Genomic DNA, 55,686 nt, shown 5'->3' with positions numbered 1-55,686 from the left:
GTGGGGCAGCTTCAATTACGGCGGCGTGTTGACCACCGCCCATTCCTTCCCCGGCCAGTATCGCACCGGCACGCTCACCATCCAGTGCGGAAATGCCGCCGGCGGTGCCAACCCGTTCCTGCCGGCTTCAGTCAATCAGGCGTGTGTCGACAACGGCATCACCAGCTTCGCAATGGGCAGCTACATCGCCGATCTGCCCGACACCGTCGCGGTGAACGAGCGCAACATGCACCGGTTCGCTGTCGGTCTCGACGGCAGCTTCGGCCTGCTCGGCAGCGAATGGCGGTTCAACGCCTATGGCGCGATCGGCAAGACCTTCACCAAGTCGACGATCGAGAACAACACGCTCAGTCGCCTGCTGTTTGCGGCGATCGACGCGGTTCCCGGCCCAGACGGCGTTCCGGTCTGCCGCTCGGCGGACGCACGCGCCGCCGGTTGCGTGCCGCTGAACGGCATCGGCACCGGCGTCGCCTCGCAATCCGCAATCGACTGGATCAGCGGCGAGCCGTGGCTGAAGACCTGGCTGCAGCAGGACGTCGCCGCCGTCAACGTCTCCGGCGAACCGCTCAACGGCTGGGCGGGGCCGATCTCGGTCGCGTTCGGCGCCGAGTATCGCCGGGAATCTTTCCATCAGGAGGCGGACGCCTTTTCCACCGGCGACGGTGGCAATGCGCTGCTCGCCGCCGGCGGCAACAACTGGTTCACCGGCAACTTCCGCCCGTCCCGCGGCGCTTTTCATGTCTGGGAGGGCTATCTCGAAACCGTACTGCCGGTGTTCGACAGCCGGCAGATCGGCAAGGGTGAACTGAGCGGCGCGGTCCGTGCCACCAGCTACAGCCAGTCGGGCTACGTCACCACGTCGAAGGTGGGCGGCACCTGGGAAACGCCGCTGGCGGGGCTGCGCCTGCGCGGCATCCTCTCACGTGACATTCGGGCGCCCAATCTGGCCGAGTTGTTCCGCGCGCCGTCCAACCTGTTTTCGTCTTTCACCGATTTCACCGGGCCGTTCGCCGGTCAGCGGTATGACGTCAATCAGGCGACGGTTTCCAACCTGAGCCTGCGTCCCGAAAAGTCCAATACGTTCGAGGTCGGCGCCATCTATCAGCCCGAATGGCTGCCGGGCGTCAGCGCGTCGGTCGATTTCTATCGTATCAAGGTCGACGATGCGATCAGCACGCTCTCCGGCGGCATCCAGCAAGTCGCGGATCTCTGCCAGCAAGGCTATCAGGATCTGTGCGCCGCCATCACGCGCGATGCGACGGGCAAGGCGACCGAGATCCGCCTGACGCCCATCAACCTCGCGTCCACCCTCACCAAGGGGCTGGATATCGAGGCATCCTACCGCACTTCCGCTCCGGCGCTGTTCGGTGCATCGGACGGCAAGATAACGCTTCGTGCGCTCGCCACGCACGTGTTCCGATACACCAACGAGTCCGGCCTCCCCGGCACCATCGCTCAGGAACGGGCTGGCGTGAACTCCAATGCCAACGGTACGGCGATTCCCAATTGGCGCCTGTACGCCACGCAGTCTTACAGCACGGACAAGTTCAGCATTACCGTCATCGAACGCTATGTCAGCTCCGGCGTCATCGCGGACAACTTCATCGAGTGCACCTCCGCGTGCCCGGTGCCGACCGCCAACAATCCGACGATCAATGACAACCACGTCGCCGGCGCCACCTATGTCGACATCGGCGCGACGCTCAAGATCACACCGAAGATCGAACTCTACGGCAAGATCGACAACGTGTTTAATGTCGATCCGCCGCTCGTGCCCTATTACGGCATCAACCCCTATCTGGTGCGCTCGGTGAACAACGGGCTTTATGACCTGCTGGGCCGTTTCTATCGCATCGGCGCACGCTTCTCGTTCTGACGCGGGGGTATCCGGAGAAAAGGAAAACGGGCGCCCGCCGACGGCAGGCGTCCCTTTCCTTTTGCGCGGGGGATCGGGCAGGAATAATTTTGCTGCTTCCTATGGCGACGGGTTATGGCGGCATGAATAATCGGGCGGGAAGGACGGAACTCCGCGCCCGGTCATTCAGGCACAAACCCAAGGGAGGCAGGGTATGGCGCGTTGGCTGATCAAGTCGGAACCGGTCAAGTATAGCTGGACCGACCTTGTCCGCGACGGCGAGACGGTCTGGGATGGTGTTCGCAACAACCAGGCGGCGCTCTACCTGAAGGCGATGAAGATCGGCGACGAGCTGCTCTACTATCATTCCAATGAGGGATTGGATGTCGTCGGCATCGCCAGGGTGGTGAAGGAGCATTTCATCGACCCGACCGACCCGAAGGCGCGCTTCGTCGCGGTGTCGGTCGCGCCGGTGCGGCCGTTGCCGCAGCCGGTGTCGCTGAAGGCGATGAAGGCGGAGCCGAAGCTGGCCGGCATGGCGATGTTCCGCCAGTTCCGCCTCTCGGTTACGCCGGTCACGGACGCCGAATGGGCGACGATCCTGGCGATGGGAGGGGCAGCGGCATGACCGTCACCCTGTACGGCATCAAGAATTGCGACACGATCAAGAAGGCGCGCGCCTGGCTTGAGGGGCATGGCGTCGCCTATGCCTTCCACGACTACAAGACGCAGGGGATCGATACCGCCCGGTTGAGCGGCTGGGTTGCCGAGCTGGGCTGGGAGACGGTGCTGAACCGCGCCGGCACGACGTTCCGCAAGCTGCCGGAGGCGGACCGGGCCGGGCTGGACGCGGACAAGGCGGTGGCGCTGATGCTGGCGCAGCCGTCGATGATCAAGCGGCCGATGCTCGATCTTGGCGACCGGCGGGTTGCCGGGTTCAAGCCGGATGCCTACGCCGCGCTGTTCGGCTAGAGCCTGTCCTGTTCGAGCCGGTGCCGTTTCCGCCTGAAGCGGACAAGCTCTAGGCTGGTCAGGCGCGGGCCGGCATCGTAAGGCGGCGGCATGTCTGACGCCCCGTCATTGTCCTCCGCCCCGCACGTCATCCGGCGTGAGGATTACCGGCCGCCGGAATGGCTGGTGCCGGAGATCGCGCTCGACTTCGACCTCGACCCGGCACTGACCCGGGTGAAGGCGGTGCTGTCGGTCCGGCGCAACGCCGGCGACGGGCCGCTGCGGCTGGACGGCGGCGGGCAGCAGCCGGTGGCGGTGCGCGTCGACGGCGCGAAGGCGGAATGGTGGATGGAGGGCGAGCAGCTGGTCATCCCGCTCGCCGGGGAGGCGCACAGCGTCGAGACCGAGGTCGAGATCGCGCCGGAGACCAATACCCAGTTGATGGGGCTGTATGCGTCGGGCGGGCTGCTGTGCACGCAGTGCGAGGCGGAAGGGTTTCGGCGGATCACCTTCTTTCCCGACCGGCCAGATATCCTATCGCGTTATCAGGTGAAACTCACCGCGGACCATGGGCAATTTCCGGTGCTGCTGTCCAACGGTGATCGTATCGGATCCGGAACGATGCCCGGCGGTCGGCACTGGGCGGAGTGGCACGACCCGTTTCCGAAGCCCTGCTACCTGTTCGCGCTGGTCGCCGGGGACCTGGCGGTCAACCGCGACAGCTTCACGACGATGGGCGGCCGGGTGGTCGAACTGGGCATCTGGGTGGCGGAGGCGGACCTGCCGCGCACCGACCATGCGATGGCGGCGCTGAAGGCGGCGATGGCGTGGGACGAGCGCGTCTACGGCCGCGAATACGACCTGGACATGTTCAACATCGTCGCGGTCGCCGATTTCAATTTCGGGGCGATGGAGAACAAGGGCCTCAACATCTTCAACTCGCGTTATATCCTGGCCGACCCGGAAACCGCGACCGATGCGGATTTCGATGCGATCGCCGGCGTCGTCGCCCACGAATATTTCCACAACTGGTCGGGCGACCGGGTGACCTGCCGCGACTGGTTCCAGCTATCGCTGAAGGAAGGTTTCACCGTCTACCGCGACCAGAGCTTTTCCGCCGACATGGGCAGCGCCGCGGTCAAGCGGATCGAGGACGTCCGCGTGCTGCGTGCCGCCCAGTTCCCCGAGGATGCCGGCCCGCTCGCCCACCCGGTCCGCCCGGAAAGCTACATGGAGATCGCCAATTTCTACACGGCGACGGTGTACAACAAGGGCGCCGAGCTGATCCGGATGATGGCGACGATGCTGGGGCCGCAGCGGTTCCGCGCCGCGACCGACCTGTATTTCGCCCGGCACGACGGCACGGCGGCAACCTGCGAGGACTTCGTCGTCGCGATGGAGGAGGGCGGCGGCATCGACTTTGGCCGCTTCCGCCGCTGGTACACGCAGGCCGGCACGCCGCGCGTCGCCGCGTCGCTGACCCATGCGCCGGCGAGCGGCAAGGCGGTGCTGCATCTGACGCAGGCGGTGCCGCCGACGCCGGGCCAGCCCGACAAGCTGCCGCAGCCGCTGCCGCTGCGCGTCGCGCTGTTCGGCGAGGCGAGCGGCGCGCGGCTGTGCGACGAGCGGCTGGTGGTGCTGGACGAGGCCGAAGCCGAGGTGGTGTTCGACGGCATCGGCGAACGGCCGCTGCTGTCGATCAATCGCGGCTTTTCGGCGCCGGTGATCGTCGACGCGAACCGGTCCGCCGCCGAACTGGCCTTCCTATCCGCCCATGACGACGACCCGTTCGCCCGCTACGAGGCGATGCAGCAACTGATGCTCGACCGGCTGGTCGCGACGGTGACCGGCGGCGACGGCGACCCGGCGCCGGTGGTGGCGGCGGTGCGCGCGACGGTCGCCGACCCGACGCTCGACCCCGCCTTCGTCGGCGAGGCAATCGTCCTGCCCAGCGAGGCGTTCATCGGCGACCAGCTCGCCAGCGTCGACCCGGACGCGGTGGCGCGGGCGCGCGACGGGCTGCGGCAGGCGATCCTCGACGGCATCGGCCACGGCGCCTGGCGGGCGCTGTGGGCGGCCAACCGCGACAACCGCTACGATCTGGACCCGCGCGCCAAGGGACGCCGCCGGCTGAAGAATGTCGCGCTCGGCTATCTGCTGGCCGACGAGGCGCCGGACGCGGTGGCGCTGGCCGCCGACCAGTATCGCTACGCCGACAACATGACCGACCGGCTGGCGGCGCTGCAATTGCTCGCCAGCACGCGCGGCGCGACCCGCGATGCGGTGCTCGCCGATTTCCACGACCGCTGGGCCGACAACGGGCTGGTCCTCGACAAATGGTTCACCGCGCAGGCGCTCAGCACTCGCGCCGACGTCGTCGATCTGGTCGAGGCGCTGGCCCGCCACCCGGCCTTCACCCTGGCCAACCCCAACCGCGCCCGCGCGCTGATCGGCGCGTTCGCGACCAATCAACGCGGTTTCCACGCCGCCGACGGCCGCGGCTATCGCTTCGTCGCGGAGATGCTGATCGCGCTCGACCGGCTAAACCCGCAGACGGCGGCGCGGCTGGTGCCGCCGCTTGGCCGCTGGCGCCGGTTCGAGCCGGGCCGCGCCCTGCTGATGAAGGCGCAACTGGAGCATATCCTGGCCGCGCCGCGCCTGTCGAAGGACGTGTACGAGCAGGCGTCGAAAAGCCTGGGCTGAACCGGCGCGGCCGCCACCGGGGAGCGGGGCTGGCCGGGTTGTTCGCTCGTGCGAGGGGCGAGGCTATGGCGTCGGGGTGCCGGCGGGGTCGTGCGCCTGCGCGCAGTGCGATACCTCGATCGTGACGTGGCTGAGCCATGCCAGCGGGGCGAGGCGGGCGCGGTAGGCGGCGGGCGGCTGCGGTTCGGCGGCGACCAGCGCGACGATCGCGGCATGGGCGCCCGGCCCGACCTGCCAGACATGGAGGTCGGTGACGGTGACGTCGCCGGGGCCGGCGATCCGATCCGCGACATCGGCGATCAGGTCGGTTTCCGACGCGTCGACCAGCACCCGCGCGCAGTCGCCGAGCAGCCCCCAGGCCCAGCGGGCGATGACGATCGCGCCGACGATGCCGACCGCCGGGTCGAGCCAGAGCCAGCCGAACTGGCGGGCGCCGAGCAGGGCGAGGATGGCGAGGACCGAGGTCAGCGCATCGGCGAGGACATGGAGATAGGCCGAGCGGATGTTGCGATCGCCCTCGTGGCCGCCGGCAGCATGGGCATGGGCATGATGGCCATGCTCGTGGCCATGTTGATCGTGGTCGTGGTCGTCGCGCAGCAGCCAGGCGCTGACCAGGTTGACCAGCAGGCCGAGCGCCGCGACCAGCATCGCCTGGTCGAAGGCGATGGGGCCGGGGGTGACCAGCCGGCCGACCGATTCGACGACGATGCCGAGCGCGACGACGCCGAGGATGATCGCCGAGGTGAAGCCGGCAAGGTCGCCGACCTTGCCGGTGCCGAAGGTGAAGCGCGGATCGCCGGCGCGGGTGCGGGCATAGGCATAGGCGGCGGCGGTGATCGCCATCGCCCCGGCATGGGTTGCCATGTGGAACCCGTCGGCGAGCAGCGCCATCGAGCCGGACAGCCAGCCGACGGCGATTTCGCCGACCATCGTCACCGTGGTCAGCGCGACGACGATCAGCGTCCGCCGTTCGTTGCGGACATGGCTGGCCGGCAGGTAATGGTGGCGGTGGCCGTGATCGGCGGCGCTATGCCCGTCGCGCATCAGCCGGCCCGTGCGTGGTCATCGTTCAAACGGGCTCCTTTGCCGGCAGTACGCCGCGCCGAATTTGGTCCAGTTCGATCGATTCGAACAGCGCCTTGAAATTGCCTTCGCCGAAGCCGTCATTGCCCTTGCGCTGGATGATCTCGAAGAAGATCGGGCCGACCATGTTCTCGGTGAAGATCTGGAGCAGCAGGCCGCCGCCGGTTTCCGGCGCGCCGTCGATCAGGATGCGGCGCTTGCGCATCTCGCCGATGTCGTGGCCGTGGCCGGGCAGGCGCTGGTCGATCATGTCGTAATAGGTTTCGGGGCTGTCCTGGAACCGGATGCCGTTGGCGCGCAGCGCGTCGACCGTCGCGAAGATGTCGTCGGTAGCCAGCGCCAGATGCTGGATGCCTTCGCCCTTATATTCCTTCAGGAACTCCTCGATCTGCGAATGTTCGTCCTGGCTTTCGTTCAAGGGGATGCGGATCTTGTCGTCCGGCGCGGTCATCGCCCGGCTGACCAGCGCGGTCTGCTGGCCTTCGATGTCGAAATAGCGGATCTCGCGGAAATTGAAGATCGTTTCGTAGAACGATGCCCAGTGGTTCATCCGGCCGCGGTTGACGTTGTGGGTCAGGTGGTCGAGCGTGTGCAGGCCGACACTGTTGGCGTTCCGTTCCGCGCCCGGCACCGGCCGGAAATCGATATCGTAGATCTCGTGCGCGCCGTAGCGGTCGACCAGATAGAGGTTGGAGCCGCCGATCCCCTCGATCGCGGGGATGTTCAGCTCCATCGGGCCGACCCGGCCCTCGATCGGCTTCGCGCCGCGCTTCACCGCCTCCTCGAACGCCTGGGCGGCGTCGTGGACGCGGAACGCCATCGCGTTGGCCGACGGGCCGTGGGCGTTGCGGAAGGCCGCGGCCTGGCCGTCCGTATCCATGTTGAGCAGGAAGTTGATGTCGCCCTGCGCGTAGCGGCGGACGTTCTTCGAGCGGTGGGTGGCGATATGGGTGAAGCCCATGGCGGAGAACAGGCTGGCCAGTGCCTCCGGATCAGGGCCGGTGAACTCGACGAACTCGAAACCGTCGAGGCCGAGCGGGTTGTCGTGCGGGTTGGGTGTGGTCATTGGAAATCACCATGCAAACATGCTGTCATGGCTGCTGACCTACCATCCGGCGCAAGCCGTCGCAAACGGCACTTGACATGTTATAAAATATCATGTGTGTGCACGCTTCCGTAAGGGAGCAGCCCATGAAATCCGGTCTTTCGTTCGTTGCCGCGTCGATGCTTGCCTTCGTGCCGCCGGCTGCTGCCGCCGCGCCGGCCGCCGACTCGGACCAGGGGACCGTCGGCGACCACCATGACGAGGCGCCGGAGATCGTCGTCACCGCCCTGTCGCGCAACCGCGGCGATTTGCTGTCGGGCACGTCGGTGCTGTCGGGCGCGGCGCTGGCGACGGTCAAGCGCGCGACGATCGGCGATACGCTCGACCATCTGCCGGGCGCGAGCAGCAGCAGCTTCGGCCCGTCCGCCGCGCGGCCGGTGCTGCGCGGGCTGCAGGGCGACCGGGTGCGGGTGCTGACCGACGGCATCGGCGCGTTCGACGCGTCGGGCACCAGCGCCGACCATGCGGTGGCGATCAACCCGCTGACTGCCGACCGGATCGAGGTGCTGCGCGGGCCGTCGGCGCTGCTCTACGGATCGGGCGCGATCGGCGGCGTCGTCAACGTCATCGATTCGCGGATTCCGCTGCGGGTGCCGGACGAGCCTGTCCACGTGCACCTCGACGGCGGCTATGCGAGCGCCGCCGACGAGCGCAATATCGCCGGTGCGCTCGATGTGCCGTTGGCGGGGCGGCTCGTCCTGCATTTCGACGGCAGCTATCTGAAGGCGAACGATCTGCGTACCGGCGGCCATCTGCTGTCGGCGCCGCTGCGCGCGCAGGCGGCGGCGTCGGCCGACCCGGACATCCGGGACCTCGCGACGCTGAAGGGCAAGCTGCCCAACACCGCGGCGCGGACCTGGGACGCGGCGGCCGGCATCGCCTATATCGGCGACGGCGGGTCGATCGGCCTGTCCTATGCCCATCTCGACAATTTCTACGGCGTGCCGATCCGCTTCTCGCTCGACCCGGCGGGGGACGCGGAGGCGCCGCGCATCGCACTGAAGCAGGATCGCTACGACCTGCGCGCCGAAGTCAACACCGGCGGCGGCTTCCTCGACAAGCTGCGGTTGCGCGCCGGCTATGGCGACTATGTCCACCGCGAGCTGGAGCCGGACGGCGCGGTCGGCACGACCTTCTACAACACCGGTATCGAAGGGCGGATCGAGCTGATCCAGGCGAAGCGCGGCGCGTGGAGCGGCGCGTTCGGCGGGCAGGTGATGACCCGTGATTTCGACGTGGTCGGCGAAGAGAAGTTCCTGCCGAAATCATCGACCGAACAGGCCGGGTTGTTCACCGTCCAGCAGTTCGATTTCGGCGCGGTCAAGGCGGAGATCGGCGGACGCGTCGAGAAGACCAGCGCCCGCGCCTATGCCGATGCCGACATCGGCAATCCCGACCTGCGCCGGCGCTTCACCGCGCTGTCCGGGGCGGCGGGGGCGAGCGTGGCGGTGGCCGACGGCTGGCGCGCCGGCGTCAACCTGACCCATTCGGAACGGGCGCCGACGGTGGAGGAGCTTTACGCCAACGGCCCGCATGGCGGCACCGAATCCTTCGAGGTCGGCCTGCCCGGCGCACGGCTGGAGCGCAGCAACGGCGCCGAACTGACGCTGAACGGCAAGGGGCCGGGCTATTCGGTCGAGCTGTCGGGCTATTACAACCGCTTCGCCAACTTCCTCTATCAGCTGCCGACGGCGAACATCGAGGACGGGCTGCCGGTCTACGAAATGGCGCAGGGGCGGGCGACGCTCTACGGGTTCGAGGCGCAGGCGCAGGTCGATATCGCAAGGGTGGGTGCCGGCACCGTCTCCGTCGACGGGGTCGCCGATTATACGCGCGCGACGGTCAGGGGCTTCGGCCCGGCGCCGCTGATCCCGCCGCTGCGCGTGCTCGGCGGCATCGGTTACGACGACGATGCGGTCAACGCCCGGGTCGAGGTGGAGCATGTCACCGCGCAGGACCGGGTGGCCCCGCTGGAGACGCGGACGCCCGGCTTCACCATGGTCAATGCGTCGCTGGCATGGAAGGTCGGCGGGGCCGGGGCGCCGCTCAGCCTGCGCCTGTCGGCCAACAATATCTTCGACGTCGAGGCGCGCCGCGCCGCGTCGCTGCTCAAGGATTATGCGCCGCTGGCCGGGCGCGACATCCGCGTCGGGGCGGCCGTGCAGTTCTGAATCGGTCGCGGCACCGGCCCGCGCCCGACACCCGCGGTTGCCGAAGCAGGGGGGATTGCCTATCTCCGCAAGCATTCCTTCCCGCTTTTCAACGGACAGCGCATGAGCACGACGCACACCACCCGGATGCTGATTTTGGGATCCGGCCCGGCCGGCCTTTCGGCCGCGATCTACGGCGCGCGCGCCGGCATGGCGCCGATCGTCGTGCAGGGCATCCAGCCGGGCGGGCAGCTGATGACGACCACCGATGTCGAGAATTATCCCGGCTTCCGTGACGTCATCCAAGGGCCGTGGCTGATGGAGCAGATGCAGGCGCAGGCCGAGCATGTCGGCGCGCGGATGCTGTGGGACCAGATCGTCGCCGTCGACCTGTCGCGCCGGCCGTTCCGGCTGACCGGCGACGGCGGCGACGTCTATGAAGGCGACGTGCTGGTCATCGCCACCGGCGCCCAGGCCAAATGGCTGGGGCTGGACAGCGAGAAGCTGCTGCAGGGCAAGGGGGTCAGCGCCTGCGCGACCTGCGACGGCTTCTTCTATCGCGGCAAGAAGGTGGTGGTGATCGGCGGCGGCAACACCGCGGTCGAGGAAGCGCTCTACCTGACCAACCACAGCCCGGACGTGACGCTGATTCACCGCCGCGACGGCCTGCGCGCCGAGCGCATCCTGCAGGAACGGCTGTTCGCCCACCCGAACATCACCGTGCTGTGGAACAAGACGGTCGACCGCTTCGTCGGCGCCGGCGACCCGGCGGTGCTCGTCGGCCTGGACCTGAAGGACACGGTGACCGGCGAGATCAGCCATGTCGCCGCCGACGGCGGCTTCGTCGCGATCGGCCACCACCCGGCGACCGAGCTGTTCAAGGGCCATCTGGAGCTGGACGAGGACGGCTATATCCGGGTCGAGACCGGGTCCACCCGCACCGCCATCCCCGGCGTGTTCGCCTGCGGCGACGTGATGGACAAGATCTACCGCCAGGCGGTGACCGCGGCCGGCACCGGCTGCATGGCCGCGCTCGACGCCGAACGGTTCCTGGCCGAGGCGGATTTCGAGGCGCAGCAGCGCGAGCAGGTCGACGCCTGAGAGGGATTCCCCCGTCCGTCCGGTTCCTGAGAGCGGCCCGGAGGGGTATATCCACACCTGTTCCGTCCATCCCGAGCGCAGTCGAGGGACGCACTCAGTTGCTGTGCGTCCCTCGACTGCGCTCGGGATGGACGGGTGTGGGAAAGGGTTTGGTGGGTTTCGGCGAGGGCGTGCGCCGGGTCCGCCGGCGGTTCAGCTTTTGGGTTTGAGCGCTTCGGCTAGGGAGACGGTGGCGCTGCCGCGGCGGGCGGGTTTGGGTTGCGAGGGGTCGGGCGCCCAGCCGGTCAGGTAGACGAGATCGAAGACTTCGGGCGTCCGGCCGTCCGGGTCGGCCTGCTCCGCGAAGGAGGCGAGGGCGCGGGCGAGCTGGGGGCGGCCGAGCGGCGGGGCGGCGTCGGCCAGAACCGAGGTGGCGGCCATGCCGCGCAGGTCGGCGGCGAGGCGAATCAGTGAGCCGTAGCGCACGGTCAGCCGTTCGCCGTCCGCCACCGGCAGGGCGAAGCCGGCGCGCATCAGCAGGTCGCCGGCGCCGCCGACGTCGATCTGCGGGTGGATGCGGGCGGCGACATGGTCGCCGTCGCCCTCGAACATCGCGAGGCGCAGCCGCGCGAGGCTGCCGGCGCCGGCGAAGGCGCCGAGGAACAGCCCGTCCGGGCGGAGGATGCGGCGGATCAGCGCCAGCGCGCCGGGCAGGTCGTTGACGCTGTCGAGCACGCCGACCGACAGGACGAGATCGACGCTGGCGTCGGCGAAGGGCAGCCGATCCTCGTCGCACTGCACGCCGCCGGCGGCGCGGGCGAAGGCGAAGCCAGCGTCGGCGGCGGCGACGGTGGTGCCGGCCGCGCCGAGCCGGGCGATCAGTTCGCGGTCGGCGGCGCCGATGACCAGTGCCCGCGCGAAGCTGTGCCCGCTGATCAGCGCCAGCCGGTCGAGCAGTTCGTCGCCCATCCGCCGGATCAGAAAATCATGATCGGCGAAGCGGGCGGCGGCGCGGTCGCGGCGCTGGCGGCGGCGGCGGCGGTCGAACAGTTCGGGGGTGTCCATCGCCCGGCTTGTGCAGAAGCGGATCGGCGCCGACAAGGGGCGATGGCCTTGTTTCGCCAGAGCTTTGCCGCCGTCGTCGCCTTTGCTCTGCCGCCGCGCTGCCCGGGCTGCGGCGTGATCGTCGACGCGGATCGGCGGTTCTGCGCGCAGTGCTGGCAGGCAATGGATTTCCTGACCGGGCCGGGCTGCGTCACCTGCGGCGCGCCGCTGGCCGGGCCGCCGGGCGGCCAATGTGCGCCGTGCATGGCCGAACCGCCAGTCCATGACGGGGTGCGCGCCGCCGTCGCCTACGGCCCGATCGCCCGCGCGCTGGTGCTGAAGCTGAAATACGGGCGCAAGCCGGGGCAGGCGGCGCTGATCGCCGAGCACCTCGCCCGCCGGATCACGCTGGGCGAGGCGGCGCTGCTGGTGCCGGTGCCGCTTCACCGCTGGCGGTTGTGGGGGCGCGGCTTCAACCAGGCGGCGCTGATCGCCCAGCGGATCGCCGCCGTGACTGGCCTGCCCGTCGCGCCGGACCTGCTGCGCCGGGTGAAGCGGACGCCGCCGTTGCGCGGGCTGGGCCGGGCGGCGCGGGCGCGGGCGGTGCAGGGGGCGTTCCGCGCCGTGCCGGACGCCCGGCGGCGGATCGGCGGGCGCGCCGTCTATCTGGTCGACGACGTCTATACCAGTGGCGCCACCGCCAATGCCTGCGCCGCGGCGCTGAAGCGGGCGGGCGCGGCGCGGGTGACGGTGTTGTGCTGGGCGCGGGTGGTGCGCGACGAGGGAGATTGACGGCGGCGATGGTCGCACGGCAAAGAGTCGCGATGGCGAAGGTGGAAATCTATACCAAGTTCGGCTGCGGCTATTGCGCGCGGGCCAAGGCGCTGCTTTCCGCCAAGGGTGTCGCGTTCGAGGAATACGACATCACGATGGGCGGGCCGCAGCGCGCCGAGATGCTGACGCGTGCCAACGGCCGCACCACCGTGCCGCAGATCTTCATCGACGGCGCTCATGTCGGCGGCTCCGACGAGCTCGCCGCGCTCGAACGCGCCGGCAAGCTCGACCCGCTGCTCAGCGGCTGATCCGGCGATGCGCGCCGCCCTGTTCCAGATGACCAGCGGCATCGACCCCGCCGCCAATGCCGACGCGCTGGCGGCGGCGGTGGCGGAGGCGAAGGCCGGTGGCGCCGCCATGCTGTTCGTGCCCGAAATGGCCGGGCTGCTCGACAGCGACCGGGCGCGCTCCGCCGCCCATGTCGTGGCGGAAGCGGATGACCCGGTGCTGGCGCGGGTGTGCGAGGCTGCCGCCGCCGCCGGGCTGTGGGTCCACATCGGTTCGCTGGCGCTGGCCGGGGGTGACGGCGGGCGGCGGGTCAACCGCGGTTTCGTCATCGACGACGGCGGCGCGATCCGGGCGCGCTACGACAAGATGCATCTGTTCGACGTCGACCTGCCGAGCGGCGAGAGCTGGCGCGAATCGGCGGCTTACGCGCCCGGCGCCGGGCCGGTGACGGTGGCGACGCCGTGGGGCGTCCTGGGCCTCAGCATCTGTTACGACCTGCGCTTTCCCGACCTGTACCGCGCGCTGACCGACGCGGGCGCGACGATGCTGGCGGTGCCGGCAGCGTTCACCGTGCCGACCGGCCAGGCGCATTGGCACGTGCTGCTCCGCGCGCGGGCGATCGAGGCGGGGGCGTTCGTGATCGCCGCCGCCCAGGCCGGCACGCATCAGGACGGGCGGAGGACCTACGGCCATTCGCTGGTCGTCGACCCGTGGGGCGCGGTGGTGCTCGACGCCGGCGAGCGGCCGGGCCTTGCCTATGCCGACATCGATCCGGCACAGGCGGCGGCGGTGCGGGCGCGGGTGCCGGCGATCCGCCACCGCCGCGCGATCGGCCCGGTGACGGCGGCATGATCGTCTTCGATCTGAAATGCGGCGACGGCCATGTCTTCGAGGCATGGTTCGGCAGCAGCGCCGATTACGAGGAACAGCGCGCGCGCGGGCTGGTCGCCTGCCCGCTGTGCGGCGACCCGGAGGTGGCGAAGGCGGCGATGGCGCCGCGGCTGGCGCCGGGCGACGGCGCCGACGCGGAGCTGCCGGCCGCCGACGGGACGGACCCGGCCGCCGCCCGGCGGATGCTGGCCGAGCTGGCGCGGATGCAGGCGCGGATGCTGGCGAAGTCCGACTGGGTCGGCGACCGCTTCGCCGAAGAGGCGCGCGCGATGCACCACGGCGAGCGCGACGAGCGCGCGATCCACGGCCGGGCGACCGCCCGCGATGCCGAGGCGCTGGCCGAGGAAGGCGTCAGGGTCGCGCCATTGCCGTTTCCGGTGACGCCGCCCGACCAGTGTAACTGACCCGGCACCGCGTCGGGCGAGGCGGCGAGAAGGGGGCTTGCCGCGAAATGGCCCGGACCCTAGGGCGGACGCCAGGCGCCCGTAGCTCAGCAGGATAGAGCACCAGATTCCTAATCTGGGGGCCACAGGTTCGAATCCTGTCGGGCGCGCCATTTCAGAACAGAACTATGAACGCCGAACGCCGCCGTTTCTACGCTTGAAGCGGCGACCAGCGTTCGCAGCAGTTCCGACTTCGATCCCATGATGCGAACCTCGTCGTCGGCAACCTCGACACGCTGCGCCAGCGCGCGTAGATGGTCGCGGCGGTAGCCGCCATCGTTGAGCCTGATCCGTTCACGGGCTTTGCGGGCAAACCCCTTGAGCATATCGGGGGTGACGCCCTGATTGCCTGAACTATCGAGCGCGAGCTGCGTGCGCTCCGCGTCGGCGGCGGCTTGATCCCGCAATGCCTTGAGGCTCACCATGCGTTCCTTTGCCATGGCGTCGTCCTTGTCCACCATGCCGGCTTCGATGGCGTCAAAGAGACGGCCGAGCCGCTGGTCGGCTTCCGTGATTCGCCTTTGAAGCTCGGCAAGATGCTCGCGGCGGCGCTCGGTGCGTTCCTGTCGGCGGTCGATGACGCTGGCAAGGACGGTTTCCAACCGCTTGGGCAGGAGCAGGCGGTCCCCGATATAATCGGCGACCGTATGGTCCAGCTTGTCCATGGGGATCGTGCGACCCTTGCAGCCGGTCTTGCCCTGCCGGGCCTTGGTCGAGCAGGTATAGTAGCGGTATGTCGCGCCCGTGCTGCCTTGGCCGGTGCGAAGCGTCATCGCTCCCCCGCACTTGGCGCAGAAGCAAATGCCGGTCAGGAGCGTCGGGCCGCTGGAGACACGTGCAGGCGTCACCATGGGATTGCGGGACTTGAGGCGGGCTTGCACCGCGTCGAACGTCTCGCGCTCGATTAGGGGCGGCACCGCCATGATGGCGACCTCGCTCTCCGGCTTCTTCTCCCGATCCTTGTGCGAGCGGGTGTTGAACCTGTGCTCGCCGATATAGGTGGTGCGGGTCAGGATGGCGTGGATTTGCGCCAATCCCCAACGCCCTCCGTCGCGGGTGAAGAAGCGGCGCTCGTTGAGATAGGTGGCGATGGCCTTGACGCCCATCGCGCCGGACGTGCCGTCTCCTTCGAGGAACAGGCGATAGATCAGCCGCACGGTGTCGGCGTGCAGCGGGTCGATCTCCAGCTTCTTCTTGATCTTCGATCCGCGCTGCTCGGCCGCGACGATGCGATAGCCGATGGGCGGCCGTGCGCCGTTCCAGAAACCCTGCCGGGCATTCTCGTTCATGGCGCGCAGGACGTGCTTGGCGTTCTCCTTGGACTGGTATTCGTCGAACAGCGCCATGATCTGCCGCATCATCTGGTGCATGGGATCGTCGCCCATTTCCTGCGTGATGGACACGAGCTTGACGCCGTTCTTCGCCAGCTTGCGAACGTAGAACTCCATCTCGAAGTGATCGCGGAAGAAGCGCGAGAAGCTATGCACCACGACAATGTCGAAGGGCGCGGGCTTCGACGTGCCCGCCTCGATCATGCGCTGGAATTCGGGGCGCTTGTCGTTGGTGGCGGTTGCGCCCGGTTCCACATAAGTCTCAACGAGCTGATAGCCGCGCTGCTCGCAATAGGCTTCGCCCTGCCGCTTCTGGTCGGGAATGGAAATATCATGCTCCGCCTGCCGGGCAGTCGAAACGCGCAGGTAGAGCGCGGCGCGGGCGGTAGTGGTTGGGCTGTGAATGTTCATGGTCGGCCTCCCATAGCTTTCTTCATCTTGGGGTGGTCGATCAGGGGCAACGCCAGCTCCACGCGGTCATGCACCACCTTGGGCGCGAGCTTACGCCCATGCCCCGGTTCGAGTCGCACAAGACCGTAGTTCTCCATGGTTTTCAGGGTGCGTGACAGATTGGAGCCGGCCCGGCCGGTGATTTCCGCCAGTTCCTCCAGCGATGCCGGGGCTTTCTCGGCGATGATGCGCAGCAGTTCGCGGTTGCCGGCCGACAGCACCTTGGCAAAGGATTCGGTCGAGGTGAACCACACCTTCGGATCGCTGGGCGCAGGTTTTTCCTCGCCGCGCGCGATCCGCATAGTGCGGGCCTTCATTTCTTCATAGTCGGCAATCCCGACTTTCAATGTGGTCATAGGGCACCTCGTTCCTTCAATACCGCGTCCACGGCCTGCCAGAAGTCGGCCAGCAGCGTGGCCGCATCCTCGTAGGCGTAAGGCTTCACGGTCTGAAAGCGGTGCCGATGGTCCATCGGCGCGCCGCGCCTGCCTCGGCCGACCGGATGGGCATTGTCGAAGCCGACCAGCCGTTCGCCCGAAGGCTCGTGAAGCGTGAGCGAATAATCGAGGCCGTGCGGCTTTTCCGGCGAGGCCGGAACGCGGGTGACGACGAACTTCACCCAATGGCCGCCCTCGGGATCGACAAAGAGCATCTGTCCGTCGAGGTCCAGAAGCGTGTCGAGGCTTGGATCACGATCCACGCTCACGTCTTTTTCCTATCAGTTTGTGATAGGTATTGCAAGCTGTCATTCGGCTTTCTCGGGTTCAAGAGTTCGTCGAACACATCGCCGAACCAACGCTCGAACACGTCAATCTCGGCTTCGGTGACGGGAATGTCTTCGGGCCAGTCGTCGGTGACACGCATCCTCTGCCCATCCGGGCCGAGAAGTGGCATGTTGCCGGCTCGCGTCCGGCCGTCGGGCGTAGGATCGTCGGCGTAGTCGAAAAGATCGTCGGGAAGTGGTTCGGGGATCGACTGTCGCGGTCGCCCTCTCCGGGCGCGGCGGCGCTCTGCGCACATGGAATCCTCCTTGGTTCTGTTGGAATCCGAGGCGCTCAAGGCCCCGGAATTAGGCGAACCATGGAGGGCAGTCGGCGGCCTGTAGCGTGCCGCATTTGCGCCTATGCGCTGGCGGCACCCCTGCCGGGATGGGACTCAGTTGGCGGCTCGCCGTGCCTTGGCGAAGCCGCGATCCGTTGCGATGAACCGCTCCAGCATCGGCACGATGAGCCTGACGGGATCGGCGGCGGGCTGGCCGCTCTCGCGGGCCAGCACCTCGGCATAGGCGACCAGATCGCGGTGAAGTGGCGCAGGCAGCTCCACGGTGATCTTCACGGGCTTGTCGTCGGGCAGCGGGCCGAGTTTCAGCTTGGTCATGGTCAACCTCCTGCCGGTTCGAATACAAGGTCGCGGGTGACGATGATCCTGACCGGGAAGCCGGGCCGGATGGTCAGCGTCGGTGCGACCTGCAACTGGCGCTGGACGATCTGCTGCCCCGCCTGATTGACGGTATCCTGCGCCCCGTCGCGGATGGCCCGGATAAGCCGGTCCTCGTCGCTGGTCGCCAGTTCCGTGCCGACTGCGAGCAGCGTGGACAGCCCTGCGGCCTTCATCAGATCCCACCAGTGGTAATCCACGCCATCCTCAAGCCCGGCGTAACCGGAAGCGTCCGCACCCGGCAGACGCTCAAGGACGATGGAACGGCCGCCCGGCAGGATCAGGCGGTTCCACACCAAGAGCACCCTTCGCTGGCCGAAGGTCACGCCGTCATCGTATTGGCCGATGATGCGCGTTCCCTGCGGGATCAGCAGCAGCGACCCGGTCGGGCTGTCATAGACGTTCTCGGTCACTTGAGCCGTGATCTGGCCCGGCAGGTCCGAACGGATGCCGGTGATGAGCGCGGCCGGAATCACGGCCCCGGCCTGAAGGATGTAGGGCGATGCCGGCGGCGCGACACGATCCGGCGCGACAGTCTGCCGGTCCACGGGTCCATTGAGGAAAGCCGCGTGCCGGTCCTGCGTCGCGGGCTGTCCGCCGAGGCCAAGACCGGCAAGGCTGGGCATGGCCGTCCCTGCCGGCGATCCCGTGCGCGGGCCGGACTGGAAGAACACATTGCTTAAGCGCGCGGCTTCTTCCTCGGCGCGGCGGCGTTCCTCGGCGGGATCGACGGCGGGCGTCGCCATCGTAGGCGGTGCGACGGGCTGCCCTCGGTTCTGCGCGTCGAGGATCGGACGGCCCAAATCTCCGGGCAGCGCGGGGCCGAGCACCGGCCCGCTATAGTCGCTTGGCAGACCGGCGAGGCCGTCCGCCGTGGGCCGGTTCTCGGTCGAGTAGAGTTCGCCGCCGTCCGGCCCTCCGTCGCGGGTCTGGAGCGCATAGATGAGTGCGCCGCCGATGCCGAGCAACGCAACCGCGCCGACGCCCGCCAGCATCTTGCGGGACAGGCGGGTGACGCGCGGCGGCTCGGCGCGCAGCCGCATGGGGGCTGCGGTTTCGGTGATGGTGTTGTCGGTCATGACGGGGAGCCTCCGGTCGCGCTGGCGGGCTGCGCGTCGGCGGCCTGCGTCGGGTTGGTGCGGACGATCCTGACGACCTGCTGGCGGCTGCCAGAGCCAAGGCGCAGCTCGGCCGCGCCGAACAGGCGGTCCACGATCAGGACGTTCTGGTGGACTCGGCTGTTGACGATCTGCGGCTCGCCGTTCGCGCCAAGCACGAAGATGGGCGGCATCTCGCCCTGCACGATCCCGGCCGGGAAGACGACATAGACGCGGCGGCCATCGTCGAAGACGGAGACGGGCCGCCATGGCGGGCTATCGCCCTGCACCTGCAAGGCGTAGCGATAGTTCCGCGCCGCCTCGGCGGGGATGATCGGGGCTGTCGGAACGGTGCGGCGCTGGCCGGGCGTCGCGGGATAGGCCCAGGCGACGGCGGGCATGTAGAGCGATTCCCGGGCGCGCAGCTCGATCATGTAGGTGCGCCGGTCGGTGGTGACGACAAGGTTGGTGGCGATGTCGGGTCGCGTCGGCTTCACGAGGATATGGACGCGGCGGTTCGCGCCCGAACCGGATTCCGTGTCGCCGATGATCCAGCGGGCGGTGTCGCCCGCCGCGATTGGCCCCGCGCCGGTCAGGCTCTCGCCCGGCTCCAGCGCGATCGTCGTGATCTGCCCGACTGCGGCATAGACCTGATAGAGCGCGCCTTCCGACCACGGATATATCTGGATGGCGTTGTAGTAGCCTTCGCGGCGCGGCTCGACGCGGGCGGCTGCATTGGCGTTCTCGACGCGGCCGGTCGGCGTGCCGGCAGCCGTACCGCCCCGCGCCACGGTCCATGCCGGGGGCACATGCAGCGGCCGGGGCGTGTTGTCGACTGCTGCCGCCTGCACGGTCGGCAGCGGCGGAACGCTGGCGTCATAGCTGAATTGCGGCATCCGATTGGTGGCGCAGCCGGTCAAAGCGATTGCCACGACCGTCACAAAAATAGCATACGATAGCGGCTTTAGGATTAGTAGTGAGGAACTGACAGGATGGATACTGTCCCGACGATTGTTGCCCGGTATATCGACGCCTACAACACGATGAATGTTCAGGCGATGCTCGACTGCCTGTCGGGCGACGTTCGGTTTATCAACAGATCGAACGGAGAAGTGACGAACGAGACGCATGGGATTGAGGCATTTCGCGCGTTGGCGGAACAGGGTGTTGAATTGTTTGCGGAAAGAGAACAGACAATTCTCGACTGCATCGCCATTGAGGACCGTGCAGCGGTGCGCATCGGCTATCGCGCCAAGGTCAAGGCCGACCTGCCCAACGGCTGGAAGGCTGGGCAGAAGATCGAGATAGCGGGCACCTCGTTCTTCATGATCTCCAAGGGAAAGATCAGCGAGGTGATTGATGCAAGCTGACGTTTTCATTGGCTCATCTCCCGCGACCACGAAATTGCATTGACGTAGATTCCCAGCGGATTGGCGCGCAGGCGCTCGGCGTCGCGCGGCGGCTGGATGACGATAGTGAGGATGGCCGTCCATCGTTCCGTGGTGGAAAGCTGGCCGTTCTCGAAATGCCTTTCCGTCCACGCGACGCGGAAGCTGTTGGGCGAGGCCCGGATGACGCTGGACACCTCGACGGCGACCTGTTGGCGGCCGACCTTGGTGAAAGGGTCATTGGCGCGGGCGTAATCGTTCAATGCCGCCGCGCCGCGATCCGTGGTCCATTCATAGGCGCGAAGCCAGTTCTGGCGGACGATGATCGCGTCGACCGGGATCGCGCGGACCTGTTCGATGAAGCGGCCGAGATGGAAAGCAATCTGCGGATCGGTCGGGCGATAGTCGGCATTGGCTGGCGCGACGGTCTGCGCCTGACCGAGATTGTCCACCTGCACGACCCAAGGCACCACGGTCCCACGCGCGGACTGCCAGACCAGCGCAGAGGCGAAGCCGGCCGAGAGGATCAGCGAGCCGAAGGCCATGAGCCGCCAGTTCCGCGCCTGCACGCGGGCCGAGCCGATACGCTCGTCCCACACTTGCGCGGCGCGCTGATAAGGCGTCTCGGGTTCCGGCGTCTTGCCGTAATGAGTTGCTGGTCGTTTGAAGATGCTCATGAGCGGTCACTTTCGGAAAGATTGATGGAGGAACCGGAGCCGTGGCTGTCGCCGGAGCGCACCGCATGGGCGGCCATGGTCGTGCCGTGGTTGAGGGCTTGCGAACGCTGCATGCGCTGCGCCCAGGCCGGAGGACCGGCGGATGGTGCCGGCGATGCGGGCGCAGCATCGCTCCCGCCGACCGTTCCCATGGTGGAGCTGCCGCCGCTTGCGCCGAATCCGGCCTTCGAACCTTCGGAGAAGCTGGATTTGACGGATTCGCTGGCCCGCGCGGCGGCGCGTTTGAGGGGTGAGATGGCGGCCGAACCTGCTGCGCGGCCGACGCCGCCGAGACCGGAGGCGACGCCTGCCGCGCCGGACTGGCCAAGCGATCCGACGCTATAGGCGGCGGTCGCCGCGCCCGCGGTGGCCGCGCCGCCGCGGACGGCCGCGGCCCCGCCGGACAGGGCAGCGGCACCACCTTTGGCGGCGAGCATGGCCCCGCCGCCAGCGGCGACGGCTGCACCTGCGACCGCAAGCCCGGTTCCCACGGCAGCACCCGCGCCGAGCTGCGGGCCGCCCGAAACGATGCCGTTTGCTATGCCGGGGCCGAAGATGCCGAGGCCGAGCAGCGACAGAGCTGCCAGCACAATCGCCATGGCGTCGTCGATGGTCGGGGTCGCCCCGCCGAAACCGGCCGTGAATTGCGAAAACAAGGTGCTGCCGATACCGATGATGACGGCGAGCACCAGAACCTTGATGCCGGAGGACACCACGTTGCCCAAGACCTTCTCGGCCATGAAGGCGGTCTTGCCGAACAGGCCGAAGGGGATGAGGACGAAGCCGGCAAGCGTGGTCAGCTTGAACTCGATGAGGGTCACGAAAAGCTGGATGGCGAGGATGAAGAAGGCCAACACCACGAGCGCCCATGCGAACAGCAGGCACGCGATCTGGATGAAGTTCTCGAAGAAGGCGATCCAGCCCATCAGGTCGGAAATGGAGTCGAGCAGCGGGCGGCCGGCGTCGAGGCCGGTCTGCGCTACGCGGCCCGGCCGCGTCAGACCGGTGACAGAAAAGCCGGTGCCCGACGCCATGAGACCGAGGCCGGCGAAGCTCTCGAAGACGATCCGGGCGAGGTTGTTCCAATTGCCGATGATGTAGGCGAAGACGCCCACGAAAAGGGTCTTCTTCACCAGCCGAGCGATGATGTCGTCATCTGCGCCCCATGCCCAAAAGAGCGCGGCAAGCGTCACGTCGATGACGATCAGGGTGGTAGCGATGAAGGCGACTTCGCCAGACAACAGCCCGAACCCGCTGTCGATGTAGCGCGTGAATACGCCGAGGAAATTGTCGATGACGCCCGTGTTTCCCATGGTCAGCGCGCCTCGCTGCGGTCACGGCCGAGGAAGCGGTCGCGGGATTCAGCCCATGCGGCGAGGCAGTCGGTGTCGCTCGCCGCCGCCTCGCCGAGTTGCTGGCAACGGCGCAGGGTTTCGCGCAGGGGATCGGCCGGGGGCTGGAGGGCCGATGCCGGCCGTGACGCGGAAGGCTCGTCCTTCCGCGTCATGTCGATTGCGGTCACTGTCAAGGCAATCGCAACGAACACCACGGCCCCGAGCCGGACCAGCATCTTGCCGTCCATGGCGAGCCTCCCGGTCAGTTGTTGCCGTTGTTGAACATCTGCGCGTTACCCGGCTGATAGCCGCTGCCGGGCGTCAGGAAACGCTCGCGCTGGATGCGGCCCTGTTCGGCGGCGGTCGCGCGCTCGGCTTCGGTCAGCGCGTCGGCGCGGCCGTTCGCCGAGATGACCGCGATCAGATCGGAAAGCTGCTGTGACTGGAGCGCGAGAAGCTGGTTGCCGGCCTGCGTGGCTTGCAGCGCGCCGGTCGCGCCTTGGCTCTGGCCGACAAGCGCGGCCATCTCGGCGCGGTTGCTGTCGATGTTGCCGACCGCACCCGCCTGCACGCGCATTGCGTCCTGCAAGCCGCCGACCGTGTTCTCCCACCGGCTGCGCGCATCGGCGACAAGCTGGGCGTCGGTCGTCGAAAGCGAGACGTTGCCGTATTGCTGTTGAAACGCTTGGTCGATCTGCCCGACCTCGAACGCGATGTTCTGCGCTTGGCTAAGAAGCTGCTGCGTCCGGCTCACGTTCTGCTGGAGCTGCTGGAGCGACGAATACGGCAGGCTCGCCAGATTGCGGGCCTGATTGATGAGCATCTGCGCCTCGTTCTGGAGGCTGGTGATCTGGTTGTTGATCTGCTCCAGCGTGCGCGCTGCCGTGAGCAGGTTTTGCGCGTAGTTGCTCGGGTCATAGACGATCCGGCCGAAACCGAATTGCGCATGGGCCGGGCTTGCCAGCATGGGCGACAGCGCGACGGGCACTGCGAGCGCCAGCGCGAGGGCCGAAGCCCCGACAAACTTGGGATAGGTCATGGAAGAATCTCCTGTGTGGGGTGGGTATCGAGCCGGGCCGGCGCGGCGGATTCCGGCCGGTCGGCAAGATTGGTGAGGTTGGGGATCAGCTCGGCCGCCCACTCGACGCCGCGCGCGCGTAGCCATGCGGCGAGGAAGCCGTCGCGGCCGTGTTCGGCGACGATCTGTGCAATGAGCGTCTGGTCGGATTTGGCGGATGCGGCGCAGAGCGCGAGGCCGATTTCGGACAGGCCAAGCTCGAACAGGCGATTGCCGCGCCTCGACTGGCAGTAGTAGTCGCGCTTGGGCGTGGCCCGTGCGAGGATTTCGATCTGCCGGTCATTCAACCCGAAACGCCGGTAAATCTCGGTAATCTGCGGCTCGATGGCGCGCTCGTTCGGCAGCAGAAGCCGCGTCGGGCAGCTCTCGATGATCGCGGGCGCGATGTTGCTGCCGTCAATGTCGGACAGGCTTTGCGTGGCGAAGATGACGCTGGCGTTCTTTTTGCGGAGCGTTTTCAGCCATTCGCGGAGCTGGCCGGCGAAACCCTCGTCGTCCAGCGCAAGCCAGCCTTCATCTATGATGAGAAGCGTCGGCCGCCCGTCGAGCCGGTCGCCGATGCGGTGGAACAGGTAGGACAGCACGGCCGGGGCCGCTCCAGTCCCGACAAGGCCCTCGATCTCGAACGCCTGCACATCCGCCGAGCCGAGATGTTCGGCTTCGGCGTCGAGCAGCCGGCCATAGGCACCGCCGACGCAGAACGGCCGGAGCGCCTGTTTCAGATCGTTGGATTGCAGCAGCACCGCAAGGCCGGTGATGGTGCGTTCCTCGACCGGGGCCGAGGCCAGCGAAGTCAGCGCCGTCCAAAGATACTCTTTGACCTCGGGCGTGATGGCGATGCCTTCCCGCATGAGGATGGCGGCGATCCAGTCCGCCGCCCATGCGCGTTCATAGGTGTCGTGGATGCGGGCGAGCGGCTGGAGCGAGACGGACGCCTCGGCCCCTTCTGTCAGCCCGCCACCAAGGTCGTGCCAGTCGCCGCCCATGGCGAGCGCGGCGGCGCGGATGCTGCCGCCGAAGTCGAAGGCGAAGACCTGCGATCCGGCGTAGCGCCGGAACTGCAAGGCCATAAGGGCGAGCAGCACGCTCTTGCCCGCGCCCGTGGGGCCGACGACAAGGGTGTGCCCTACGTCGCCGACATGCAAAGACAACCGGAACGGGGTTGAGCCTTCGGTCTTTCCAAAGAGCAGAGGGGGCGCACCGAAACGCTCGTCCCGTTCCGGCCCCGCCCACACCGCCGACAGCGGGATCATGTGGGCGAGATTCAATGTGCTGATGGGCGGCTGGCGGACATTGGCGTAGGCGTGTCCGGGCAGGCTGCCGAGCCATGCGTCAACCGCGTTGACGCTCTCGGGCATGGCGGTGAAGTTGCGCCCCTGAACGATCTTCTCGACCAGGCGCAGCTTCTCGTCGGCTAGGCGCGGGTCGGCATCCCATACGGTGACGGTGGCCGTGACATAGGCCATGCCCGCCACGTCCGCGCCGAGTTCCTGCAAGGCCATGTCGGCGTCGAGCGCCTTGTTGGCCGCGTCGGTGTCCACCAGCGCGGACGCCTCGTTGGTCATCACCTCTTTCAAGATCGCGGCGATGCTCTTGCGCTTCGCAAACCATTGGCGGCGGATGCGGGTCAGCAGCCGCGTCGCGTCGGTCTTGTCGAGCAGGATCGCGCGCGTGCTCCACCTGTAGGGGAACGGCAGGCGGTTCATTTCGTCGAGCAGGCCCGGCGTCGTCGCGGTCGGGAATCCCACGATGGTCAGCACGCGCAGATGCTTGGTCCCAAGGCGCGGCTCCAGCCCGCCGGTCAAGGGCTGGTCGGCGAGCAGCGCATCGAGGTGCATGGGCACCTCGGGCACGCGCACGCGATGCCGGTTGGTCGAGATGGTGGAGTGGAGATAGGTCAGCGTCGCGCCATCATCCATCCAACGGCACTCGGGCATGAAGCCGTCGAGCAAAGCCAGCACGCGGTCGGTGCGGTCGATGAAGCCGCGCAGCAGCTCCCACGGGTCCACGCCGGTTTTCTCGCGGCCCTCGTAGAGCCATGTTTCGGCGCGGGCGGCTTCCTCGGCCGGGGGCAGCCAGAGGAAGGTCAGGAAATAGCCCGACACGAAATGCGTGCCTGCTTCCTCGAACCCGGCTTTGCGCTCGGCATCGACCAGCGCCGATGCCGCATCGGGAAAGGTGCTGTCGGGATAGGTCGCGGCCTCGCTGCGCTGCGCCTCAACAAAGATGCTCCAGCCGGAGCCGAGGCGGCGCACGGCGTTATTGATGCGGCCGGCGACGGCGACCAGCTCGGCCGCGACGGCGGAATCCAGATCGGGACCGCGAAACTTCGCGGTCCTCTGAAAACTGCCGTCCTTGTTCAAGACGACGCCGGAGCCGAGCAATGCGGCCCATGGCAAATAGTCGGCGAGCCGGGCGGCGGTGCGGCGATATTCGGAAAGGTTCATCATGGCCGCGCCCTCACACCGCCAGATGGCCGGGGACGCGCAGATGCCTACGCCCGACCTCGACGAATTGGGGATCGCGCTTCGCCGCCCATACGGCTGCGAAATGGCCGATTGCCCAAATGGCGATGCCGACCAGCCAGAGGCGCAAACCGAGGCCCACGGCTCCGGCCAGCGTTCCGTTCATGATGGCGATGGAGCGCGGTGCGCCGCCGAGCAAAATATGCTCGGTCAGCGCCCGGTGGACCGGGACCGTGAAGCCCGGCACCGCGTCGAGCAGTTCGAGGCCGCCCGCCATCAAACGAGCGCCCCGCCGCCGAACGAGAAGAAAGACAGGAAGAAGCTCGATGCGGCGAACGCGATGGACAGGCCGAAAACGATCTGGATCAGGCGACGGAAGCCGCCGCTGGTATCGCCGAACGCGAGGGTCAGGCCCGTCACGATGATGATGATGACGGCGATGATCTTGGCGACCGGCCCCTCGATGGACTGGAGGATGCTTTGGAGGGGCGCTTCCCACGGCATCGACGAACCGGACGCATGGGCGGCCGGGGCGAGCATGAGGCTGATGGCAAGGGTGGATGCGGCGGTCGCGGCAAAGCGATAGCCGCGCGTAAGCGTGCGGATCATGAAGATTCTCCTGTGCTGGTGGGGATTGCCGAAGGGATGGGATGCGTGATGCGGTAGTCGCCGTCCGGCCCCAGCCCCTCGACGCGGGCAAGCTCGGCCAGCCGGCGCGCGGAACCGCGCCCGGAAAGGACGGCAACAAGGTCGATAGTCTCGGCGATCAGCGCACGCGGGACCGTGACGACAGCCTCTTGGATGAGCTGTTCAAGGCGACGAAGCGCGCCGATGCCGGTGCCGGCGTGAATGGTGCCGATCCCGCCGGGATGGCCCGTGCCCCATGCTTTGAGCAGGTCGAGGGCTTCCGATCCGCGCACCTCCCCAATCGGGATGCGGTCGGGGCGCAGGCGCAGCGAGGACCGCACAAGGTCCGACAGGCTGGCGACGCCATCCTTGGTGCGCAGCGCCACCAGATTGGGCGCGGCACATTGCAGCTCGCGGGTGTCTTCGATGATGACGACACGATCCGCGCCTTTGGCGACCTCCGCCAAAAGGGCATTGGTGAGCGTGGTCTTGCCGGTGGAAGTGCCGCCCGCCACCAAGATATTGGCGCGGGCTGCGACGGCTTCGCGCAGCGTTTCCGCCTGATCGGCAGACATGATGCCGGCGGCCACATAGTCGTCGAGCGTGAACACCGCGACGGCAGGTTTACGGATGGCGAAGGCCGGCGCGGCGACCACGGGCGGCAAAAGGCCCTCGAACCGTTCCCCGCTCTCGGGCAGCTCTGCCGAGACGCGGGGGCTGCGGGCATGAACCTCTGCGCCGACATGATGCGCGACCAGCCGCACGATGCGTTCGCCATCGGCGGCGGACAGGCGTTCGCCCGTGTCGGAAAGCCCTTCGGACAGCCGGTCCACCCAAAGGCGACCGTCCGGGTTCAACATTACCTCGACCACGGCCGGGTCTTCGAGCAGCCGGGCAATGGCGGGGCCGAGCGCGGTGCGCAACATGCGCGCGCCGCGCTGGATCGCTTCCTGTCTGTGGTGGTTGGTGGTCATGTCGGCCCCGGCTTCTGGCGGGGCGCAACAGGCGGTCCCCGGATCGGGGTCGATTAAGAAAGCCCGGAATTGGGCCGGTTCAACAAGTATCTAAGCGGCGGCGGCAATCGGCGGCCATCGGCGGTAAATAGGACGGGTCCGAATACTTATTCTTGATCGCCGTTGCTCTCGGATTCGTCCGGCAACGGATCGTCGGGAAGTGAGTCGAGGTCGCGCGACAGCTCTTTGAGGAACCTGTCGCCGGTCGCCAGACGCCGGCCGAGATTCTGCTGCCTTTCCACCTCTCCTTTTTGCTACCGAAGTTGCGATCAGGCTTGTCGCACGTTATTGATGGTCATGCCCTATGTTAAAAATGACGACGTTCTCGTGAGGTATGAGACGTTTGGTGATGAAACGAACCTGCCTCTTGTCCTGATCTTTGGCATCAGCATGACCTGTGAGGACTGGTTAGAACTTGGCTACATCTCAGGATTGGCTAAGGAATTTCATGTCGTATGTGTCGAACCTCGCGGGCACGGGCTAAGCACATGCCCCACGAATTCGTCCTCTTACGCATTGCCCAAAATGGCTTCTGACATTGAAACGGTAATCAACACCCTAGATCTAGTAAATCCATTAGTCTGGGGATACTCGCTCGGCGCAAAAATAGCGCTCGCTGCCGCCGTTCAAAATCCAGAGGCTTATCGAGGATTGATTCTTGGGGGGTTCGAGCTTCACTCTGAAGTCGATTTGGCGACAGATATGGTTGCCGAAACATTTTCCAGTGGAGCACAAGCTTGGCTTGCTGTTTGGATGCAAATGTTCGATGTGCCGGACGGCATGGCCACCCGTCTTGCTCGCGTCAACACCAACGCACTTCATGCATTACGCACCGCTGAAGCTGAATGGCCGCCCTTGGGTGCGGCTTCTGAGTCGTTCACTGCGCCAGTTTTACTTTATGCAGGCGAAAAGTGCTTTTTTCGGAATGCAACAGCCGCCGCCGTCGCACATTTCCCATCAGCACGGTATCTCGAACGCCCTGGGCGAAATCACTTTGATCTGATGCCTGATAGCGCGTGGATAACCGGAGAGGTAGTTCAGCAATTCGGAAGCTCTAGATAACATTGATGCGTTGACGGAGAGAAGTAGGCGAACCTAGCGCCGCGCATAGCGACTATAGTCGGTGCAATAATCTTCATCAGCGCTCCTGCGTTGGATGATTGTTCAACCCCGGAAGACCTTCTTCAGGCCCAACATCTCTCGTAATCTCCTTCAAGAACCTGTCGCCCGTCGCCAGACGCCGGCCGAGATTCTGCATGAATCCTTCAAACCGTTCCGCACCTTTCGCGCGGGCAGCAGATTGCGCGGCTCCTGAAAGCGGCGGCGTGATGGTCATCCAGAAATGGATGAACTGCGCGACCGTCTCGCCGAGGACGGCGAGATCTAGGTCGAGCGTGTCGATCTGGCGGCCGAGTTTATCCAAGCGGCGAGACATGGCGGCTTCAAGCTGGTCGTCGGCATCGCCGGACAGGTAGGACATGACCGCCGCCTCCACGATGGCGGATTTCGAGACATTGCGGCGCAGCGCCGCCGAGCGGCGCAGCGCCATCGCCTCGATCTGCGGGATGAGCGCTGGGTCGAAATAGAGATTCAGGCGGGTGCGTGTGGTCATAGGCGTGTCCTCAAAGCTCGATTCCATCATCGGGGTTCATCGCCACCTGCCGCGCCACCATCCTCATGCGCTGGCGGATAGTGCGGGCCTTGGCCGCGTCAACATCCGGCTCGTCGTCCAGAATGTCGAACTCCTGTTCGGGGGATGGCGGCGGGGTGACGATTTCCTCATGCTCGGGCAATTCCGGCTCGCGGCGGATGCCGGCGTTGGCCGGATCGCCCTCGGTCGCATCTGCGGCGACCGTTGCGGAACGGCTTCCCGCCGCGACCACGCGGCCGGACCAGTCATCGGCGGATGGGCTGGGCGCCAGCGGAGCGGCGACCAGATCGGGCGGGGTCAGGATGCGTTCCTGAAACCGCGCATCCTCGAAATAGCGGGCCTTGGTTGCGCGGATCGGCGGCGTGCCCGCGACCATGACGATTTCGTCGGTTGGCGGAAGCTGCATGATCTCGCCCGGCGTGAGCAGCGGCCGAGCCGTCTCCTGCCGTGAAACCATCAAGTGACCTAACCACGGTGCAAGGCGATGGCCGGCGTAGTTGGTGGAATCGCGCAACTCGGTCGCGGTGCCAAGCGCGTCGCTCACCCGCTTGGCCGTCCGCTCGTCATTCGTGGCGAAGCTGACGCGGACGTGGCAGTTGTCGAGGATGGCGTTGTTCGGCCCATAGGCGCGCTCGATCTGGTTGAGGCTCTGCGCGATCAGGAAGCCTTTGATTCCATACCCCGCCATGAAGGCGAGCGCCGATTCAAAGAAGTCGAGCCGGCCGAGCGCCGGAAACTCGTCCAGCATCAACAGCAGGCGATGGCGCTTGCCGGAGGTGGTCAGTTCCTCGGTCAACCGCCTGCCGATCTGGTTGAGGATCAGGCGGATAAGCGGCTTGGTGCGGTTTATGTCGGACGGCGGCACGACCAGATAGAGCGTGACGGGCCGGCGGCTGCCGACCAGATCGGCAATGCGCCAGTCGCATCGTGCCGTCACCTGCGCCACCACGGGATCGCGGTAGAGGCCGAGAAATGACATGGCTGTGGAAAGGACGCCGCTGCGCTCGTTCTCGCTCTTGTTCAGCAGCTCGCGGGCCGACGACGCGATGACGGGATGAACGCCAGCCTCGCCGAGATGCGGCGTATCCATCATGGCGCGCAAGGTCGCCTCGACCGGGCGACGCGGATCGGACAGGAAGTTGGCAACGCCCGCCAAGGTCTTGTCCTTCTCCGCATAGAGGACATGCAGGATCGCGCCGACCAGCAGCGAATGACTGGTCTTTTCCCAATGGTTCCTTTTGTCCAAGCTGCCTTCGGGATCGACCAGAATATCCGCGATGTTCTGCACGTCGCGGACTTCCCATTCCCCTTGCCGGACCTCCAGCAGCGGGTTGTAGGCCGACGATCTGGCGTTGGTTGGATCGAACAGCAGCACGCGGCCATGCTTCGCGCGGAAGCCCGCTGTCAGCGTCCAGTTTTCGCCTTTTATGTCGTGGACGATGGCGGATGCGGACCATGTCAGCAGCGTCGGCACCACCAGCCCGACACCTTTGCCGCTGCGCGTCGGGGCGAAGCATAGGACATGCTCCGGGCCATCATGGCGCAGGTAGTCCCGGTTGTATCGGCCGAGCAGGACGCCATCGGGACCGAGCAGGCCGGCGGTGCGGATTTCCCTATCCTCTGCCCATCGCGCCGAACCATAGGTGGCGACGTTGCGCGCCTCCCGTGCCCGGATGATCGACATGAGGATGGCGGCGGCGATGGCGAGGAAACCGCCCGATACGGCGATGATGCCGCCCTCGACGAAGATCGCGGGCGCGTAGGCGTCGAACGAAAACCACCACCAAAAGAAGGCCGGCGGATAATAGACCGGCAGGCCAACCAGCTCGAACCACGGATTGCCAAGCTGGGGCTGGAAGCCGAGACGAAACGCTACCCATTGCGTCGCCGCCCACGTCATCACCAAGACGATGGTGAAGACTACGGCGATCTGACCCCAAAGGATTCGGCCTCCGCGCAATGCAGGCTCCAGTCGGCAAAAGAGACGGAGCCGATCAGAGAGTAGGCAAAATCGGGACAGGCAACAGGAAAGCGGATGCGAGAGGGCTGCCGGATACTATCGGCGGCAAATAGGACGGGTTGCATTCACCGCCATCCGGCCGGGTGATCGCCGCTGCTCAACTGGTCGGGCGAATCGCCGCAATGGATGCCTCGGATAGCCCTCGCGTCATGTCGCCGCTGTCACATATGTAACTTGCATAATGGAAGTAACGCCATTATGGATGTGCCATGCAACGAACAAGCTTTCTATCATCCGAATGTCCCGCAGCCCGAGCGCTGGAAAGCGTCGGTGACTGGTGGAGCATCCTGATCCTGCGGGACGCCTTCCAAGGGTTGAGCAAATTCGATGAATTCGAGAAGAATCTCGGTATTTCCACGAACATTTTGGCGAGGCGATTGAAACATCTCACAGCCGAAGGGTTGTTTGAAAGGCAACGATACAATGATCATCCGCCTCGATTTGAATACGTCCTTACCGACAAGGGGCGAGATTTCTATCCGGTAGCAATCGCCCTGTTCGCATGGGGAAACCGGAATCTTGCGCCCAATGAAATAGCCATGCGCCTTGGCGACAGGGAAACCGGTAGGGAACGAAACGCCATCATAGTCGATGCGGATACTGGAGAAAAAATCACTCCTGAAAACACGGTTCTTCTAGCAGGCCCAGCGGCGACGGAAGAAACGATGCGCGTCATAAACCGTGTGAAGCGGGTAAACTCAGAAAAAGCGGAATAATCAAATGCGTCGAATTGTTATAACCGGCATGGGTCTGGTGGGCCCTCTTGGTTCCGGGACCGAAACAAGCTGGAAAAGGCTCTTGGAAGGAAAATCAGGAATTAGGAGTTTGCCCGATGAAATCTCCAGCGACCTGCCGGTGAAAATCGGAGGACTCGTTCCCAGCCTGATTGAAGATTCCGAAGCCGGTTTCGATCCCGATGTGATCGTTGACACAAAGGATCAACGAAAAATGGATCGCTTCATTCTGTTCGCACTAGCGGCCGCGATGGAGGCTCTTGAAACGGCGGGATGGCATCCTACGTGCGACTACGAACGTGAGCGCACGGCGACAATTATTGCCTCTGGTATAGGCGGATTTCCTGCAATTGCTTCAGCAGTTCGTATAACGGATACACGGGGAGCACGGAGGCTATCACCCTTTACCGTGCCATCGTTTCTGGCCAATCTCGCGGCAGGACATGTTACCATCAGGCATGGATTTACAGGTCCTATTGGCACGCCTGTAACCGCCTGCGCTGCCAGCGTTCAAGCCATCGGCGACGCCGCGCGGCTGATACGCTCTAACGAGGCCGACATCGCTCTGTGCGGCGGGGCAGAAGCATGCATTGATAAGGTTAGTCTTGGGGCATTTGCTGCCGCGCGAGCACTATCCACCGGCTACAATACTACCCCGGAACTGGCGTCGAGGCCGTTCGACACCGGGCGCGATGGTTTCGTAATGTCTGAAGGGGCGGGTCTGATCGTCATAGAGGAATTAGAACATGCCCTCGCTCGGGGTGCCAAGCCCCTAGCGGAATTGGTGGGATACGGCACAAGCGCCGATGCACATCATATGACTGCCGGTCCAGATGACGGCCGAGGCGCGGCCCGTGCGATGGGAATTGCACTCCACAGTGCTGGGTTGAAACCAATCGATATTCAACATTTGAACGCACATTCCACCTCCACCCCCGTAGGAGATCGAGGAGAAATTGCCGCGATACAATCCGTGTTCGGCAATCATGATGTGGTCGTAAGCGCCACGAAATCGGCTACGGGGCACCTACTTGGTGCCGCAGGCGGTATTGAGGCAATCTTCACGGTGCTCGCTTTGCGCGATCAAATTGCTCCCCCAACGAGAAATTTAGAAACCCCCGATCCTGTTGCCGCTGGTATCGACCTCGTTCGCCAATCTGCGCGGCCCATTCTCATGGAACATGCCATTTCCAACGGATTCGGCTTTGGCGGTGTTAATGCAAGTGTCGCTTTCCGGCGATGGCAGTAACAGTCCCGGACTGTGCTTCCGCAAACACTTCGGTTCGCTACGCAACGATGGTCAGATAACGCTTTTGAGAGGAAGGTCGAATAGAGCATTGATCCTATAGCGCCGGTCCTATCTGCCCGCGCAGACCTCGCTGCTGAGCTGGCGGTTGATGACCGGCCGCCACGGGACAAGGGTGCATTTATGGCTCTTTTCAACCACAGCGAACTGGCTGCTGGATAATTGTACGGTGCCGGTGGACTTGTCGCTCACGCCTTCGCTATCCGTGGTAGTATCGAACGGTAGTCCGTGCAGACCTTCCGGCCCATGTCGTTGGCGAGGCTGAGCAGGTTGCGAAGCGCCGCGCTGCGATTGGACGGCGACCAGACAGCCGAGAAGGCGACCGGCTCCGGCTCGTCGGTGAAGGGCAAAAAGACAATGCCGTTTGTCGGCAACAGCGCCGTGGCCGCGCCGACGATGGTGATGCCAAAGCCCTGTCCGACCAAAGACAAAAGGGTGCCACGCCCCACGTCGAAGCGCAGGATCGACGGCGCAGGCCAGCGCTCGGCATGGCGTAGCACGATATGGCTATGAACCTGCGGTCCAGTGCCGCCATGCCGGACAAGGAACGTCTCGCCTGCCAAATCGGGCCATGTGACGGCTGACCGCTTGGCGAGCGGATGCCGTTCCGGTAGCACCGCCAAGAGCGGTTCGGTCCATGTGCGACGGGAATGGCAGTCGGGTGGTTGGGGCGTGCCCGCGACGAACGCCACGTCCAACCTGCCGGCGCGAAGCTGCACCACCGCTTCACGGGCCGGGCCTTCGGCGATCTCGACTTCAACATCGGGGTAATCCTTGCGGTATTGGCCGATCAGCTTTGCGAGGAAGCTATGCGGAATCAGGGCATGGATACCGATACGAAGCCGGCCGCTTTCTCCGGCTGCCGCCATGCCGGCGGTTTTCACCGCATGGTCGAGTTGGTCAATACCTACGGCTATCCGCTCGACGAAATGGCGTCCGGCCTCGGTCAGCCGAACGCCGCGCGCATGACGCTCGAACAAGAGGATGCCGAGGTCTTCTTCCAGTGCCTTCACGCGGGCGCTGACGCTGGACTGTGCAACGCCGAGCGCGTTGGCGGCGTGACGGAAGTTGAGATATTCGGCGACAGCGAGAGTGTGAACTAAGGTCATCATTGGCACTCGCCCCGAAAGGAGATGATTGCTCAACAGATTTAATCCGTCATTTCTCCTAAGTCTACGCATGCCAAATCGCCATGACTAAATCACAATGAAGTTGCGAATGGTCTGCGTAGTATTGGCAGACATATTAAATAGAGGATCGCGCCGACAATCCAAACCCAACCGTTCCATGCCCCGGCGGTGGCAGAATAGAGTGCTGTGAAGCCAAGCGGTCCTGCGATAGAGCTTAGATTGGTGAGGCTCGTTAGCGTTCCTTGCAAAGCCCCTTGCTTGTTACTGCTGACATTGTTTGAGAGCATTGCCTGCAAGGCCGGCATGCCAACACCCCCGGCGGCAAGCAGCAACAGAATCGGGAACACCATCCATCCCTGCGTGGCAAAAGCCAGAAGAACGAAGCCAGTCGCATCCGCAGCCATGCCAAACAGCAGCGTGCGCCGCTCTCCAAGCCGGCTTGAAAGCGGGCCGGTAACAAACGCTTGGAAGATCGCATGTGTTGCCCCAAACGCCGCGAGCGACAAACCAACGGTCGCGGTGTTCCACTGAAAACGGTCCTCGCCATATATGACCCATAGGGCTGCAGGCACTTGGCCGATCAGTTGAATAATGAAGAAAACTGCGAAAAGCGCACCTAGCCCGCGCAATGCATCATCCAGCCGTAACAGAACGAATGGTTTGATGCGAACCGGCTTTCCGGTCCCGCCATGGCTGTGATGAGTCTCCTTGAGGAAAATGCAGGCAAGCAGGAACGCGAACCCGTTGAGAAGGGCGGCGGCGATAAACGGGGCATGAGCAGAGATACCACCGAGCATGCCACCAAGTGCTGGCCCGGCAATCATGCCCGCCCCATAACAGGCCCCCATGTAGCCGAACCAGCGTGCGCGAGAACCTTCCCCCGTCGAATCGGCAATGGTTGAGGCTGCTACAGCTCCGGTTGCGCCCGTGACGCCGGACACGAGTCGGCCGATATAGAGCACCCATAAGACCGGCGCTGATGCCATAATCGTGTAATCGACTGCGGCTCCTGCAAGAGAAGCCAGAAGTACCGGACGCCGACCGTAAGAATCCGAAAGCTGTCCAAGCATGGGCGCGAAGACGACCTGCATCAATGCATAGAGCGACAGCAAGGCACCATAGTGTCCAGCGACCTGCTCTGCTGGCACAAGCTCACGCAGAAGCGTCGGAAGGACGGGCATGATGAGGCCGAGACCCATGGCGTCAAGACCCACGATCAGCAGGGCAATGATGGCAGAGCTGCGCACCTGAAACTCCAGCGCCGCTCAATGGAGCGACTTTATCAACGATAAGGAGATGGACATAGAACTTATCGGTGATAAATTGTCAAGCACTGGCGAAGGAACGTGAATGACCAAACTGGACAAGGGCACCGTGATCGCGGCGGCGCTAGAGCTGTTGAACGAGGTTGGCATGGACAGCCTGACGACGCGGAAGCTCGCTGAACGCCTCAAGGTTCAGCAGCCTGCGCTTTACTGGCATTTCCAGAACAAGCGAGCGCTGCTTGATGCGCTCGCCGAGGCGATGCTGGCGGAACGCCATACCCGCTCGCTACCCGAAGAGAATGAGGACTGGCGGGTGTTCCTGAAAGAGAATGCCCTGAGCTTCAGAACGGCGTTGCTCTCTTATCGCGACGGCGCGCGTATCCATGCCGGCACTCGACCGACAGAACCGAATTTTGGCACCGCCGAGACGCAAATACGCTTTCTCTGCGCGGAGGGCTTTTGTCCGAAGCGCGCCGTTTGGGCGCTCCGGGCGGTCAGTCACTATGTGGTCGGTTCCGTTCTCGAGCAGCAGGCATCTGATGCCGATGAGAGAGTTCCGGACAGGCCAGATGTGTCCGAGCAAGCACCGTCGTCCTTCCTGCACGATCTGTTTCACGAGTTGGAAACAGACGGCATGGATGCTGCGTTCAACTTCGGACTCGACAGCCTCATCGCTGGTTTCGAGCGGCTGCGTTCATCTACAACAGATTAGAGGCTTATGCCCCTTTGCCGCCCCAACTGCCACGACACCGATCCGCTTTGCACGATGCCCATGACCTCACGGCCGAGCTGGCGGTCGATGACCGGCCGCCACGGGACAAGGGAAATGAGCGGTATCTTGCCAGACAGGATACCGCCATTCACGAGGTTTCGAAGATTATTGCGCCGCATCGGAGCGGGCTTGCTTCCAGTCGTCGGCTAGACGACTGGCGACTTCTCGGTGGCAGCATCACGGGATCGAAGGAGCGCCAGCCCCAACGACACCAGCACTGCCATTGCCGTGGCGTAACAAATCACGGGCCACGCTGTATCGCCGTTTAACAGCGTCACCGCCAATGTCCCGACGATACTGACTATCAGGCTTTGGATGCAGAAGTAGAACGCAACCGCTGATCCAGCGATGTCGTCGAACTGCGCAAGTGCGCCGTTGGCGGTAACGGACACCGTGAAGACAATGCCGACCGCGACAACCCACATCGGCAGGATGAAGCTGAAAAATGACGGCGATCCGAAAAGTTGGCCGATCCCCAACAGGATCGCGCCGGAAACGAGCAACGCCATCCCGCGCGCTACGCATCCCGCGATACCCCATTTGGCAACGAAGGACTTTGCGAAGCGGGTTGTCGTGACCATGACCAGCCCGACAGTCGCGAAGGCCAAGCTAAATCCGATCTCGGAATAGCCGGCTTGGCCTATGAGAACACGGGGGGCTGTCGAGAAGAAAACGAAGAATGTGCCCATGCCGGCACTAAATCCGACCGTGTAAACCCAAAAGGCCGGACTCGCGAAGATCGGCAAAACAGATCGTTGCGTTCTGGCCTGATCCAACGGTCGGGTTTCATGCCACCTGAAACTGGCGTTTAAGAGTGCGAGCGAAGCCAGTGCAGCCAGTGTGATGAAGATCGCCTGCCATCCCCAAAACTCGCCGATCAGCGCACCGGCTATAGGGCCGAGCGCAGGCACGAACGCCAGCATCGAACTGAAAAGGCCGTAGATGACGGCACCTTCGGGACGATTGGCATATACGTCGCGCACGGTCGCGAAGGTGGCCACCAGCATGGCCGATGCTCCAACAGCCTGAACCAGACGAAACGCAACAAAGGCTAATGCAGTTGAAGAACAAGCCGCTCCCAGAGACGCAGCAACGAAAGCCGTTGCGCCTACAAGCAGGATCGGCCGTCGCCCGACGCGATCGGAGAGTGGCCCAAAGATCACTTGGCCCACACCGAGCATCACCATGTAGAGGCTCAACGTGAGTTGGATTATGGATGGAGTCGTGTTCAGGACGCCCGGCATCGCCGGAACGACTGGAAGATAAATATCCATCGCCAGCGAGGCGAGGATGTCGAAGGGAGCCATAAGCAGCAAGGCTGCCGGCAGCGTATAGGCCCACGCGGGGCGTGTGGTGGTCATGACGAATCAACCGCTCGATTAAGGATACCGGGCAGCGTCTGCTCGTCAGCAATCAGATGGGATTGGTCTTACAGAGCGCCGCAACAACAATTCTGATGTTGCGGCTTACTTGTCTGCTGACTTGGAATTTCCCATGCTGATGGCTCCACGATTACGAAATTGAATAGCAGCTCTTATCGAATTAGTTGTTGCGTTGCAATGCGGTATCGTTGGCTCCTATAGCCCCAACCCCCGCTGCCGCCCTAACTGCCACGACACCGAACCGCCCTGCATGATACCCGCGACCTCGCGGCCGAGCTGGCGGTCGATGATCGGCCGCCACGGGACAAGGGTGAACTCGTGGCTCTTTTCCACGATGGCGAACTTGCCGCTCGTTAGCTGGACAGTCCCGGTGAACTTGCCGCTGACACTCTCACCATCCTTGGCGGCGCGGAACGGCAGCGCCTTGCCCTCGGCCATCTCCGCACCGGCGCGCGCAACTTCCCGCTCGCGCAGGGTGGCGAGAAGGTTGCGCCGGTAGAAGATTCGGCCGTCCCTGTTGCGCGTGGCGTCGCGCTGTTCGATATGATGCTCGCGGCGCTGGTCCATGGCTTCGCGGACCTGTTGCCCGAAGCCGGTCGGCGCAAGGTCGGCCGTTTCGCCATGGACCAATCGCCGGTCCAGCCATGTCGCGCAGTCCGAACGTATCTGCCTTTGCAGATCAACCGGGGAAAGCACGCGAACGCTGGCCTGCCGGTCGCGGCCGGTATCGTAATCAGCCGCGCGGCTGACCAGATCATCTGGGATGCGCCATTGGTCGGCGTCGATGCGCTCGACGATGCCGGCCCGGCGCAGCGCCTCCAGCCGCCGGACATGGGCATCGATATAGCCCTCATCGTCGCCGCCGGGAACGCGGCCCTCGAATTTCGCCTGCTCCAGATGGCGGCTCGGCCGATAGATGCCGTCCTCGGCGATGGCGGTGATGGTGCGGTCGGACGGCCGGGGTGCCACCTCGGCCGGGCCGATCTGGATGACGCTGCCAATGCGGGCGTCCTCCAGCCGCTCGGGCGTGATGCCGGCGATGTGGTGCGTCCTACCGTCGATCCCGTCCACCACGATTGTCAGGTTCTCGCCCAACTCGTCGGACAGGTGCTTGTCCACGACGCGGCCGACGATAGGCGTCTCGGGCGCTCCGTCATGGATTTGGAAGCTCATGGGATCGCGTTCGCCTGCCTGCGGGCCGAGCGCCTTCTGCATGGTGCGGATAATGTCGCCACGCTCGCCTAGCTCGCGCAGGGCCGGTTCCATGTCCTTGCTCAATTCCCAAACGGCGGGCGCGTGCTCGGTCGCCAGCCCCATCTTCTCCAGCTTGGTAAGGCGGCGCAGGCGCAAGGTGCGCTCGAACTGCCGCCTCGGCTCTGCCAGTTCATGGCGCAGGTCGAGGAAACGGGCATCGGCTTCCTCGACCATGGCGCGGTCGATCCGGGTGAAACGGTCTTGGTCGATCTCGGCGGATAGCTTGCGGGCCTGCTCGATCTCGGTCACGGGGCCGAGTTCGAGACTGGCAAGCTCGCTGGCGCGTTCGCGCAGGCCGGCGGAAAGGTAGTCGCCGTTGATGACTAGATCCCCGCCCATATCGTCGCGGCCGTTGACGACGATATGCACATGGGGATGGCCGGTGTTGTAGTGATTGACGGCAACCCAATCGAGTTTGGTGCCAAGGTCAGCTTCCACCTGTTTCATGAAATCGCGGGTGTAGGCCGTGAGGTCCGACAGCTCCGCCCCCTCCTCGGGCGAGACGATGAATCTGAATTGGTGGCGGTCGTCCTTGCCGCGATCAAGGAAGGCGTCGCCATCGGCGCGGTCCTCGGTCGCCGAATAGAGCCGGCCCCGCTCGCCGTCGCGTGAGGTTCCGTCACGCTGGACATAGCGCAGATGTGCACGGGCACGGCCGCCCTTCAATGCGGCCCTGACGCTGCGCTGCTTGACGATGACGCGGCGGCTGCCCGGCTGGCGATGATGCCAGTTGCCCGAGATATTGCGGGCACGCACGAAGCTCGCGCCCCGGCCGCGCTTCACGCCCTTGCCGCTGGCGACCACGGCACGGGACCGGCCCGACGATGACGGGCGGGCGGATGACGGCATGGAAGGGTCGCGGGAGGCTGCCGCCTGATGCTGCCGGGTGATCTTCCTGACCTGCGTGAAAAAGCTCTTGGTCTTGCCAGCCTTCGGCGTGTCGGATCGGATGCGGCCGGGCTTCGGTCGGAAGCGGTTTTCGTCGTCGGCGCTCAAGGGCGCGACTCCAGCCCAAACCGCCGGAAAACCGCCGATCTGCGCCTATGGTGCCGCTTGAAACCCTGCAAAGCCAAGGCTTTGCGCAAAATCGCGGCACGCGGCCCCTCAAAACCATGGTGCCGGAACCGGCCACCTAACCAGTGTGCAGACAACAACAATTTCCAGAAGCGGCCCGACATGGTGCCGTCTTCTTTAATCTTGCCCTCCGCCCTTTCTGCCTTTTCTGCCCCTCCTGCCGGGAATCCAGCCAGGCAAAATCCTGCCTGACTGGACACCGGAATGAGCGCCGCCGAGCGCGGGAACGCCGCCCTCATGGTGTTCCCGAACCGCTCGCGTCGGCGACGAAAATGCTGTCGCCCCGTGACTCCGCATCGACGGGATCGCGCGCCGGAACGGTCGCGCGGCCGTTGCCGGATCGTGCGTCGAACGGCGGCGCGGCGACAGCCCGCGCGTCGCCCGGACGCATGACGAACAGCGGTGCCTCGCGCCAATCAGGCGGCGGTGGCGGTGCCGATGACGGCGGCTCGGTTGCAGCCGCGCCGCCGAGGATCGGCGCAAGCGCGGCGACATAGGCCCGCGTTTCGGCCGGCAGCGTGCGGCCGGTCGCAAGGTATTCGTCATAGCGGCCGGGACCGGCATTGTAGGCCGCCAGCATCGCCGCGACATTGCCGTAGCGGTCGAACATTTCGCGCAGGTAGGCGGTGCCAGCGATGATGTTGTCTCGGGGGTCGTAGGGATCGCGGCCGAGGCTATTGCGGACGCGCAGGCCCGCCCATGTGTCGGGCATCACCTGCATCAATCCCATCGCCCCGGCCATTGAGACCGCGCGCACGTTGCCCGCGCTCTCTGCACGCAGCACGGCGCGAATCCAGTGCTCTGGGATGCCGAACCGCTGCGACGCCTCGGCGATGTGGGCCGCGTAGGGATGGGCTGCGGCCAGGCGCTCGACGGACGCGGATTGCGCGACCGCGACGCCTGATCCGGCGCAAACGGAAAGCGCGCCGGCCAGTATCAGGACGGCATAATGCGATGATCTGGCGCATCTAACGCCGCTACGGATTAACTGGCCGATATATGCCATGGAAATCTCCTCCCTGTGGATTTCATTGCTTCGGCGCGCGCCACTCGTAGCGGCCGACGCCTTCCTCATCGGTCCAGAGCGGGACCGCTCGGCCGATGACGGAAGCTGCGGGGGTGAGTCCGAAATAGCGGCCGTCGAGGCTGTCGCGGACGTCCCAATTCATGAGGAAAAGCTGGCCGTCGCCGATCACTCGGCACCCCTGCCAGACGGGCAGATCGCGGCCGAGGCTGTCGCGCTCCAGCGCCTCGCCCATCTCGATCCCGTTCACCGTGATCGTGGATCGCAAGCGGCAAACCCGCTGCCCCGGCAGGCCGACGACGCGCTTCAACAGCGGGACGCCGCGCGCGATATAGCCGCGCTCGACCATGAAGGCGGCGAGCGGTTCGGGCGGCATGACGGCGACCAGCTCGGGCACGTCGAGCGCATCGGCCGGCTCGACGGTGTAGAAGCCGATGGGCGCGCTGGCCGTCGCGTTCCAGATGAGTTTCACGGGCCAATCGACGGCGCTGGCGGCGGCGATGCCGATGGCGGCGAGCACCGTCACCGTGAGATAGCGACGGCGCATCATGGCCCGATCCTTCGGCGGTGAAGCCACGCGGCATGTCGCTCGGGCGTGTAGGCGTGCGGTTCCAGATTGGCGGTCAAACGGTTGTGGACGTGCCGCCAATGCTCCGGTGCGGCGTCGGCCGGATCGAGGCCGAGCGCATCCACGGCGTCGATGGCGGCAAGCGCGCGCCGCACCTTGGGCCAGCCGTCGAGGCGCAACAGGATTTCGCCGCCGGGGCGCACGAACGGCAATGTCTGGAACGGCTCGCCGCGACCGATTGCGCGCACAATGTCGATGCGCGAAACGACAGTGCCGTGCTCGCCGTTCGCCCATCGGACGAAGGCGAAGACACTGCCCGGCGCGAAGCCGACGACGCTGCGGCGGCGGTCGATGATCTGCTCGTAGCTCTTGCGGCCGAAACGTATCCAGTGCTCGACCTTGCGTTTCTCGAAGGTCAACTCGACCAATGTTGTGAAGGGCGCAGGCCCGTCCGGCAGCGGACGGCCGTGCGCGCTGCGATGGGCGCGACGGGTCATTGTGCGTCTCCGGCGATGTGCTGGTGGGGATTGCGCGCGTGCGCTGCGTCAACGGCGGGCGTCATGGCTCGCCGTTCCCGGCAGAACCGGCACCACGCTTCGCCTGCGCGCGCGTCAAAGAAAAAGAGTTAGATTCTCTGTTAGATAAGTTAGCGGTCGGATTCCGCTTTTCAGGCCAAAGCGTTAGCTGCGGTTCGTGCGCCTGATCTGCCGATAGTGGTGCGCCTGATGTGCCGATACCCCGTGCGCCTGATCTGCCGATGGCATTAACAGGGTTATCAACAGTGCCTGTTGACAGGCTTTCAGGGCGGATGCGCAGCAGCTCGCGGCCGTCTTCCCGCTCGATCTGGAGGCGGTAGCCGGGGAGCGGCTGGCGGGCCGCGATCCTGCGCAGGTCGAGCGCAAAGTCAGACGGCCGGGCGAGGCTGCCGGATTTCTGATGAAGGTGCCCGACCTCGAAAATCCAGCCGTGACGCTGGTGGCCGGCGTGCTTTCTGGCGACGCGGTAAAGCCACCGCTCGATGCCGCCAGTCAGTCGGAAATAGGCCGGGTCGATGGTCAGGACCAGCGAGCGGTCGATGACGCTGTTGTAGAACCATTCGGGCAGGACGAACTCCATGCCCTCGACACGGCCGGCGCGCGTCGTCATTTCCTCCCACTCGTTGATCCATGAGAATTGCCGGCGACGCCAATGCGGGCCGTTGCGGATGGTGGTGGCAATGACGGTCGATTGCAGCCGCGCCAGCGCGGCTTTCAAAAGCCGGTATTGGTGATTGCCGGTCGGGCGTCCGATGGCGCGCAACAGATGATAGGGCGTGAAGCGGACGAAGCGCGATGTTGCGAGGCGGTCATTCTCGGCCGCGACGATCTGCGAGGCCGCCCATATCAGCACATCGGCGTCCCATATGGTCGCCATCCCGTGCTCGGGCATCCCGAACACCTGCACCTCTATGTCGGCGGCCTTGTAGAGAATCGGCTTGGTGCGCGGGGTCTTCGCCAGCGAGAAGAACGGCCTTTCCATCAAGTCGCGCTGGTCGCGCGGCGGCGCATCGCCCGTTGCGACCACGAACGGGTCCAGGCGGCTGCGCTCGCTGGCCTCGGCCGGCTGCGCGGGGTTTTCATCGTCCTCGTGCAGCATCTAGCAGTCGCCCCGTTCTTCGGGCGTGAGGGGGCGCGCGGGAAAGACGGTGCCGGCAGTCTTGCCGCGGGTGGATTTGCGCTCGCCGGTCGCGCTCCAGTCTTCCAGATCGCGGACGGTGTAGAGGACGCGCCCGCCGACCTTGCGGTAGGTCGGCCCGGTGCCATAGGTGCGGTGTTTCTCAAGGGTGCGGATGGATATGCCGAGGAAGCGCGCGGCTTCCTTGGTGCGCAGCAGGCGCGGCGGCAGGCCCGCGAGCGGGTTGGCCATGGATCACCTCCAGTCGGGATTGGGCTGCCGGGGACGGCAGCGGACTGTGGCGAACCATGGCGAGGGATCGGCGGCGCGTAGCGTGCCGCATTTGCGCCTATGCGCTGGCGGCACCCCCTCTCGGGGCGATGCGCGGCCATTAGATGAGGGATTTCAGCGGCTCATTGCCTGCTGCGCCGAAAAGCCAGAGACATTCGCGCGCGGTTCGGCTAGAAATGTAGCCGGAGCAGACGCGCTGTTCCGGGGCTTAGTAACCCCTGACTAGCGGTTGGTGCCGGCCGTGACGGCACCATGATCCTCGAACCTATGGTCGGGGAGCCTATGGCGTATGTCCAAGGCTTCTCGCCCAAAGGTCATAGGGCCGTCTAGTCACGGTTACTAACTCCCCGATCACCAGGTTGAGGGGCCATTTGCGGGGGCGCACCGCAAGCAAGGCCCTTTCCAGATGAAGGGGAAGGCTATGCGGGTTCCCGTCGAACTCGATCCCGATGTGGACGACGAAGCGCCAATCGGCGACGCCATCACCATCTATGACGAACGGCACTACATCACCTATCTGCGGCTGCTCGATGCTAAGGCCGAGGGCGCGGACTGGAAGGAAGTCGCGCGGATCGTGCTGCACCGCGATCCGGTCGCCGAAGAACTTCGGACCTATCGTTGCTGGCAAAGCCATCTCGAACGCGCGCAATGGCTTTCGCGCGAGGGCTATTGGAAAATTCTGGAGCAGGCGGCAGCCAACAAGGTGTGAGGTTAACGTCCGAGAACGATCAGCTCTTGTCGGGCTTGATCGGATAGTGGAGCAGCAAGCGATAGCCGTCGCGCATCATCTTAATGCCATGCGCGACCAATCGGCGGGCCTTGTTCTTGCGCGGGTCGGTCTCGAAATCCTCTTTGGTGCCGTGAAAGGCGAGAAGGACTTCGGCGATGGTGCGATAGCTCTCGCCATGGAGCCGAGCGTCGAGCGCGCGTAGCGACAGGATATGCCATTGCCGGAGTTGAGCGGGGACAACCCGGAAATCCGGACCGGGTGCGCGGCCGGTTAGAGATCGCCAGAAACGGCGTGCCGCGTGCGTGCGTAGCTCCAGAAATGAATCCATCGGCAGCGTGACGGCGTAAAACGCGGCGGCGTCCGGCACGGCCTCGCGCAGCCAGAATTGATGCGCAACGCCATCCACCTGCCAGATGCCGTGCCAGCCATCGGCGGCGCGGCGCAGGTCGAGGCTGTCAAGATGCGCCAATGTCAATATTGGCTCTGTGTCGTCATCCTTGTGATCGACCGGCGACAACATCACGGCTTGCGGATGAAGTCGCGGACACCAGATCGGCGATTGCCAGTCATGCGGCGCGTCGGGATCGCAAGGGAAATCGCAGCCCCCAGCGATGCGTGAACGCTTCAAGTTCACGGGCAGCCGCCCCTCCGGTCGATGCGATGGTCAGGCAGTCCCGACGATATTCGTCGTTGCGGCGCAAATATTCCCAAGCGAAACCAGCGGCAGGGATGTGCTTTGTGTGCCCGTATGCCGCCGGTGATCGCCAATCGATGCTGAGCATGGCGTCACCTCCCCAAGCCGGGATGCTGGGCAGCGCCCGACAAAGAGAGGTTCAAGGATCACTGGAAATATAGAAGCCGCTCAAAGCAAATACCTTGAGCGGCTAACTCGATCATTCCTTATGCTTTTTTCTCGGCGTGGTCCTGTAGTCCCCGCAAGCCACCTGCCAGCGTCTGCTGCTGGGGCTGCTCAGACTTCATCGAACGGAAGCTCACCGCGCGTCGCTCCGGTGGTGAACAAGTCACGCCTACTCCCAGCGACGTTTCCGATTGCCAAAAAGAGCCATTTTGCGCTAAATGGCTCGAATGAGGATGGGCCAGTTCCTGCCATGAGAAGCATGTCTGCACGAGAAGCGAAAAACGCTTTTGGATTGATGATCGATACCGCTCGTGCGGAGCCAGTTCGCATTGAAAAGCACGGACGGGGCGTGGTGGTGGTTGTATCGGTTGAGGAATACGATCGGCTTTGCGCTCGGAAGGAACGCAACAACCAAAATGCCGGGGGCGATGGGGGGAACAGGGATGCGGGGGCTAAGTGAGCGAGACATCTGTAGCAAGTTTATTACGCCTGCACTGATTGAAGCTGGATGGGATCTGCACGCCCAAATTCGTGAGGAAGTCAGCCTCACGGCGGGTCGTATTATCGTCCGAGGAAAGCTCACGTCGCGTGGGAAGCAGAAGCGCGCAGACTACATTCTGTATCACAAGCCCAACATTCCGGTTGCTGTTATCGAAGCGAAGGACGCATCACATGCGCCAGGTGCAGGCATGCAACAGGCGCTTGAATACGCCGAAATGATCGGCGTGCCGTTTGCCTTTTCGACGAACGGAGTAGGAATCCTTATGCACGACCGATCATCAGTTAATAGTTCAGTCGAGCATGAAATCTCACTTCGGGATATGCCCTCACCCGCGCAACTATGGCAGGGGTATGCCGCATGGAAAGGGATCCCATCTGCTGGAAATCCTGTCGTCAACCAGGACTATTTTGATGACGGCTCCGGAAAAGCACCGCGCTACTATCAGACGCTGGCCGTCAACCGTGTGATCGAAGAAACTGCGAAAGGTCGCAACAGACTTTTGCTCGTCATGGCGACGGGGACAGGCAAGACCTACACCGCGTTCCAGATCATTTGGCGGCTCTGGAAGGCCGGCGCAAAGAAGCGGATTCTGTTCCTTGCGGACCGCAACATTCTCGTCGATCAGACCAAAACGAACGACTTCAAGCCTTTCGGCGGCGCGATGACCAAGATCAGCAATCGCCAGGCTGACAAGTCTTATGAGATTTACCTCTCGCTTTATCAGGCGGTCACAGGGACGGACGAGGCGGCAAATATCTATAAGCAGTTTTCTCGCGATTTTTTTGATTTGGTCATCATTGATGAGTGTCATCGCGGTAGTGCGGCGGCGGACTCTGCTTGGCGAGAAATCCTCGAATATTTCTCCGGCGCAACGCAGATAGGCATGACGGCCACACCGAAAGAAACGAAAGATGTGTCCAACATCGATTACTTCGGCGCGCCGGTTTACACCTATTCGCTGCGCCAAGGCATCGAAGACGGCTTTTTGGCACCCTATAAAGTCATCCGTTATGACCTCGACAAGGACTTGGTCGGCTATCGGCCGGAGGCGGGAACACGCGATCGTTATGGTCACGAAGTCGACGATCGCATCTACAACCAGCGGGATTTCGACCGTACGCTGGTCCTCGATGAGCGCACCAAATTGGTTGCCTCGAAGATCACAGAATTTCTGAAAGCCACCAACCGATTCGATAAAACCATCGTGTTCTGCGAGGACACTGAACACGCTGAACGGATGCGCCAGGCGCTCGCCAACGCGAACGCGGATCTTATGGCTGAAAACCACCGCTACGTTATGCGGATCACCGGTGACGATGCGCTCGGCAAGGCCGAGCTCGATAATTTCATCGACCCGAGAGCGCGCTACCCGGTCATCGCAACTACGTCGAAGCTTCTGACGACAGGTGTCGATGCGAAGACGTGCAAGCTGATCGTACTGGATCAGCGAATTCAATCCATGACCGAGTTCAAGCAGATCATCGGGCGCGGTACGCGCATCGATGAGGAACACGGCAAGCAGTATTTTACCATCATGGACTTCAAGCGAGCGACAGAGTTGTTCGCTGATCCTGACTTCGACGGCGACCCAGTCCAAATCTATGAGCCGGGTGCAGATGAGTCGCCCGTGCCGCCGGAGGAACGTGATGATGCGACGACCACAACGTTCGGTGAATTCGGTGAGGATGAATCGTCCGATGCCGAAGGCGGCGTTCTTGGCGATCCCTTCGGCGGCGAAGACCGACCGCGGAAGTTCTACGTCGATGGTGTCGAAGTCCGCGTTCTCTCAAAGCGCGTTCAATATCTTGGGCCGGACGGCAAGCTGATCACGGAATCACTGCGTTCCTACGCAAAAAAGACGCTCCAAAAAGACTACAAGACTCTCGATGAATTTCTCCGGCGCTGGAGTGAGGCGGAGAAGAAGCAAGCGATCATCGAAGAGCTGGAAGCGCTGGGCGTCTCGCTGGATGGACTGCGTGACGAGGTCAAGAATGGCGACGCCTTCAGCGCTTTCGACTTGCTCTGCCATGTTGCCTACGGCCAGCCACCACTGACCCGCAAAGAGCGGACAGAACAGGTCAAGAAACGAAATTATTTTGCAAGGTTCGAGGGCAAAGCGCGGGTCGTGCTGGAGGCGCTTCTCGACAAATATGCCGACGAAGATTTCGGCCCGCTGGAAAATGCCAAGGTTCTACAGCTCAAGCCATTCGATGAAATCGGCACCCCGGTTGAGATCGTTAGGGGCGTCTTTGGTGGCAGATCAGCTTATGAGGCCGCCGTCAGAGGGTTGCAGACCGAACTATACCGCGAGGGAGCGTAAGACGTGCCGAATGTATCGGGAGTGATCAAATCCATTCAGGATATCATGCGCAAGGACGCAGGCGTCGATGGCGATGCTCAGCGCATCGGGCAGTTGGTCTGGATGTTCTTCCTGAAGATTTTGGATGACCAGGAAGAGTCGTTGATGCTCCTCAGCGATGACTACAAGTCCCCGATCCCAACTCATCTGCGCTGGTCTGCCTGGGCCACGGACGCCGAAGGCATCACCGGCGATGCGCTTCTCGACTTCATAAACAATCAGCTCTTCCCCAAGCTGAAGAATCTGTCGCTTGAAGGACCGGAACGTGATCGCGCGCGCGTCGTGCGCGCCGCGTTTGAAGATGCCTACAACTACATGAAGAATGGCACGCTGATCCGGCAGGTCGTCAACAAGATCAATGAGATAGATTTCAACAACACTGGTGACAAGCACGCCTTTGGTGATGTCTACGAGCAAGTTCTGAAGGACCTCCAAAGCGCTGGCAATGCCGGCGAGTTCTACACTCCGCGTGCCGTCACCCAATTCATGGTCGACATGCTCGATCCGCAACTGGATGAATTGGTGCTGGACCCCGCGTGCGGAACAGGCGGATTTTTGGCCCACGTGATGGATCACCGCATCGAGAGATATGTTGAAACGGTCGAGGACCGGGCCACGGTCCAGAACAATCTGTTAGGCGTTGAGAAGAAGGCGCTGCCGCATTTGCTGTGCGTTACCAACATGATGCTGCACGGCATCGAAGCGCCAACCAACATCCTTCACGACAATACGCTAGCCACGCCCCTGAAGGATCATAAATGGCGGGGCAAAATCGATGTCATCGTCACCAATCCACCGTTCGGCGGCATGGAGGAAGACGGCATCGAAAAGAACGTACCACAGGCGTTCCAGACGCGTGAGACAGCGGACCTTTTCCTGGTGCTGATTATGGAGCTTCTGAAAGATGGCGGCCGAGCCGCCGTCGTCCTGCCGGATGGCACCCTCTTTGGCGAGGGCATCAAGACGCGCATCAAGGAGAAGCTGATGACGGAGTGCAACCTGCACACCATCATTCGCCTGCCGAACGGTGTCTTCAATCCATATACCGGCATCAAGACGAACCTCTTGTTCTTCGAAAAATGCCACAAGGATGGAAAAGGCAACGTGTTGAATCCGACCTCGGAGGTTTGGTTCTACGAGCACCCCTATCCGGAGGGTTACAAAAACTACTCAAAAACGAAGCCCCTGCGCATCGAGGAATTCAGGGGTGACGACAGCGAACAGGCCTGGTGGGGCGACGTCAAGACGCGTGCTGAACGCAAGGAGAATGATCGCGCTTGGAAGGTGAGCGCCGAAGAGATCAAGGCCAATGGCTACAATCTCGACATCTCCAATCCCCACCGAAAGGAAGATGGTCATAAGGACCCGGCGGAGTTGCTCGCAGCATGGCAGGAGAACCGTAAGCAACTCGCCACCACACAGGAACAGTTGAAGATGGCGCTGGCCGAAGCGCTTACCAAATCGACGGCCGCGTGATGCTTGCAGAAACGTTTCTAGAAGAATTTGGGCGACTCGCGGCCGGAGCGGATGGCATACGGAAGCTACGAGAGTTGGTCCTGAATTTAGCGATCTCCGGAAGACTATCGGATCGGCGGCCAGAGGACGGACACGCGCAAGCGCTCGTCGAAGCTGCGGCCATAGCGATCCGATCTGCGGTTAAGTCAGGAGAAATTCGGAAGCCAAGGTATTTTGGGAAGGCGGAGGACCGTACCCTAGCAAACCCGATACCTGCAAATTGGGTTACGGCATGTCTTGGCGATCTAGGGCTGATCTCTCCTCGAAATGAGGCGCCAGATGAAGCTTCTGTGGGTTTTGTGCCTATGGCCGAAATCGAAGCTAAGTTCGGACTTCCGCACGGATTTGAAGAACGAAAATGGGTCGATATCAAAAGCGGCTACACGCATATCGCAGACGGTGACGTTGTTCTTGCAAAAATTACTCCCTGTTTTGAGAACGGGAAGTCTGCAGCAATAGCCGGCCTGCCAAATCAGCTTGGCGCGGGAACAACCGAATTGCATGTGTTTCGGCAATTGGCCCAAGTAGTTGACCAAGACTACGTACTGGCATTCTTGAAATCCGAGAGTTTCATCCAGGCGGGAGCTCCTCGGATGACAGGTACCGCTGGACAAAAACGTATTCCGGCGGATTATTTTGCGTTGTCGCCTTTCCCGCTGCCGCCCTTTGCGGAGCAAAAGCGCATTGTCGCCAAGGTCGACGAGCTGATGGCGCTGTGTGACGAGTTGGAAGCACAGCAGGCTAAGGAAACCGAGTTGAAGCGCGCGACCGCCGCTTCTGCCTTGCATCATTTGATCGAAGCCAAAACGCCAGAAGAAACCACAGGCCGTTGGTCCCTGCTCGTCTCCGGTTTCAGTGAGCTGTTCGACGATCTGAAAACGATTAAGGCGTTGCGGGGGACAATTCTCCATGCCGCAGCGTTCGGCCGGCTCACTGAACAGCTCTCGACGGACGGATTAGCGAGTGAGCTGCTGGATAAAATAGATGCCCAGCGCTCAAAAATGCTGGTCAAAAACCTTCCATCGAAAAACGAAGCCGCGACGCAAGCTAGAAAGCTGGAGAACCAGTGCATTCCAGACGCTCTCCCTAAGCTTCCTGCAAATTGGCAGTGGGCGACACTCATGCAGTGCTGCCGCTGGGTTGTCGATTGCAGAAACAAGACTGCAAAATATTCTACAGCAGGCGCAACTCTCCTCCGTACAAACAACATTCGCGACGGGAAACTGCGCCTGACCGATGTCAAATTTGTCGATGACGAAACCTATGCCAAATGGACAGAAAGGTACCGGCCTGCGGCAAATGATTTAGTCATCACGCGCGAAGCGCCAATGGGCGAAGTCTGCCTTTTGGACAATCGATATACATACTGCCTAGGCCAGCGATTGATGCTAGCAAGCATGATTCCCGGGACATTTGAGCCGAAGTTCTTGCTGTATTCGCTGCGAGACCCCGAATTAATGAACCGCGTGCAAGACAAACCAGTTGGATCGACGGTTCAACACTTTAGAGTTGGCGGCATTGAAACGCTCTTGGTTCCTGTCCCACCCCTAGCTGAGCAAAAGCGTATTGTCGTTAAGGTCGATGAGCTTATGGCGTTGTGCGACCGGCTTGAAGAACAAGTGCGCGAGGGCGAGCGGCTGAGCGCCGAGCTGATGGCCTCGCTGGTTCACGTCCTAACGGAGACGGACCCGAATGGCGGTGGCGCGGCAGCCCCTGTGAATGCACCCACCAGCGTCCCGCCGCAGCAGATCCACATGAATGCTCCTCAAACGCCAGCGATCAAAAAAAGCGCCCGCGCTGCTTTCAAACCGAATCCGGGAACGAGCCGTACTCCAGATCGCGCACCGAGCGTTGACACCAAGTTCAAAGAGGCCGTGCTGGTCGCTACCATCGTCAACACGTTCTTACAGGCTGGTGGCGAGCCTATCGGCAATTTTCGCCTGCAGAAGGCGGTTTATTTCGCTCGCCGGAGAATGGGCGAGCATGTGGGCGAGATGGCCTATCTCAAGAAGGCGGCGGGCCCCTACAACCCTTCCATGAAATACTCCGGCGGCATCGCCATTGCCAAGCAGAAGAACTGGGTTCGCGAGGCACGCGGTCGCTTCGGCTTCGGCCATGTGCCGGGGACGGATGTTGGCGACGCGGGCGAATGGATCGACACTTACGGCTATGACAAGCCGGCACGCTGGGTGGCCGAGCATTTCCGCTACAAGAAGAACGAGGAATGGGAAACGCTGGCGACGATCGATTATGCCGTCGAGCACCTACAAACGCTCAGCATCGAGCCCGACGCCGCGCAAATCCTCCAATACATCGCCAGCGACCCGGAATGGTGCCCCAAAATTGAAAAGCTGCGGTTGACCGAAATGTCGGTCGCCACCGCCATGCTTGAGGTGCAAGCACTTTTCAGCCCGGAAGGCAGGGATGACTCGGTGTGATCATTTCGCCTCTGGAACATGCGCACGATTTTCAGAAAGTCTTTGAGCTGACGCGGCTGGCGACCACGATCGACAAGGCGGAAGCGGCGCTGGGGACTCTCGAACCGGAGACGATCGACTATTGCAAATGCGTCATCGAGATTATCTGCAAACACATCCTCTCTGAACGCGGAATTCCTTATGATGACCTGAAGCTGCCGAAGCTGGTCAAGCAAGCATTGTCGTCTTGCGGCTTCGACAATGAGGGGATCGCTGGCAACCTTTCGGGGATCGTCGGTGCGCTTGCGGAAATTCGAAACCGCACTGGAATTGCTGGACATGGACAGCACGACAGTCAGGATATGCCGTCGCCAACGGATATCCGGATATTTGTGTCGATTTTCGAAAGTGTTATCAGCCTGCTGTGGCATGCCTTCAGCAAGTTCAACATCGACCTGACCCTGACGAAGCTCCGTTTCGACCTCATAGAGCAACGTCTCGAACTCACGCCCTTCAACGAAGTTTTGGATGTATCAACCTCGATCACCTACGATCAGGAAGAGGGGCGCATCTATATTAACGGCAAAGAAGTACGGCCCTCAGAGCTGCTGTTCATTTTTGACCGGAACTCGTACTCCGAAGAGCTCAAAAAGTTCCATATTTCCGAGGTCGTTGCTGAACCAGATGAGGAGGCATCGGCCACATGACCACGCATCTCACTGCCCGCATCGCCTGGCATGACGACGGATGGAACGGGCGCATCTGCGCGAAGCCAGAACTCAACACCTACTGCGTTGGCCTGAAGTCCTATCCAGGCGACGTGATTCACCGAGAGCGAGACTTGGAGAGGGAAACGGCTTGCGCCGGCCAGGCTGTCTGCAAGCTCAAGGGCGACGACGTACCGCCTTGCATATACAGCATCAATGCCTTTGGACCCGACGCTATCCGCGGCTATTCTAAGCCACCAGACTTCTTCCACGGTGGCGCTGATCGCGAAGAATGGGACATCCCTCCATCGACCGTCTGCGTCTGGCCATATGAAGCCATGTATGGCGATGAGGTTTATACCGACGGCCGGCTCGACAACGATAAGCGCCGCAGCGGCGCAGACGAATTTTTCGCCGAATTGGACGATGGCGAAAGCCTGATTTTCTACTATGCCAACCACTCCAACCCATTCACAGACGAGAACGACCCAAAGTATGTGATCGTCGGTGTCTCGCGAGTAAAGCAGGTTGGCAAGCCGCTCTTCTATCCGAACGCCACGGACGACATCAAAAAGCGCTTCGCTCAGGGCATGGTTTGGGCGCGCAATGTTACGTCCTACTACCCTGATGAGGGCTTCCGCATTCCCTATCACGCCTATCGGGACAAACTCGAAATCCTCGAGAAGATTCTTGTTGCACCTGAAAATCCCGCCACGTGCAAGTACGGTGCGCGTCATCTCACCGACGATACAGCGATCGGGATGCTGGAGCAGCTGCTCGATGCCATAGGCCGGCTCAAAGAGATCGGGGATGCCCAGGAAGATTGGGACATTCGCGAAAAATGGGTGCAGGCGCAAATTGGCAAGCTTTGGCAGCGGCGCGGCTTATACCCTGGCCTGCTTACGGTGATGGAATTTCTCGATGCTGAGGTCAGCATCAACAATGCCAAATGGTATTGCGACAGAAGGGAGGAGAAGAAAGCCTACGAGCTTTTCTTTGGTGCTCTCGACAGCGGCAAGGATTGCCCTGAACTGGAACTTACAGGGTTCGTGGCAAAACGTCTCTCGCGTTCTTGGCGATTGCTGGAAGACGACGCGCGTTTGTTTCTCAAAACAGTCGCCGTGCGCGTCGACTTCTATCTCGACCAGCTTGAAAGCATTGTAGGCCAAAAGCGTACCGCCCATGGACTTCCGGAAGACCTGAAGGAACTCGTCGAAGATCCGTATATGCTAAGCGAACGCTTTGTCGGAGATGCGCCGGAAGACATCATCCCGTGGAGCACGATTGATCGCGGGGTCTTCCCGTCACCTGAGCTCGGCGGTGATGTACTATGCGACATGCTCCTTGATGATCCTCGCAGGCTTCGGTCGCTGTCCGTGGAGCAATTGCAGCGCGAGCCTAACCAGACCTTCCGCCCAGCAGATATCATTCTGAAGGAAATCAATGCCCGCATGGACCGGATGCCGGAATGGAAACGGCATAATTTCAGCCTGCGATACTTTGAAGTTGACCGAGATCCGCTCGAAAAAGCCTTGGTGCTTAAAAAGCAAGATGAGCGCCTCTACCTCTATCTGAAGCAAGTATTTCAGGATGAGCGTAGGGTCGAAAAGACGCTCACAGAACTTTTCGACCGGCCCGCTATCGCTCTGTCCCGTCCACTCCCGGATGGGTTTTGGCTGCGAGCTGTCTCCGATGATGAATCGAGACTTTCGAAGAAGGGCGGGGAGGAATACCAGAAAGCGGTGGCCGCACAAGCAGAGCAATGTGCTCAAATATTTAGGTTGCCTCTTTCAGTTGTGTCCGGTCGTGCGGGCACCGGAAAGACAACGATCATCCGCGCGATAGTCAAAGGCATCCGGCAGGTCGAGGGAGTTGGCGCGCCGATCCATGTGATGACGCCGACCGGCAAGGCAACCGACCGGGTACGCGCCGTATTCGAACGTCACAAGATAGCCGGTGTTGACGTGTCGACGATCCACTCCTTCTTGGCTTCAAATGGCTGGCTCAATGACAACCTGACTTTCAAGAGATGGGGTGGGAAACGCTCTGACCTGGAAGGCACGATTGTCATCGACGAAACATCGATGCTTGATCTTGCGCTCGCCGCTACATTCTTCCGGTCAATCGAATGGCAAAACGTGAAGCGTCTCATCCTCGTTGGCGATCACAATCAACTTCCTCCGATCGGCAGGGGGCGCGTCTTCTCGGATATCATCGAATGGTTGCGCGAGTCCGAAAAGCACAATCTCGCGGTTCTTGAGACCAATATGCGTCAGATGGAAAATAGGCTCGACGGGAAAGGTCAAGGCATCCTCGATCTGGCAGAGCTATTTCTGGTCGATTCCGCCGTACAAAGCGAGCAAACTACGCCTGAGGCAGAGCACCTCCTTCAGAAGGTGCACCAAGGTGGAAAGATCGACGAAGATTTGGATGTTGTCTATTGGAACTCGGCCGATGACCTAGTGACTAGCGTGGTGTCAGACCTGGTTTCAGTCCTGCCTCGGGATGAAGCGGACGCGCCGATCTATAAATTATGGCGGAATGAAATTATTCAGAACAGCCCGGAACGCTTGCAAGTCCTGACTCCGCACCGTGGGGAACTTCATGGTGTTGAGGCACTGAATACTGAACTCCAGTCTATTTTGACAAATGACCTAATCGATAGGGTGGGCGCAGTCGATGGCATCACTCTGAACGACAAGGTCATCCAGATTCAAAATAGGACATCTCGGCGGGGACTGTGGGCCTTTGATTTTGCCCTCGGAAAAGCGCGACAAGTTGAGCTTTTCAATGGAGAAATTGGGTATGTCGAGCCTCACAACTTTGACCGAGGGGACCTTAAGAGGGTGTTCGCGGGCTACAGCAAAAAGCGCCTGAAGCGATTTCAGGTGAAGTTCGCGCGAAAAGAAAAGATTTGCGTAAATTATGGTCGTGAAATCCCAACAGCGACGAAAGGTAAATTAACGTCCGAGAGCGTCGAGAATAATCTTGAACTCGCCTACGCAATTTCAATCCACAAGTCTCAGGGAAGCGAATTCGAGCAGACATTCGTTGTCCTGCCTGCGTCTCGCCGACCGCTCAGTGCGGAACTTCTTTATACCGCGTTAACACGCGCTCAAGGCCACTGCAGGCTGTACGTCCAAGGCAATCTCTCACCATTATTGGACGCG

55 protein-coding genes, 1 tRNA gene and 3 pseudogenes (2 of these 59 running past the window's edge) are annotated in these 55,686 nt (G+C 63.3%); 23 read left to right on the top strand and 36 right to left on the bottom strand.

Features of this window, described 5'->3' with window-relative positions; translation table 11 throughout:
- The 4 genes from E4A53_RS04245 to pepN form a co-directional block, all read left to right on the top strand.
- Positions 1-1,876 carry the 3' portion of a TonB-dependent receptor domain-containing protein gene (locus tag E4A53_RS04245; protein ID WP_136161857.1) on the top strand. The gene continues 179 nt to the left of window position 1, outside the view, so the window shows 1,876 of its 2,055 coding nt (coding positions 180-2,055); the start codon falls outside the window, past its left edge; its stop codon occupies positions 1,874-1,876.
- A 193-nt stretch (positions 1,877-2,069) separates the two neighbouring features.
- Entirely contained in the window at positions 2,070-2,483 is a 414-nt protein-coding gene (locus E4A53_RS04240; RefSeq protein WP_136161856.1) for an EVE domain-containing protein, read from the top strand.
- Complete coding sequence (locus E4A53_RS04235) at positions 2,480-2,827, top strand: ArsC family reductase (protein WP_136161855.1); 348 nt, start codon at positions 2,480-2,482, stop codon at positions 2,825-2,827. The genes E4A53_RS04240 and E4A53_RS04235 overlap by 4 nt, the downstream gene beginning before the upstream one ends.
- A gap of 90 nt (positions 2,828-2,917) precedes the next feature.
- On the top strand, positions 2,918-5,509 hold the full coding sequence (gene pepN / locus E4A53_RS04230) for an aminopeptidase N (RefSeq protein WP_136161854.1): 2,592 nt from the start codon (positions 2,918-2,920) through the stop codon (positions 5,507-5,509).
- A 63-nt stretch (positions 5,510-5,572) separates the two neighbouring features.
- Here pepN and dmeF read toward each other — a convergent pair whose 3' ends face one another.
- Together dmeF and hppD are read right to left on the bottom strand one after the other, a co-directional pair.
- Positions 5,573-6,553, bottom strand: coding sequence for a CDF family Co(II)/Ni(II) efflux transporter DmeF (gene dmeF, locus E4A53_RS04225; protein WP_136161853.1), 981 nt, complete (start codon positions 6,551-6,553; stop codon positions 5,573-5,575).
- A gap of 25 nt (positions 6,554-6,578) precedes the next feature.
- A complete protein-coding gene (gene hppD, locus E4A53_RS04220; protein ID WP_136161852.1) occupies positions 6,579-7,658 on the bottom strand; it encodes a 4-hydroxyphenylpyruvate dioxygenase in 1,080 nt (359 codons plus the stop codon).
- A gap of 125 nt (positions 7,659-7,783) precedes the next feature.
- Between hppD and E4A53_RS04215 the strand changes: the two genes are divergently transcribed.
- Positions 7,784-9,868: a TonB-dependent receptor gene (locus tag E4A53_RS04215; protein WP_136161851.1), complete on the top strand. Its 2,085-nt coding sequence runs from the start codon at positions 7,784-7,786 to the stop codon at positions 9,866-9,868.
- A gap of 102 nt (positions 9,869-9,970) precedes the next feature.
- Positions 9,971-10,948 (top strand): thioredoxin-disulfide reductase, encoded by a 978-nt coding sequence (trxB, locus tag E4A53_RS04210; RefSeq protein WP_136161850.1) that lies wholly within the window; start codon positions 9,971-9,973, stop codon positions 10,946-10,948.
- Positions 10,949-11,140: 192 nt separating this feature from the next.
- Here trxB and E4A53_RS04205 read toward each other — a convergent pair whose 3' ends face one another.
- A complete protein-coding gene (locus E4A53_RS04205) occupies positions 11,141-11,992 on the bottom strand; it encodes a methyltransferase domain-containing protein (protein WP_136161849.1) in 852 nt (283 codons plus the stop codon).
- 42 nt (positions 11,993-12,034) lie between these two features.
- On the opposite strand from E4A53_RS04205, the gene E4A53_RS04200 reads away from it, so the two are divergent.
- The 5 genes from E4A53_RS04200 to E4A53_RS04180 all read left to right on the top strand — a co-directional run bounded on the left by E4A53_RS04200 (position 12,035) and on the right by E4A53_RS04180 (position 14,480).
- The gene (locus tag E4A53_RS04200) at positions 12,035-12,763 is read left to right on the top strand and encodes a ComF family protein (protein ID WP_136161848.1); all 729 of its coding nucleotides are present in this window, start codon (positions 12,035-12,037) and stop codon (positions 12,761-12,763) included.
- 32 nt (positions 12,764-12,795) lie between these two features.
- Positions 12,796-13,053 (top strand): glutaredoxin 3, encoded by a 258-nt coding sequence (grxC, locus tag E4A53_RS04195; RefSeq protein WP_136161847.1) that lies wholly within the window; start codon positions 12,796-12,798, stop codon positions 13,051-13,053.
- Between the two features lie 7 nt (positions 13,054-13,060).
- Positions 13,061-13,885, top strand: a complete 825-nt coding sequence (locus tag E4A53_RS04190; protein ID WP_136161846.1) for a carbon-nitrogen hydrolase family protein — start codon at positions 13,061-13,063, stop codon at positions 13,883-13,885.
- Positions 13,882-14,328 carry a DUF1178 family protein gene (locus E4A53_RS04185; protein WP_136161845.1) on the top strand — a complete coding sequence of 149 codons (447 nt, stop codon included), beginning with the start codon at positions 13,882-13,884 and terminating at the stop codon, positions 14,326-14,328. Before E4A53_RS04190 ends, E4A53_RS04185 begins: the two co-directional genes overlap by 4 nt.
- A gap of 75 nt (positions 14,329-14,403) precedes the next feature.
- Positions 14,404-14,480: transfer RNA gene (locus tag E4A53_RS04180), tRNA-Arg, on the top strand.
- Here E4A53_RS04180 and E4A53_RS04175 read toward each other — a convergent pair.
- From E4A53_RS04175 to trbG, 7 genes are all read right to left on the bottom strand, one after another.
- Positions 14,439-16,109, bottom strand: a complete 1,671-nt coding sequence (locus E4A53_RS04175) for a recombinase family protein (protein WP_136162062.1) — start codon at positions 16,107-16,109, stop codon at positions 14,439-14,441. The two genes, E4A53_RS04180 and E4A53_RS04175, sit on opposite strands and share 42 nt — an antisense overlap.
- Positions 16,106-16,504 (bottom strand): HVO_A0114 family putative DNA-binding protein, encoded by a 399-nt coding sequence (locus tag E4A53_RS04170; protein ID WP_029074249.1) that lies wholly within the window; start codon positions 16,502-16,504, stop codon positions 16,106-16,108. The genes E4A53_RS04175 and E4A53_RS04170 overlap by 4 nt, the downstream gene beginning before the upstream one ends.
- Complete coding sequence (locus tag E4A53_RS04165; RefSeq protein ID WP_029074250.1) at positions 16,501-16,854, bottom strand: toxin-antitoxin system TumE family protein; 354 nt, start codon at positions 16,852-16,854, stop codon at positions 16,501-16,503. Before E4A53_RS04165 ends, E4A53_RS04170 begins: the two co-directional genes overlap by 4 nt.
- Positions 16,851-17,207, bottom strand: a complete 357-nt coding sequence (locus tag E4A53_RS04160) for a hypothetical protein (RefSeq protein ID WP_239018126.1) — start codon at positions 17,205-17,207, stop codon at positions 16,851-16,853. The genes E4A53_RS04165 and E4A53_RS04160 overlap by 4 nt, the downstream gene beginning before the upstream one ends.
- Positions 17,208-17,303: 96 nt before the next feature.
- Complete coding sequence (locus E4A53_RS04155; RefSeq protein ID WP_029074252.1) at positions 17,304-17,525, bottom strand: DUF2274 domain-containing protein; 222 nt, start codon at positions 17,523-17,525, stop codon at positions 17,304-17,306.
- A gap of 2 nt (positions 17,526-17,527) precedes the next feature.
- Complete coding sequence (locus tag E4A53_RS04150; RefSeq protein ID WP_420822601.1) at positions 17,528-18,628, bottom strand: TraB/TrbI/VirB10 family type IV secretion system protein; 1,101 nt, start codon at positions 18,626-18,628, stop codon at positions 17,528-17,530.
- 32 nt (positions 18,629-18,660) lie between these two features.
- Positions 18,661-19,578 (bottom strand): P-type conjugative transfer protein TrbG, encoded by a 918-nt coding sequence (gene trbG, locus E4A53_RS04145; protein WP_200523655.1) that lies wholly within the window; start codon positions 19,576-19,578, stop codon positions 18,661-18,663.
- A 96-nt stretch (positions 19,579-19,674) separates the two neighbouring features.
- On the opposite strand from trbG, the gene E4A53_RS04140 reads away from it, so the two are divergent.
- A complete protein-coding gene (locus E4A53_RS04140; RefSeq protein ID WP_029074878.1) occupies positions 19,675-20,052 on the top strand; it encodes a nuclear transport factor 2 family protein in 378 nt (125 codons plus the stop codon).
- 5 nt (positions 20,053-20,057) lie between these two features.
- Here the strand turns inward: E4A53_RS04140 and trbF are convergent, their stop codons facing one another.
- The 9 genes from trbF to E4A53_RS15000 all read right to left on the bottom strand — a co-directional run bounded on the left by trbF (position 20,058) and on the right by E4A53_RS15000 (position 27,545).
- Positions 20,058-20,741, bottom strand: coding sequence for a conjugal transfer protein TrbF (gene trbF / locus E4A53_RS04135; RefSeq protein WP_476712821.1), 684 nt, complete (start codon positions 20,739-20,741; stop codon positions 20,058-20,060).
- 2 nt (positions 20,742-20,743) lie between these two features.
- Positions 20,744-22,099, bottom strand: a complete 1,356-nt coding sequence (gene trbL, locus E4A53_RS04130) for a P-type conjugative transfer protein TrbL (protein ID WP_029074256.1) — start codon at positions 22,097-22,099, stop codon at positions 20,744-20,746.
- A 2-nt stretch (positions 22,100-22,101) separates the two neighbouring features.
- Positions 22,102-22,368, bottom strand: coding sequence for a putative entry exclusion protein TrbK-alt (gene trbK-alt, locus E4A53_RS04125; protein ID WP_031623918.1), 267 nt, complete (start codon positions 22,366-22,368; stop codon positions 22,102-22,104).
- A 14-nt stretch (positions 22,369-22,382) separates the two neighbouring features.
- Positions 22,383-23,159: a P-type conjugative transfer protein TrbJ gene (gene trbJ / locus E4A53_RS04120; protein WP_029074258.1), complete on the bottom strand. Its 777-nt coding sequence runs from the start codon at positions 23,157-23,159 to the stop codon at positions 22,383-22,385.
- The gene (gene trbE, locus E4A53_RS04115) at positions 23,156-25,648 is read right to left on the bottom strand and encodes a conjugal transfer protein TrbE (RefSeq protein ID WP_136161843.1); all 2,493 of its coding nucleotides are present in this window, start codon (positions 25,646-25,648) and stop codon (positions 23,156-23,158) included. The genes trbJ and trbE overlap by 4 nt, the downstream gene beginning before the upstream one ends.
- Before the next feature lie 10 nt (positions 25,649-25,658).
- The gene (locus E4A53_RS04110) at positions 25,659-25,940 is read right to left on the bottom strand and encodes a VirB3 family type IV secretion system protein (RefSeq protein WP_029074260.1); all 282 of its coding nucleotides are present in this window, start codon (positions 25,938-25,940) and stop codon (positions 25,659-25,661) included.
- A complete protein-coding gene (locus E4A53_RS04105) occupies positions 25,940-26,272 on the bottom strand; it encodes a TrbC/VirB2 family type IV secretion system protein (RefSeq protein ID WP_136161842.1) in 333 nt (110 codons plus the stop codon). The genes E4A53_RS04110 and E4A53_RS04105 overlap by 1 nt, the downstream gene beginning before the upstream one ends.
- Positions 26,269-27,264 carry a P-type conjugative transfer ATPase TrbB gene (trbB, locus tag E4A53_RS04100; protein ID WP_029074262.1) on the bottom strand — a complete coding sequence of 332 codons (996 nt, stop codon included), beginning with the start codon at positions 27,262-27,264 and terminating at the stop codon, positions 26,269-26,271. The genes E4A53_RS04105 and trbB overlap by 4 nt, the downstream gene beginning before the upstream one ends.
- A 146-nt stretch (positions 27,265-27,410) precedes the next feature.
- A complete protein-coding gene (locus E4A53_RS15000) occupies positions 27,411-27,545 on the bottom strand; it encodes a hypothetical protein (protein WP_255302509.1) in 135 nt (44 codons plus the stop codon).
- Between the two features lie 49 nt (positions 27,546-27,594).
- Here E4A53_RS15000 and E4A53_RS04090 point away from each other — a divergent pair, with 49 nt between their 5' ends.
- The gene (locus E4A53_RS04090) at positions 27,595-28,365 is read left to right on the top strand and encodes an alpha/beta fold hydrolase (protein WP_031623917.1); all 771 of its coding nucleotides are present in this window, start codon (positions 27,595-27,597) and stop codon (positions 28,363-28,365) included.
- Positions 28,366-28,441: 76 nt separating this feature from the next.
- Here the strand turns inward: E4A53_RS04090 and E4A53_RS04085 are convergent, their stop codons facing one another.
- Together E4A53_RS04085 and E4A53_RS04080 are read right to left on the bottom strand one after the other, a co-directional pair.
- The gene (locus E4A53_RS04085) at positions 28,442-28,915 is read right to left on the bottom strand and encodes a hypothetical protein (protein WP_029074263.1); all 474 of its coding nucleotides are present in this window, start codon (positions 28,913-28,915) and stop codon (positions 28,442-28,444) included.
- A gap of 10 nt (positions 28,916-28,925) precedes the next feature.
- The gene (locus E4A53_RS04080; protein WP_029074264.1) at positions 28,926-30,914 is read right to left on the bottom strand and encodes a conjugal transfer protein TraG; all 1,989 of its coding nucleotides are present in this window, start codon (positions 30,912-30,914) and stop codon (positions 28,926-28,928) included.
- Positions 30,915-31,183: 269 nt separating this feature from the next.
- Between E4A53_RS04080 and E4A53_RS04075 the strand changes: the two genes are divergently transcribed.
- Positions 31,184-31,690: a winged helix-turn-helix transcriptional regulator gene (locus E4A53_RS04075; RefSeq protein ID WP_031623797.1), complete on the top strand. Its 507-nt coding sequence runs from the start codon at positions 31,184-31,186 to the stop codon at positions 31,688-31,690.
- Between the two features lie 4 nt (positions 31,691-31,694).
- The gene (gene fabF / locus E4A53_RS04070) at positions 31,695-32,957 is read left to right on the top strand and encodes a beta-ketoacyl-ACP synthase II (RefSeq protein ID WP_136161841.1); all 1,263 of its coding nucleotides are present in this window, start codon (positions 31,695-31,697) and stop codon (positions 32,955-32,957) included.
- 123 nt (positions 32,958-33,080) lie between these two features.
- Here the strand turns inward: fabF and E4A53_RS14850 are convergent.
- From E4A53_RS14850 to tet(G), 3 genes and pseudogenes are all read right to left on the bottom strand, one after another.
- Positions 33,081-33,266, bottom strand: a pseudogene (locus tag E4A53_RS14850) (DUF3363 domain-containing protein); the annotation flags it as partial.
- A complete protein-coding gene (locus E4A53_RS14845) occupies positions 33,203-34,126 on the bottom strand; it encodes a LysR family transcriptional regulator (protein ID WP_028657710.1) in 924 nt (307 codons plus the stop codon). The pseudogene E4A53_RS14850 and the gene E4A53_RS14845, both read right to left, overlap by 64 nt.
- Positions 34,127-34,215: 89 nt before the next feature.
- Positions 34,216-35,391 (bottom strand): tetracycline efflux MFS transporter Tet(G), encoded by a 1,176-nt coding sequence (gene tet(G) / locus E4A53_RS04055; RefSeq protein WP_001257840.1) that lies wholly within the window; start codon positions 35,389-35,391, stop codon positions 34,216-34,218.
- Positions 35,392-35,494: 103 nt separating this feature from the next.
- Here tet(G) and tetR(G) point away from each other — a divergent pair, with 103 nt between their 5' ends.
- Positions 35,495-36,121, top strand: a complete 627-nt coding sequence (gene tetR(G) / locus E4A53_RS04050; protein ID WP_000163574.1) for a tetracycline resistance transcriptional repressor TetR(G) — start codon at positions 35,495-35,497, stop codon at positions 36,119-36,121.
- Here the strand turns inward: tetR(G) and E4A53_RS14755 are convergent.
- The 10 genes and pseudogenes from E4A53_RS14755 to E4A53_RS04005 all read right to left on the bottom strand — a co-directional run.
- Positions 36,118-36,234, bottom strand: a pseudogene (locus tag E4A53_RS14755) (DUF3363 domain-containing protein); the annotation flags it as partial. The gene tetR(G) and the pseudogene E4A53_RS14755 overlap by 4 nt on opposite strands.
- 93 nt (positions 36,235-36,327) lie before the next feature.
- Positions 36,328-37,542 (bottom strand): chloramphenicol/florfenicol efflux MFS transporter FloR, encoded by a 1,215-nt coding sequence (floR, locus tag E4A53_RS04040; RefSeq protein ID WP_084929431.1) that lies wholly within the window; start codon positions 37,540-37,542, stop codon positions 36,328-36,330.
- 216 nt (positions 37,543-37,758) lie between these two features.
- Positions 37,759-38,991, bottom strand: coding sequence for a DUF3363 domain-containing protein (locus tag E4A53_RS14840; protein ID WP_268905781.1), 1,233 nt, complete (start codon positions 38,989-38,991; stop codon positions 37,759-37,761).
- Positions 38,992-39,165: 174 nt separating this feature from the next.
- Positions 39,166-39,666, bottom strand: a pseudogene (locus tag E4A53_RS15080) (relaxase/mobilization nuclease domain-containing protein); the annotation flags it as partial.
- 143 nt (positions 39,667-39,809) lie between these two features.
- Complete coding sequence (locus E4A53_RS04030) at positions 39,810-40,130, bottom strand: hypothetical protein (RefSeq protein WP_136161840.1); 321 nt, start codon at positions 40,128-40,130, stop codon at positions 39,810-39,812.
- Positions 40,127-40,897, bottom strand: a complete 771-nt coding sequence (locus tag E4A53_RS04025; RefSeq protein WP_206366229.1) for a lytic transglycosylase domain-containing protein — start codon at positions 40,895-40,897, stop codon at positions 40,127-40,129. Before E4A53_RS04025 ends, E4A53_RS04030 begins: the two co-directional genes overlap by 4 nt.
- A gap of 22 nt (positions 40,898-40,919) precedes the next feature.
- Positions 40,920-41,465: a S26 family signal peptidase gene (locus E4A53_RS04020; protein WP_136161839.1), complete on the bottom strand. Its 546-nt coding sequence runs from the start codon at positions 41,463-41,465 to the stop codon at positions 40,920-40,922.
- Positions 41,462-41,980, bottom strand: a complete 519-nt coding sequence (locus E4A53_RS04015; RefSeq protein WP_136161838.1) for a DUF2840 domain-containing protein — start codon at positions 41,978-41,980, stop codon at positions 41,462-41,464. Before E4A53_RS04015 ends, E4A53_RS04020 begins: the two co-directional genes overlap by 4 nt.
- A gap of 61 nt (positions 41,981-42,041) precedes the next feature.
- A complete protein-coding gene (locus tag E4A53_RS04010; RefSeq protein WP_136161837.1) occupies positions 42,042-43,118 on the bottom strand; it encodes a replication initiator protein A in 1,077 nt (358 codons plus the stop codon).
- Positions 43,119-43,388 carry a helix-turn-helix transcriptional regulator gene (locus E4A53_RS04005; RefSeq protein WP_136161836.1) on the bottom strand — a complete coding sequence of 90 codons (270 nt, stop codon included), beginning with the start codon at positions 43,386-43,388 and terminating at the stop codon, positions 43,119-43,121.
- Positions 43,389-43,848: 460 nt separating this feature from the next.
- Here E4A53_RS04005 and E4A53_RS04000 point away from each other — a divergent pair, with 460 nt between their 5' ends.
- Positions 43,849-44,136, top strand: coding sequence for a DUF2285 domain-containing protein (locus E4A53_RS04000; RefSeq protein WP_136161835.1), 288 nt, complete (start codon positions 43,849-43,851; stop codon positions 44,134-44,136).
- Positions 44,137-44,155: 19 nt separating this feature from the next.
- Here the strand turns inward: E4A53_RS04000 and E4A53_RS03995 are convergent, their stop codons facing one another.
- Together E4A53_RS03995 and E4A53_RS15075 are read right to left on the bottom strand one after the other, a co-directional pair.
- Positions 44,156-44,791 carry a DUF2285 domain-containing protein gene (locus E4A53_RS03995; protein WP_239018125.1) on the bottom strand — a complete coding sequence of 212 codons (636 nt, stop codon included), beginning with the start codon at positions 44,789-44,791 and terminating at the stop codon, positions 44,156-44,158.
- Positions 44,724-44,939 carry a transcriptional regulator domain-containing protein gene (locus tag E4A53_RS15075; RefSeq protein ID WP_136161833.1) on the bottom strand — a complete coding sequence of 72 codons (216 nt, stop codon included), beginning with the start codon at positions 44,937-44,939 and terminating at the stop codon, positions 44,724-44,726. Before E4A53_RS15075 ends, E4A53_RS03995 begins: the two co-directional genes overlap by 68 nt.
- Before the next feature lie 120 nt (positions 44,940-45,059).
- Between E4A53_RS15075 and E4A53_RS15040 the strand changes: the two genes are divergently transcribed.
- The 6 genes from E4A53_RS15040 to E4A53_RS03960 all read left to right on the top strand — a co-directional run.
- Positions 45,060-45,476, top strand: a complete 417-nt coding sequence (locus E4A53_RS15040; RefSeq protein WP_338054972.1) for a type II toxin-antitoxin system prevent-host-death family antitoxin — start codon at positions 45,060-45,062, stop codon at positions 45,474-45,476.
- Positions 45,445-47,838 carry an EcoAI/FtnUII family type I restriction enzme subunit R gene (hsdR, locus tag E4A53_RS03980; RefSeq protein WP_420822600.1) on the top strand — a complete coding sequence of 798 codons (2,394 nt, stop codon included), beginning with the start codon at positions 45,445-45,447 and terminating at the stop codon, positions 47,836-47,838. Before E4A53_RS15040 ends, hsdR begins: the two co-directional genes overlap by 32 nt.
- A gap of 3 nt (positions 47,839-47,841) precedes the next feature.
- Entirely contained in the window at positions 47,842-49,353 is a 1,512-nt protein-coding gene (locus E4A53_RS03975) for an N-6 DNA methylase (protein WP_136161831.1), read from the top strand.
- A 344-nt stretch (positions 49,354-49,697) separates the two neighbouring features.
- Entirely contained in the window at positions 49,698-51,830 is a 2,133-nt protein-coding gene (locus tag E4A53_RS03970; RefSeq protein WP_338054971.1) for a restriction endonuclease subunit S, read from the top strand.
- Positions 51,827-52,516: an abortive infection family protein gene (locus E4A53_RS03965; RefSeq protein WP_136161829.1), complete on the top strand. Its 690-nt coding sequence runs from the start codon at positions 51,827-51,829 to the stop codon at positions 52,514-52,516. The genes E4A53_RS03970 and E4A53_RS03965 overlap by 4 nt, the downstream gene beginning before the upstream one ends.
- Positions 52,513-55,686, top strand: partial view of an ATP-dependent DNA helicase gene (locus E4A53_RS03960; RefSeq protein ID WP_136161828.1) — the 5' portion only. Its footprint extends 447 nt past the window's final position; the window shows 3,174 of its 3,621 coding nt (coding positions 1-3,174); it begins with the start codon at positions 52,513-52,515; its stop codon lies beyond the right edge, outside the window. Before E4A53_RS03965 ends, E4A53_RS03960 begins: the two co-directional genes overlap by 4 nt.

This window comes from Sphingomonas flavalba, from assembly GCF_004796535.1.
GTDB classification, from domain to species: domain Bacteria; phylum Pseudomonadota; class Alphaproteobacteria; order Sphingomonadales; family Sphingomonadaceae; genus Sphingomonas_L; species Sphingomonas_L flavalba.
The sequence above is the reverse complement of the archived record's forward strand: the minus strand, read 5'-3'. Positions and strand labels throughout refer to the sequence as shown.

What these genes read in the sequence shown, in the direction of transcription:
- E4A53_RS04240 (WP_136161856.1), top strand. Translation starts at nt 2,070, where the DNA reads ATGGCGCGTTGGCTGATCAAGTCGGAACCGGTCAAGTATAGCTGGACC.
- E4A53_RS04235 (WP_136161855.1), top strand. Translation starts at nt 2,480, where the DNA reads ATGACCGTCACCCTGTACGGCATCAAGAATTGCGACACGATCAAGAAG.
- pepN (WP_136161854.1), top strand. Translation starts at nt 2,918, where the DNA reads ATGTCTGACGCCCCGTCATTGTCCTCCGCCCCGCACGTCATCCGGCGT.
- dmeF (WP_136161853.1), bottom strand. Translation starts at nt 6,553, where the DNA reads ATGCGCGACGGGCATAGCGCCGCCGATCACGGCCACCGCCACCATTAC.
- hppD (WP_136161852.1), bottom strand. Translation starts at nt 7,658, where the DNA reads ATGACCACACCCAACCCGCACGACAACCCGCTCGGCCTCGACGGTTTC.
- E4A53_RS04215 (WP_136161851.1), top strand. Translation starts at nt 7,784, where the DNA reads ATGAAATCCGGTCTTTCGTTCGTTGCCGCGTCGATGCTTGCCTTCGTG.
- trxB (WP_136161850.1), top strand. Translation starts at nt 9,971, where the DNA reads ATGAGCACGACGCACACCACCCGGATGCTGATTTTGGGATCCGGCCCG.
- E4A53_RS04205 (WP_136161849.1), bottom strand. Translation starts at nt 11,992, where the DNA reads ATGGACACCCCCGAACTGTTCGACCGCCGCCGCCGCCGCCAGCGCCGC.
- E4A53_RS04200 (WP_136161848.1), top strand. Translation starts at nt 12,035, where the DNA reads ATGGCCTTGTTTCGCCAGAGCTTTGCCGCCGTCGTCGCCTTTGCTCTG.
- grxC (WP_136161847.1), top strand. Translation starts at nt 12,796, where the DNA reads ATGGCGAAGGTGGAAATCTATACCAAGTTCGGCTGCGGCTATTGCGCG.
- E4A53_RS04190 (WP_136161846.1), top strand. Translation starts at nt 13,061, where the DNA reads ATGCGCGCCGCCCTGTTCCAGATGACCAGCGGCATCGACCCCGCCGCC.
- E4A53_RS04185 (WP_136161845.1), top strand. Translation starts at nt 13,882, where the DNA reads ATGATCGTCTTCGATCTGAAATGCGGCGACGGCCATGTCTTCGAGGCA.
- E4A53_RS04175 (WP_136162062.1), bottom strand. Translation starts at nt 16,109, where the DNA reads ATGAACATTCACAGCCCAACCACTACCGCCCGCGCCGCGCTCTACCTG.
- E4A53_RS04170 (WP_029074249.1), bottom strand. Translation starts at nt 16,504, where the DNA reads ATGACCACATTGAAAGTCGGGATTGCCGACTATGAAGAAATGAAGGCC.
- E4A53_RS04155 (WP_029074252.1), bottom strand. Translation starts at nt 17,525, where the DNA reads ATGACCAAGCTGAAACTCGGCCCGCTGCCCGACGACAAGCCCGTGAAG.
- E4A53_RS04150 (WP_420822601.1), bottom strand. Translation starts at nt 18,628, where the DNA reads ATGCGGCTGCGCGCCGAGCCGCCGCGCGTCACCCGCCTGTCCCGCAAG.
- trbG (WP_200523655.1), bottom strand. Translation starts at nt 19,578, where the DNA reads ATGCCGCAATTCAGCTATGACGCCAGCGTTCCGCCGCTGCCGACCGTG.
- E4A53_RS04140 (WP_029074878.1), top strand. Translation starts at nt 19,675, where the DNA reads ATGGATACTGTCCCGACGATTGTTGCCCGGTATATCGACGCCTACAAC.
- trbL (WP_029074256.1), bottom strand. Translation starts at nt 22,099, where the DNA reads ATGGGAAACACGGGCGTCATCGACAATTTCCTCGGCGTATTCACGCGC.
- trbK-alt (WP_031623918.1), bottom strand. Translation starts at nt 22,368, where the DNA reads ATGGACGGCAAGATGCTGGTCCGGCTCGGGGCCGTGGTGTTCGTTGCG.
- trbJ (WP_029074258.1), bottom strand. Translation starts at nt 23,159, where the DNA reads ATGACCTATCCCAAGTTTGTCGGGGCTTCGGCCCTCGCGCTGGCGCTC.
- trbE (WP_136161843.1), bottom strand. Translation starts at nt 25,648, where the DNA reads ATGATGAACCTTTCCGAATATCGCCGCACCGCCGCCCGGCTCGCCGAC.
- E4A53_RS04110 (WP_029074260.1), bottom strand. Translation starts at nt 25,940, where the DNA reads ATGGCGGGCGGCCTCGAACTGCTCGACGCGGTGCCGGGCTTCACGGTC.
- E4A53_RS04105 (WP_136161842.1), bottom strand. Translation starts at nt 26,272, where the DNA reads ATGATCCGCACGCTTACGCGCGGCTATCGCTTTGCCGCGACCGCCGCA.
- trbB (WP_029074262.1), bottom strand. Translation starts at nt 27,264, where the DNA reads ATGACCACCAACCACCACAGACAGGAAGCGATCCAGCGCGGCGCGCGC.
- E4A53_RS04090 (WP_031623917.1), top strand. Translation starts at nt 27,595, where the DNA reads ATGGTCATGCCCTATGTTAAAAATGACGACGTTCTCGTGAGGTATGAG.
- E4A53_RS04085 (WP_029074263.1), bottom strand. Translation starts at nt 28,915, where the DNA reads ATGACCACACGCACCCGCCTGAATCTCTATTTCGACCCAGCGCTCATC.
- E4A53_RS04075 (WP_031623797.1), top strand. Translation starts at nt 31,184, where the DNA reads ATGCAACGAACAAGCTTTCTATCATCCGAATGTCCCGCAGCCCGAGCG.
- fabF (WP_136161841.1), top strand. Translation starts at nt 31,695, where the DNA reads ATGCGTCGAATTGTTATAACCGGCATGGGTCTGGTGGGCCCTCTTGGT.
- E4A53_RS14845 (WP_028657710.1), bottom strand. Translation starts at nt 34,126, where the DNA reads ATGATGACCTTAGTTCACACTCTCGCTGTCGCCGAATATCTCAACTTC.
- floR (WP_084929431.1), bottom strand. Translation starts at nt 37,542, where the DNA reads ATGACCACCACACGCCCCGCGTGGGCCTATACGCTGCCGGCAGCCTTG.
- E4A53_RS14840 (WP_268905781.1), bottom strand. Translation starts at nt 38,991, where the DNA reads ATGGTCGAGGAAGCCGATGCCCGTTTCCTCGACCTGCGCCATGAACTG.
- E4A53_RS04030 (WP_136161840.1), bottom strand. Translation starts at nt 40,130, where the DNA reads ATGAGGGCGGCGTTCCCGCGCTCGGCGGCGCTCATTCCGGTGTCCAGT.
- E4A53_RS04025 (WP_206366229.1), bottom strand. Translation starts at nt 40,897, where the DNA reads ATGGCATATATCGGCCAGTTAATCCGTAGCGGCGTTAGATGCGCCAGA.
- E4A53_RS04020 (WP_136161839.1), bottom strand. Translation starts at nt 41,465, where the DNA reads ATGATGCGCCGTCGCTATCTCACGGTGACGGTGCTCGCCGCCATCGGC.
- E4A53_RS04015 (WP_136161838.1), bottom strand. Translation starts at nt 41,980, where the DNA reads ATGACCCGTCGCGCCCATCGCAGCGCGCACGGCCGTCCGCTGCCGGAC.
- E4A53_RS04010 (WP_136161837.1), bottom strand. Translation starts at nt 43,118, where the DNA reads ATGCTGCACGAGGACGATGAAAACCCCGCGCAGCCGGCCGAGGCCAGC.
- E4A53_RS04005 (WP_136161836.1), bottom strand. Translation starts at nt 43,388, where the DNA reads ATGGCCAACCCGCTCGCGGGCCTGCCGCCGCGCCTGCTGCGCACCAAG.
- E4A53_RS04000 (WP_136161835.1), top strand. Translation starts at nt 43,849, where the DNA reads ATGCGGGTTCCCGTCGAACTCGATCCCGATGTGGACGACGAAGCGCCA.
- E4A53_RS15075 (WP_136161833.1), bottom strand. Translation starts at nt 44,939, where the DNA reads ATGCTCAGCATCGATTGGCGATCACCGGCGGCATACGGGCACACAAAG.
- E4A53_RS15040 (WP_338054972.1), top strand. Translation starts at nt 45,060, where the DNA reads ATGCTTTTTTCTCGGCGTGGTCCTGTAGTCCCCGCAAGCCACCTGCCA.
- hsdR (WP_420822600.1), top strand. Translation starts at nt 45,445, where the DNA reads ATGGGGGGAACAGGGATGCGGGGGCTAAGTGAGCGAGACATCTGTAGC.
- E4A53_RS03970 (WP_338054971.1), top strand. Translation starts at nt 49,698, where the DNA reads ATGGCCGAAATCGAAGCTAAGTTCGGACTTCCGCACGGATTTGAAGAA.